At 59.0% G+C, this 57671-nt stretch carries 49 protein-coding genes and 2 tRNA genes (2 of these 51 running past the window's edge); 21 read left to right on the top strand and 30 right to left on the bottom strand.

Annotated elements, in window-relative coordinates; all coding sequences use genetic code 11:
• The 11 genes from parC to hpnA all read right to left on the bottom strand — a co-directional run.
• A protein-coding gene (parC, locus tag NQF87_RS01295) for a DNA topoisomerase IV subunit A (RefSeq protein ID WP_266127025.1) crosses the window boundary here: on the bottom strand, nucleotides 1-611 show its 5' end (the start). Its footprint begins 1603 nt before the window's first position; 611 of the gene's 2214 nt are visible here — the first part of the coding sequence; it begins with the start codon at nucleotides 609-611; its stop codon lies beyond the left edge, outside the window.
• Nucleotides 612-651: 40 nt separating this feature from the next.
• Complete coding sequence (gene recO, locus NQF87_RS01290; protein ID WP_266126617.1) at nucleotides 652-1422, bottom strand: DNA repair protein RecO; 771 nt, start codon at nucleotides 1420-1422, stop codon at nucleotides 652-654.
• A 78-nt stretch (nucleotides 1423-1500) separates the two neighbouring features.
• Nucleotides 1501-2412 carry a translation elongation factor Ts gene (tsf, locus tag NQF87_RS01285; protein ID WP_266126616.1) on the bottom strand — a complete coding sequence of 304 codons (912 nt, stop codon included), beginning with the start codon at nucleotides 2410-2412 and terminating at the stop codon, nucleotides 1501-1503.
• Between the two features lie 150 nt (nucleotides 2413-2562).
• The gene (gene rpsB / locus NQF87_RS01280; protein WP_266115989.1) at nucleotides 2563-3330 is read right to left on the bottom strand and encodes a 30S ribosomal protein S2; all 768 of its coding nucleotides are present in this window, start codon (nucleotides 3328-3330) and stop codon (nucleotides 2563-2565) included.
• A 176-nt stretch (nucleotides 3331-3506) separates the two neighbouring features.
• A complete protein-coding gene (locus NQF87_RS01275) occupies nucleotides 3507-4145 on the bottom strand; it encodes a phosphorylase family protein (RefSeq protein ID WP_266126615.1) in 639 nt (212 codons plus the stop codon).
• Nucleotides 4145-6118: a squalene--hopene cyclase gene (gene shc / locus NQF87_RS01270; protein ID WP_266126614.1), complete on the bottom strand. Its 1974-nt coding sequence runs from the start codon at nucleotides 6116-6118 to the stop codon at nucleotides 4145-4147. Before shc ends, NQF87_RS01275 begins: the two co-directional genes overlap by 1 nt.
• A 63-nt stretch (nucleotides 6119-6181) precedes the next feature.
• Nucleotides 6182-7474, bottom strand: coding sequence for a hydroxysqualene dehydroxylase HpnE (hpnE, locus tag NQF87_RS01265; protein ID WP_266126613.1), 1293 nt, complete (start codon nucleotides 7472-7474; stop codon nucleotides 6182-6184).
• Nucleotides 7471-8355, bottom strand: a complete 885-nt coding sequence (gene hpnD / locus NQF87_RS01260) for a presqualene diphosphate synthase HpnD (RefSeq protein WP_266126612.1) — start codon at nucleotides 8353-8355, stop codon at nucleotides 7471-7473. The genes hpnE and hpnD overlap by 4 nt, the downstream gene beginning before the upstream one ends.
• Before the next feature lie 119 nt (nucleotides 8356-8474).
• Nucleotides 8475-9365: a squalene synthase HpnC gene (hpnC, locus tag NQF87_RS01255; RefSeq protein WP_266126611.1), complete on the bottom strand. Its 891-nt coding sequence runs from the start codon at nucleotides 9363-9365 to the stop codon at nucleotides 8475-8477.
• On the bottom strand, nucleotides 9362-10516 hold the full coding sequence (locus NQF87_RS01250) for a glycosyltransferase (protein ID WP_266127024.1): 1155 nt from the start codon (nucleotides 10514-10516) through the stop codon (nucleotides 9362-9364). The genes hpnC and NQF87_RS01250 overlap by 4 nt, the downstream gene beginning before the upstream one ends.
• A gap of 38 nt (nucleotides 10517-10554) precedes the next feature.
• Nucleotides 10555-11550: a hopanoid-associated sugar epimerase gene (hpnA, locus tag NQF87_RS01245; RefSeq protein WP_266126610.1), complete on the bottom strand. Its 996-nt coding sequence runs from the start codon at nucleotides 11548-11550 to the stop codon at nucleotides 10555-10557.
• 140 nt (nucleotides 11551-11690) lie between these two features.
• Between hpnA and NQF87_RS01240 the strand changes: the two genes are divergently transcribed.
• Nucleotides 11691-12689, top strand: a complete 999-nt coding sequence (locus NQF87_RS01240) for a lysylphosphatidylglycerol synthase domain-containing protein (RefSeq protein WP_266126609.1) — start codon at nucleotides 11691-11693, stop codon at nucleotides 12687-12689.
• A gap of 35 nt (nucleotides 12690-12724) precedes the next feature.
• Nucleotides 12725-13615, top strand: coding sequence for a prephenate dehydrogenase/arogenate dehydrogenase family protein (locus NQF87_RS01235; protein ID WP_266126608.1), 891 nt, complete (start codon nucleotides 12725-12727; stop codon nucleotides 13613-13615).
• Between the two features lie 112 nt (nucleotides 13616-13727).
• Here the strand turns inward: NQF87_RS01235 and pyk are convergent, their stop codons facing one another.
• Both pyk and NQF87_RS01225 read right to left on the bottom strand, forming a co-directional pair.
• A complete protein-coding gene (pyk, locus tag NQF87_RS01230) occupies nucleotides 13728-15092 on the bottom strand; it encodes a pyruvate kinase (protein ID WP_266126607.1) in 1365 nt (454 codons plus the stop codon).
• 24 nt (nucleotides 15093-15116) lie between these two features.
• Nucleotides 15117-15962 carry an SH3 domain-containing protein gene (locus NQF87_RS01225; RefSeq protein WP_266126606.1) on the bottom strand — a complete coding sequence of 282 codons (846 nt, stop codon included), beginning with the start codon at nucleotides 15960-15962 and terminating at the stop codon, nucleotides 15117-15119.
• Between the two features lie 200 nt (nucleotides 15963-16162).
• Between NQF87_RS01225 and NQF87_RS01220 the strand changes: the two genes are divergently transcribed.
• The 5 genes from NQF87_RS01220 (at nucleotide 16163) to NQF87_RS01200 (ending at nucleotide 21254) form a co-directional block, all read left to right on the top strand.
• Nucleotides 16163-16849 (top strand): MFS transporter, encoded by a 687-nt coding sequence (locus tag NQF87_RS01220; RefSeq protein ID WP_266126605.1) that lies wholly within the window; start codon nucleotides 16163-16165, stop codon nucleotides 16847-16849.
• A gap of 16 nt (nucleotides 16850-16865) precedes the next feature.
• Nucleotides 16866-17366, top strand: coding sequence for an MFS transporter (locus tag NQF87_RS01215; RefSeq protein ID WP_266126604.1), 501 nt, complete (start codon nucleotides 16866-16868; stop codon nucleotides 17364-17366).
• 35 nt (nucleotides 17367-17401) lie between these two features.
• Nucleotides 17402-19258 (top strand): SIR2 family protein, encoded by a 1857-nt coding sequence (locus NQF87_RS01210; protein WP_266126603.1) that lies wholly within the window; start codon nucleotides 17402-17404, stop codon nucleotides 19256-19258.
• Between the two features lie 173 nt (nucleotides 19259-19431).
• Nucleotides 19432-20766: a hypothetical protein gene (locus tag NQF87_RS01205; RefSeq protein ID WP_266126602.1), complete on the top strand. Its 1335-nt coding sequence runs from the start codon at nucleotides 19432-19434 to the stop codon at nucleotides 20764-20766.
• Entirely contained in the window at nucleotides 20763-21254 is a 492-nt protein-coding gene (locus NQF87_RS01200; RefSeq protein ID WP_266126601.1) for a hypothetical protein, read from the top strand. Before NQF87_RS01205 ends, NQF87_RS01200 begins: the two co-directional genes overlap by 4 nt.
• Before the next feature lie 113 nt (nucleotides 21255-21367).
• Here the strand turns inward: NQF87_RS01200 and guaA are convergent, their stop codons facing one another.
• On the bottom strand, nucleotides 21368-22963 hold the full coding sequence (gene guaA / locus NQF87_RS01195) for a glutamine-hydrolyzing GMP synthase (RefSeq protein WP_266126600.1): 1596 nt from the start codon (nucleotides 22961-22963) through the stop codon (nucleotides 21368-21370).
• A gap of 163 nt (nucleotides 22964-23126) precedes the next feature.
• Between guaA and NQF87_RS01190 the strand changes: the two genes are divergently transcribed.
• The 5 genes from NQF87_RS01190 to NQF87_RS01170 all read left to right on the top strand — a co-directional run bounded on the left by NQF87_RS01190 (nucleotide 23127) and on the right by NQF87_RS01170 (nucleotide 27899).
• Nucleotides 23127-23504 carry a hypothetical protein gene (locus tag NQF87_RS01190; RefSeq protein ID WP_266126599.1) on the top strand — a complete coding sequence of 126 codons (378 nt, stop codon included), beginning with the start codon at nucleotides 23127-23129 and terminating at the stop codon, nucleotides 23502-23504.
• A 98-nt stretch (nucleotides 23505-23602) separates the two neighbouring features.
• Nucleotides 23603-23679, top strand: a tRNA-Arg gene (locus NQF87_RS01185).
• 30 nt (nucleotides 23680-23709) lie between these two features.
• Nucleotides 23710-23786 (top strand) — tRNA-Arg (locus NQF87_RS01180).
• Between the two features lie 122 nt (nucleotides 23787-23908).
• Nucleotides 23909-25234: a diaminopimelate decarboxylase gene (gene lysA / locus NQF87_RS01175; RefSeq protein WP_266126598.1), complete on the top strand. Its 1326-nt coding sequence runs from the start codon at nucleotides 23909-23911 to the stop codon at nucleotides 25232-25234.
• Entirely contained in the window at nucleotides 25185-27899 is a 2715-nt protein-coding gene (locus NQF87_RS01170) for a DUF4175 family protein (protein WP_266126597.1), read from the top strand. The genes lysA and NQF87_RS01170 overlap by 50 nt, the downstream gene beginning before the upstream one ends.
• 18 nt (nucleotides 27900-27917) lie before the next feature.
• Here the strand turns inward: NQF87_RS01170 and NQF87_RS01165 are convergent, their stop codons facing one another.
• The 4 genes from NQF87_RS01165 to NQF87_RS01150 all read right to left on the bottom strand — a co-directional run bounded on the left by NQF87_RS01165 (nucleotide 27918) and on the right by NQF87_RS01150 (nucleotide 33282).
• Nucleotides 27918-28661, bottom strand: a complete 744-nt coding sequence (locus NQF87_RS01165) for a CDP-diacylglycerol diphosphatase (protein WP_266126596.1) — start codon at nucleotides 28659-28661, stop codon at nucleotides 27918-27920.
• A 5-nt stretch (nucleotides 28662-28666) separates the two neighbouring features.
• A complete protein-coding gene (locus tag NQF87_RS01160; protein ID WP_266126595.1) occupies nucleotides 28667-30178 on the bottom strand; it encodes a Ppx/GppA phosphatase family protein in 1512 nt (503 codons plus the stop codon).
• Between the two features lie 2 nt (nucleotides 30179-30180).
• On the bottom strand, nucleotides 30181-32382 hold the full coding sequence (locus NQF87_RS01155) for an RNA degradosome polyphosphate kinase (RefSeq protein WP_407651975.1): 2202 nt from the start codon (nucleotides 32380-32382) through the stop codon (nucleotides 30181-30183).
• A gap of 195 nt (nucleotides 32383-32577) precedes the next feature.
• A complete protein-coding gene (locus NQF87_RS01150) occupies nucleotides 32578-33282 on the bottom strand; it encodes a DnaA/Hda family protein (RefSeq protein WP_266126594.1) in 705 nt (234 codons plus the stop codon).
• A gap of 161 nt (nucleotides 33283-33443) precedes the next feature.
• Between NQF87_RS01150 and purM the strand changes: the two genes are divergently transcribed.
• Nucleotides 33444-34502: a phosphoribosylformylglycinamidine cyclo-ligase gene (purM, locus tag NQF87_RS01145; protein WP_266126593.1), complete on the top strand. Its 1059-nt coding sequence runs from the start codon at nucleotides 33444-33446 to the stop codon at nucleotides 34500-34502.
• An 8-nt stretch (nucleotides 34503-34510) separates the two neighbouring features.
• A complete protein-coding gene (gene purN, locus NQF87_RS01140; RefSeq protein ID WP_266126592.1) occupies nucleotides 34511-35095 on the top strand; it encodes a phosphoribosylglycinamide formyltransferase in 585 nt (194 codons plus the stop codon).
• A gap of 81 nt (nucleotides 35096-35176) precedes the next feature.
• Here the strand turns inward: purN and ndk are convergent, their stop codons facing one another.
• The gene (gene ndk / locus NQF87_RS01135; protein WP_043560494.1) at nucleotides 35177-35599 is read right to left on the bottom strand and encodes a nucleoside-diphosphate kinase; all 423 of its coding nucleotides are present in this window, start codon (nucleotides 35597-35599) and stop codon (nucleotides 35177-35179) included.
• 112 nt (nucleotides 35600-35711) lie between these two features.
• Here ndk and NQF87_RS01130 point away from each other — a divergent pair, with 112 nt between their 5' ends.
• Nucleotides 35712-37625, top strand: a complete 1914-nt coding sequence (locus NQF87_RS01130) for an ABC-F family ATP-binding cassette domain-containing protein (RefSeq protein WP_266126591.1) — start codon at nucleotides 35712-35714, stop codon at nucleotides 37623-37625.
• A 70-nt stretch (nucleotides 37626-37695) separates the two neighbouring features.
• A complete protein-coding gene (locus NQF87_RS01125) occupies nucleotides 37696-38901 on the top strand; it encodes an AI-2E family transporter (protein WP_266126590.1) in 1206 nt (401 codons plus the stop codon).
• Nucleotides 38902-38923: 22 nt separating this feature from the next.
• Here NQF87_RS01125 and NQF87_RS01120 read toward each other — a convergent pair whose 3' ends face one another.
• From NQF87_RS01120 to NQF87_RS01105, 4 genes are all read right to left on the bottom strand, one after another.
• Nucleotides 38924-39334 carry a hypothetical protein gene (locus NQF87_RS01120; RefSeq protein ID WP_266126589.1) on the bottom strand — a complete coding sequence of 137 codons (411 nt, stop codon included), beginning with the start codon at nucleotides 39332-39334 and terminating at the stop codon, nucleotides 38924-38926.
• On the bottom strand, nucleotides 39321-40472 hold the full coding sequence (locus NQF87_RS01115) for a DegT/DnrJ/EryC1/StrS family aminotransferase (protein ID WP_266126588.1): 1152 nt from the start codon (nucleotides 40470-40472) through the stop codon (nucleotides 39321-39323). Before NQF87_RS01115 ends, NQF87_RS01120 begins: the two co-directional genes overlap by 14 nt.
• Nucleotides 40473-40476: 4 nt before the next feature.
• Nucleotides 40477-40878 (bottom strand): MarR family transcriptional regulator, encoded by a 402-nt coding sequence (locus NQF87_RS01110; protein ID WP_266126587.1) that lies wholly within the window; start codon nucleotides 40876-40878, stop codon nucleotides 40477-40479.
• A 230-nt stretch (nucleotides 40879-41108) separates the two neighbouring features.
• Nucleotides 41109-42503 carry a leucyl aminopeptidase family protein gene (locus NQF87_RS01105; protein ID WP_266126586.1) on the bottom strand — a complete coding sequence of 465 codons (1395 nt, stop codon included), beginning with the start codon at nucleotides 42501-42503 and terminating at the stop codon, nucleotides 41109-41111.
• A 99-nt stretch (nucleotides 42504-42602) separates the two neighbouring features.
• Between NQF87_RS01105 and NQF87_RS01100 the strand changes: the two genes are divergently transcribed.
• From NQF87_RS01100 to fdxA, 3 genes are all read left to right on the top strand, one after another.
• Nucleotides 42603-45206 carry a helicase-related protein gene (locus tag NQF87_RS01100; RefSeq protein ID WP_266126585.1) on the top strand — a complete coding sequence of 868 codons (2604 nt, stop codon included), beginning with the start codon at nucleotides 42603-42605 and terminating at the stop codon, nucleotides 45204-45206.
• Nucleotides 45203-45490, top strand: a complete 288-nt coding sequence (locus tag NQF87_RS01095; protein ID WP_266126584.1) for an RNA-binding S4 domain-containing protein — start codon at nucleotides 45203-45205, stop codon at nucleotides 45488-45490. The genes NQF87_RS01100 and NQF87_RS01095 overlap by 4 nt, the downstream gene beginning before the upstream one ends.
• A 102-nt stretch (nucleotides 45491-45592) precedes the next feature.
• Nucleotides 45593-45925: a ferredoxin FdxA gene (gene fdxA, locus NQF87_RS01090; RefSeq protein WP_266127022.1), complete on the top strand. Its 333-nt coding sequence runs from the start codon at nucleotides 45593-45595 to the stop codon at nucleotides 45923-45925.
• A gap of 183 nt (nucleotides 45926-46108) precedes the next feature.
• Here the strand turns inward: fdxA and cyoD are convergent, their stop codons facing one another.
• The 5 genes from cyoD to NQF87_RS01065 form a co-directional block, all read right to left on the bottom strand.
• On the bottom strand, nucleotides 46109-46447 hold the full coding sequence (cyoD, locus tag NQF87_RS01085; RefSeq protein WP_266126583.1) for a cytochrome o ubiquinol oxidase subunit IV: 339 nt from the start codon (nucleotides 46445-46447) through the stop codon (nucleotides 46109-46111).
• On the bottom strand, nucleotides 46447-47061 hold the full coding sequence (gene cyoC / locus NQF87_RS01080; protein ID WP_266126582.1) for a cytochrome o ubiquinol oxidase subunit III: 615 nt from the start codon (nucleotides 47059-47061) through the stop codon (nucleotides 46447-46449). Before cyoC ends, cyoD begins: the two co-directional genes overlap by 1 nt.
• A gap of 18 nt (nucleotides 47062-47079) precedes the next feature.
• The gene (locus tag NQF87_RS01075) at nucleotides 47080-49077 is read right to left on the bottom strand and encodes a cbb3-type cytochrome c oxidase subunit I (RefSeq protein WP_266126581.1); all 1998 of its coding nucleotides are present in this window, start codon (nucleotides 49075-49077) and stop codon (nucleotides 47080-47082) included.
• 14 nt (nucleotides 49078-49091) lie between these two features.
• Nucleotides 49092-50084: a ubiquinol oxidase subunit II gene (gene cyoA, locus NQF87_RS01070; RefSeq protein WP_266126580.1), complete on the bottom strand. Its 993-nt coding sequence runs from the start codon at nucleotides 50082-50084 to the stop codon at nucleotides 49092-49094.
• 433 nt (nucleotides 50085-50517) lie between these two features.
• Entirely contained in the window at nucleotides 50518-51282 is a 765-nt protein-coding gene (locus NQF87_RS01065) for a Bax inhibitor-1/YccA family protein (protein ID WP_266126579.1), read from the bottom strand.
• 157 nt (nucleotides 51283-51439) lie between these two features.
• Here NQF87_RS01065 and NQF87_RS01060 point away from each other — a divergent pair, with 157 nt between their 5' ends.
• Complete coding sequence (locus NQF87_RS01060) at nucleotides 51440-52018, top strand: 2'-5' RNA ligase family protein (protein WP_266126578.1); 579 nt, start codon at nucleotides 51440-51442, stop codon at nucleotides 52016-52018.
• Here the strand turns inward: NQF87_RS01060 and NQF87_RS01055 are convergent.
• A complete protein-coding gene (locus NQF87_RS01055) occupies nucleotides 52015-54036 on the bottom strand; it encodes a lysylphosphatidylglycerol synthase domain-containing protein (RefSeq protein ID WP_266126577.1) in 2022 nt (673 codons plus the stop codon). The genes NQF87_RS01060 and NQF87_RS01055 overlap by 4 nt on opposite strands.
• Nucleotides 54037-54039: 3 nt before the next feature.
• The gene (locus tag NQF87_RS01050) at nucleotides 54040-55668 is read right to left on the bottom strand and encodes a lysine--tRNA ligase (protein ID WP_266126576.1); all 1629 of its coding nucleotides are present in this window, start codon (nucleotides 55666-55668) and stop codon (nucleotides 54040-54042) included.
• Nucleotides 55669-55774: 106 nt separating this feature from the next.
• On the opposite strand from NQF87_RS01050, the gene NQF87_RS01045 reads away from it, so the two are divergent.
• Nucleotides 55775-57671, top strand: partial view of an ATP-dependent DNA helicase gene (locus NQF87_RS01045; RefSeq protein WP_266126575.1) — the 5' portion only. It continues 1094 nt past the right edge of the window; 1897 of the gene's 2991 nt are visible here — the first part of the coding sequence; it begins with the start codon at nucleotides 55775-55777; its stop codon lies off the right edge, out of view.

Here is a 57671-nt window from a genome sequence, read left to right as displayed (position 1 = left end):
CAGTCCGGCTTCTCGATCAGCAGACGGGCAGCCTGATAGAGTTCAGTAGCATTATGGGGCGGGATGCTGGTGGCCATGCCCACGGCAATCCCGGCCGCCCCATTGGCCAGAAGATTGGGGAACAGCCCCGGCAAGACGACCGGTTCCTGATCCTCATTATCGTAGGTCGGGCGGAAATCGACCGCATCATCGCCAATGCCTTCCAGCATGATGCGGGCCGTTTCGGTCATGCGGCTCTCAGTGTACCGCATGGCAGCCGCACCATCGCCATCAATCGACCCGAAATTCCCCTGACCCTCCACCAGCGGATAGCGCACGGCAAAATCCTGTGCCAGACGCACCAGCGCATCATAGACGGACGCATCCCCGTGCGGGTGGAATTTACCGATGACATCACCCACCACACGGGCACATTTCTTGAAGCCGGAACCCGGGTCCAGCTTAAGCTGCTGCATGGCGTAGAGCAGGCGGCGATGCACCGGTTTGAGGCCATCCCGTACATCCGGCAGAGACCGTGACGTAATGGTAGACATGGCATAGGCCAGATAACGCTCACTTAACGCTTCGGCCAGCCGTGTATCTTCGATATGCCCGGCGAGATCGCCCGTCATAAGGTCTCCTGCTTCCTGTTTGGCCTGTTGGGTGAACAGGTTAGACACGCTCTTCTTCATCCTGTCCAGAGGTCCCGCCTTCCGCACGCCTGTAAAGGGCCGTCATCAGGCGGTCCCGTGCCGCAGGCAGAGGCCTGTGATGCGCTGCAAAAACGGCCCGTTGCAGAAAATACCCGCTCAGCCGTGCCGCACTGAGCCACGCCGCCGGGTCCCCCTCATCGTCATCATCGAGCAGGCATGACGGCAGAGGCAGAAGACGGTCCTTCCATTCCCCCGCCCCTTCCTCACTCACAGCCCGTCCTGTACGGGGTGACACATAGGCCAGCCCGTCCCGCACATTCGTGACGGCACAGTGATCCAGTGTCAGGCCATAGCCCAGCTCCCGCAGCAGGATCAGCTCCCACCGGAAATAGAGAGCCACAGGCGGCTCCGCAGCGGAAATGCTCAAAGCGCCCATGAAATGGGTCAGGGCGGCAAAAAGTAATTCATGCGGCTCACGTTCAGCCAGTGCCTCACTACAGAGGCTGCATGCACTGCTGAGCAGGGACAAGGCCAGAGGATGATCTAGTAGGAAAGAGGCCGTGGGCCGGACCAGTTCTGCCGTCATGTAGCCAAGCTGGTCCGGCAGGCGGGCCTTCCACTGCGCCATGACGAGATTCCCTTCCTGCCACAGGGCAGCCTGTCGGCGGGAACGGCCTCCCTTTACGAGCGCATGATGGACACCATGCCGCCGTGTCAGCACACGGACCAGCAGACTGCTCTCCCCGTGAGGGGACCGCCTCAGGATGATGGCCGGGTCTTCCCACTCCATGACACGCCTCTCAGAACAGAAAAAGGGCCTCCGTCATGATGACGGAGACCCTCCACCTGGCAACAAACCGCTGACGGCTTATTTCTTCTGGCCAGAAGCCGCAGCCACTTCGGCAGCGAAATCCGTCTCAGCCTTCTCGATACCTTCACCCAGCTTGTAGCGGGCAAAACCGACCAGCTTAGCACCAGCCTTCTTGACGACTTCCTTCACGCGGCTCTCACCGTCATGCACCCAGACCTGCTCCAGCAGAACCACTTCTTCGTAGAACTTGCGGATGCGGCCTTCCACCATCTTGTCGATGATGGCTTCCGGCTTGCCGGAAGCACGGGCCTGGTCTTCCAGAACCTTGCGCTCATGAGCAACGGCAGCAGCGTCAACGCTGTCCACATCCAGAGCGGTCGGGCTGGTGGCTGCAACGTGCATGCCGATCTGACGACCCAGCGTCAGCAGGGCTTCGCTTTCGGACGGAGCTTCGATGGCGGCCAGAACGCCGATACGGCCGACGCCCGGACGCAGGGCACCATGCACATAGCTGGCCACGACACCTGACGGCACGCTCAGCACGTCAACACGACGCAGGCTCATGTTCTCACCGATGGTGGCAACCAGATGGGTCAGCTCATCAGCAACGGTACGGCCGGACGGCATCTTGGCAGCCTTAACGGCCTCCAGATCACCACCAACCTTCAGGGCCACCTTGGCGATGTCTTCCACAGCCTGCTGGAATGCCTCGTTACGGGCCACGAAGTCCGTCTCGGCATTGACCTCGACCAGAGCAGCCTTTTTGCCATCAACAGCAACGGCCACCAGACCTTCAGCAGCCACACGGCCGGACTTCTTGGCAGCCTGGGACAGACCCTTCTTGCGCAGCCAGTCAATGGCGGCCTGCATGTCGCCCTTGGCTTCCGTCAGGGCCTTCTTGCAGTCCATCATGCCTGCGCTTGTTGCATCGCGCAGCTCGCGCACCATTGCAGCAGTAATCTCTGCCATATCTCTATCATCCCTGATAAAACACCCATGCAGCCGGGAGACATGTCCACGGCTGCATGAGCTTCACGTCATATATTCACCGTCCAGCCCCGCTCACGGAGAGGCGGGGCGGACTGTCTGGCATGGCCACGGGGCCACGGCTGGAAAAGCTTATTCAGCCTTCTCGGCCACGACGGTCTCTTCAACCGGCAGCTCGGCAGACGCACCGATGTCCTGACCGGAAGCGGCCAGCTCGGCAGAGATACCATCCAGAACGGCACCGGAAACCAGCTCGCAATAGGTGGCGATGGCACGGATGGCATCGTCATTGCCCGGAATCGGGAAGGTGACGCCCTTGGGGTCGGAGTTGCTGTCCAGCACGGCGATCACGGGGATGCCCAGCTTGTTGGCTTCCTCAACAGCCAGCTTTTCCTTGTTGGTGTCGATCACGAACAGCAGGTCCGGCAGGCCGCCCATGTCCTTGATCCCGCCGAGGGAGCGTTCCAGCTTCTCACGGTCACGGGTGATGTCGAGGACTTCCTTCTTGGTCAGACCGGCCGTGTCGCCAGCCAGCATCTCGTCAATGCCACGCAGACGCTTGATGGAACCCGTGATGGTCTTCCAGTTCGTCAGCATGCCACCGAGCCAGCGATGATTGACGTAGTACTGGCCGCAACGCTGCGCGGCTTCAGCAACCAGATCAGCAGCGGAACGCTTCGTGCCGACGAACAGCACGCGGCCACCGGAAGCCACGGTGTCACGCACCTGCTTCAGGGCACGATCCAGCAGCGGAACGGTCTGCTGAAGGTCAATGATGTGAACCTGGTTGCGGACACCGAACAGGTACGGTGCCATTGCCGGGTTCCAGCGACGTGTGTGATGACCGAAATGAACACCAGCTTCCAGCAGCTGACGCATCGTGAACTGTGGCATTGCCATAGTCTGAAACTTTCTTTCTCTGGTTTATCCTCCGCATGGCAACGCCCCTTCATGATGCGGGACACCAGGTAATCCGGGCCATGCGTGCGAAATAGACTCCCCGGCCCCGGATGGAGCCGAAAAATACCGCCCCTCTCTAGAAGAAGCGGACGGGAAAGGCAAGCTTTTCCCCGATCTCATCCCCGGGCGATCGGGAGGCCCTGCAGGAAGTGGGCCATCGCCCCATGCGCACGGGTCGCATCACGCCCCAGCCCCATCAGGGCACCAATCTGGAATGGATGACGCAGGATGGACCCCAGCAGGGCCGGAACATGCACCTGCCCGTCCTTCAGTCCCTCGTTGGCTGCCGGAGGAAGGTCCCGGCCTGCATCATCACAGATGACCCGCAGCACGGCAAATGGCAGACCAGAACGGGCCACAAGGCCGCTTTCCATATCCACGGCGTGACAGCCTGTCCGGGAAAAAAGAGCGGCCTTCTCCGCAGCCGTCCCCACCATGACCGGGCTATGCAGGATGCCGCCCCGCACTGCCGCCTGTGCCGCACCGAAGCGGGCACTCAGGGCAGGGTCTGTCCTGCAGTGTTCACCATCCAGATGCACATATTCAGCCACCTGCACGCTCCCCGGCGGCAGGGCCATGTCCAGCGCACCGGAACAGCCAAAAGACAGAAGTTCGGTCACGCCCGCATCCAGCAGGGCCGACAGGGCACGCTGCGCCCCGGCCTCACAGGCATGGCTGAGAGCAACCTTCGCATCCGGGAAGCACCGCTTCGCCAGCCGTGCCTCCTGCTTCAGCCCTGCCAGAATGCCCAGCATCAGAAGCCGAACTCCACCTGCCCGGAATTGCCGGTCACCAGATTGCGATAGCGTGACAGGGCCATGAGCGGGAAGAACTGCTTGTAGCCGTGATACCGCAGGTAGAAGACCTTGGGGAAACCGACGGCGTTATAGGGAGCCTCATGCCACTCACCGTGCTCATCCTGCTCCTGCATCAGATAGGCCATGCCACGACGCACGGCTTCACTGTCCTGACGGCCGACGGCCATCAGCCCCAGAGTGGCCCAGGCTGTCTGGGTTGGCAGGCTGGTCTTGTAGACACCCTGCGGGGCACCTTCATAGCTGGCACAGTCCTCGCCCCAGCCACCATCATCGTTCTGCACGCTTTCCAGCCATGCCACGGCCCGCTTCACCATCGGATCATCATGGCTCACGCCAGCGATGTTCAGGGCACACAGCACGGACCATGTGCCATAGATGTAATTCGTACCCCAGCGGCCGAACCAGCTGCCCGACGGCTCCTGCTCGGCCCGGATATAGTCCAGCCCCCTGCGGATCACCTCCCGATCTTCGGGATGCCCCAGCTGGGACAGGAAGGAAATGCAGCGTGCTGAAACATCCACGGTGGGCGGGTCCAGCAGCGCACCATGATCCGAGAACGGGATGTGATTCAGCACCTCAAGATTATTGTCGATGTCAAAGGCACCCCAGCCCCCATTGCTGCTCTGCATCCCGATGATCCACTCACGGGCACGCTCGATGGCCGTGTGGTTTTCTTCAGGGTCGATCCGATGCAGCAGCATGCCGACAACGGCCGTATCATCAACATCCGGGTAATAGTCATTTTCATACTGGAAGGCCCAGCCCCCCGGACGCAGGTCAGGCGTATTGATCGCCCAGTCCCCTTTGACATCCAGAATCTGACGCCCCCGCAGCCAGGAAGCGGCTTTCTTCAGGGCCGTCATGGTCTCGGTGGGCATCACCCCCCTGGCTCCGGTCGAGGCCTCCAGCATGGCAAGACCGGACAGGCCCGTATCCCAGACAGGCGACACACAGGGCTGGCAGTAGGCCTCATCATCCTTGATCACCAGAAGCCCCTGCACGGCCTCCCAGGCCTGCACGACCCGTGGGTCATCATCCGGCACGCCAAGAACACGATACATCATGATGACATTGGCCATTGAGGGATAGATCGCTCCCAGCCCGCCGCCACTCAGACGCTTCTCGATGAAGTCGATCGTGACACGGATGGCCCTCTCATGGACGGACCGGGGAATATGTGGAACGAGTGGCCGGATGGCCCTGTCCAGATAGGTGAAGACCCGCCCCCAGACGGAGCGGTACGGCCCGCATATCCATTTCCTGATTCGGGCCGGTGGTGTCCGGAACAGTTCCTGCACCCGCACGCCACGGGGATTGACGGCCAGCGGCTTATGGGCCGCCAGAATGAGCAGCGGCGCAATGACGGCCCGGGACCAGTAGGACATGTTCCAGACGGAGAAGAACGCCTTGCGGGGCAGGAGCATAAGCTCCACCGGCATCACCGGTACGGCCTCCCAGGGCACTTCCCCGAACAGGGCCAGCTGGATGCGGGTAAAGACGTTGCTCTTCTCGGCACCGCCATGCTGGAGGATGGCCGCACGGGCCTTGCGCATGTGCGGGGCTTCCGGGTCATCCCCGATCATCTTGAGGGCAAAATAGGCCTTCACGCTGGCGGAAAGATCAAACCGGCCATCCGTATAGAGTGCCCATCCACCATGTGCGGCCTGCGTCCTGCGCAGATAGACGGCGATCTTCCGCTCCAGCTCCGTATCGACACAGTCAAGGAAATGACGGAGCAGGACATATTCCGACGGAATGGTTGCATCGGCTTCCAGCTCGAAGACCCAATGACCGTCACTTTTCTGACGCCTGCCCAGGGCGGCATGAGACGCCCTGACAGCCTGCTCTACCACAGTGACATCAACCTTATGACGGGACAATGTCTCGTTCACTGAACTCTCCTCCAACATCCTCGCACGCCCGGGCCTGCCACCCGTCCAGCATGTGCGGAGATCATAAACCAATTTTCAGGCTCACTCCGCCCCGGCAAAGGCCGTGCGAAAACCAAGTGCCCCCACAGCTGCCAGACCAGACTGTATGGCACCTTCGATCGTGGAAGGCAGCCCAGTATCCGTCCAGTCTCCGGCAAGGGCAAGGTTGGCGTAAGCGGTTTTTGCCCCTGGCCGCTTTTTATCCTGTTCCGGTGTTGCTGCAAAGGTGGCCCGTTTTTCACGGATCAGCCGGGCAACGGGAACATCCTCCGGCAGAGGTTCCTCAATGAGCGGATCAAGCGCACGGCGCAGCTCGCCCCATATGTGCTCCAGCATCGCCTCGTTCCGCCAGTCCGCATAGCGGTTCGCCGCACTGACGGTGACGGACAGCACCTCATCATGCAGGAAGACCCACTCGGCCACGCCCCCCACAAGCCCGATGAAACCCGCCTGCTTCAGCGCACCCCGTGGTTTCAGGAGTTGCTGGAGACGGTAATGGGCATTGGCAATGCTCTCGAACTCATCCGGCCCGTCCAGTTCCGGCAGCAGCCCCGTCGCCACGGGCGATGGCACGGCCATGATCACGGAATCTTCCGCTCCCAGCGTCACGGGACCATTGGAGGTTTCCAGTGCCACGATGCGCCCCGCTTCTTCTTTCAGGGCTGAGACCCGTGTGCCTGTCAGCACCTCAGCGTGGAAGGCATCCAGATAACGCATGGCGGGTGTCACGAAACTTTCGGAGAGACCATTGGCGGCCATCCACGGGCAGCAGGCAGAGCCTCCCTTTGCCAGTGTCCGACGGACAATGTTCCCCAGAAGGCGGGCACTGCCGGTCTCAATGTCCGTATTGAGGCCGGACACGGCGAGCGGCTCCAGCAGACGGTGGGCAAACTGCCCCGGTAGAAGGCAGTCCGCCACACGGGTCTGGCCCTCCGCCTTCATGAGACGGAACAGGGCCATGACTTCGCCCAGCTTCATCCCCGGAACACGGCTGCCCCGCCGCAGCAGCCAGAACGGGATGCGCCCCGGTGACAGACGCAGCGTCCAGGCCAGGCCGGCTTCCAGATCATACCAGGGGAAAACCGGCTGCCCCGGCCCTTTCAGCGTATCCCGTGCTCCCAGAAGGTCAAGATACCGGAAGGTACAGGGATTGGCCGACAGCAGGAGGTGATTCCCGTTATCAATGACCGTATCCAGTGCCCTGTCATGAAAAGAACGTGCCCGCCCGCCACAGGCCGGACCTGCCTCATACAGGGTCACCCGTGCCTGGGGGGCCAGCTCGACAGCGGCGGAAAGCCCTGCCAGCCCGCCCCCGATGACATGCACATGGCTCACAGGGGCACCCCGACGCCAGCCAGCAGCATGGCCAGCGTCTTGCGGACGGCACAGACACGGAGAGGTGCTTCAGGATTGCGCCAGCCACGCCGCTCCAGGGCTGCCAGCGTCACCCGATAGGAGGCTGCCATGATGCGGGCCGGACGGACCGTCGCGGCCGGGCATTTCTGCATCAGACGTGCGGCGCGCCGGAAATGGTCCTTCGCCCGCCCTGCAAGAACACGGCACAGCCCCTCCAGCCCGACAGCATAAAGAGCCTCGGACGGATCAGCCGGGACACTGTACCGTCGCAGAAGCTCGGCTGGCAGATAGAGCCGCCCACGGGAGGAATCTTCCGCAATGTCACGCAGGATGTTCGTCAGCTGGAGCGCACGGCCCAGATGATGGGCGATTTCCTCGCCATATTCTTCCGGCGTGCCGAAGATGCGCACGGAAAGCCGCCCCACGGCTGATGCCACATGGTCGCAGTACAGGTCCAGCGTGGCTTCATCCGGGGCCACAATCGGGTCACCACAGTCCATCACCATGCCATCAATGATGGCGATGAAATCCTCCTGCTTCAGACCAAACTGCTCGATGGCTGCCAGAAGGACACGTTCCAGGGCCGTTTCCGCACGCCCTTCATACAGGGCAGCGATCCGCCCCTTCCACTCTTCCAGTGCGGCGGCCGGGTCCTCGACGGGAATGTCACCGTCCGCAATGTCATCCACGACACGGCAGAAGGCATAGATGGCAAACATGCCATCCCGCCGGATGGGGGGAAGAATCTTCATCCCCTTCCCGAACGATGTGCCGGAACGGGTGACGATCTCCTCCACATGCCGCAGATCCGACGGGGCACATGGCAGCCCCTGTGGCATTTTGTGACGAGCAGAGACCATAACCTTCCTCATATCCATTCAAGGGCCGCAGCCATGACAATATTGCAGGCCGTTCAGAGCCTGCCCTTTTCTAACGACAAAGTCCGCAGGGGCAAAGGCCCTGCACATGCAGGGCTGCCTCAGCGCACGTACCGCATGGCCCAGCCAAGGGCACGGAGACCATCCAGTTTCGTCAGGGCCACACGTTCCGCAATCAGGTCCTGCCGGTGCAGCCGTTCCGTCAGACGGCGGCACAGGGCCACGATCACCGCCGCTTCCAGCCTCATGCGACGGTCCTTCACCAGAGAAGGAAGACGGGCCGCCTCTTCATTCAGGGCATCGACATGGGCCAGCATGTGATCAAGGACACGCCGCACACCCGGCTTGCTGCGGGCCAGGATGAGGTCTTTCAGCGTGACACCCTCAGCGGCCAGCCACGGGAGCGGCACATAGCAGCGGTTCAGCGTCTTCAGGTCGCTGCTGACATCCTGCATGTGATTAACGATCTGCAACGCCGTGCAGAGCGCATCCGAGGGACCGAAGGTCTCTTCCCCCTCACCATGCAGCATCAGCAGGAACCGCCCGACAGGATTCGCCGAATACCGGCAGTAATGCAGCAGCTCCGACCAGTGCCCGTAGCGTGTCTTCTCGGCATCTATGATGAAGGCCGTGATCAGGTCTCCGGCCAGCTCCAGCGGCAGGCCCCTTTCCTGAAGGACCGTGCGGAGGATGACGCCACTCCAGGCATCAGCCCGACCGGCCGGGGGCTTCCGCTGCCCGTACAGCACCTCACGCAGGGCTGTCAGACGGGCAACCTTCTGCTCCGCCGAAAGGCGGGCATTGTCCACCATGTCATCCGCAATGCGGGCAAAACGGTAATAGGCATGGACGGCAGGACGATGCGCCGGAGAAATCAGGAATGACCCGACAGGAAAATTCTCGTCCTTCATGCCCTTGTCGGAGGAGACATCCTGTTTCCCCCAGAGTGCGACATCATCCTGAATGCTGCTCCCGTCAGACTGTGCCCTCATGATTCGGCTCCTTCATAAGAACGCCCCCGCCAGCTGACGCCCTTGCCCCGATAATAATTCACTGCGGAACCGATAGTCGCCAGCATGTAGAAAAGGGCCACCAAAGGCAGCGACAGGACACGCCACCATGACAGGCTGAACCAGCGGAGGGTCGGCACGAACGTAATGCAGCTAAGAGCATATGCACAGCCACCCAACACACGGTTCTTGCCCCGCCCGAACATGAGAAAACGGATAGGCAGAAGCCAGATCAGCACCATCCCCGCCATCGCCCGGAACAGCCGCCAGGGTGAAAAGCCAAGCTGCACATAAGCATTACGGGCCACCATATGCCATATCTCGCCGAGCGTCTGATAGGTACGGATGGACCATGCCTGCTCGCTGCATCCCAGATAGAGCCGCCCCCCGGCCCGCTTGACATAAGCCCCTAGCGTGCAGTCATCAATCAGCGCACCCCTGAGGGACTGTATCCCGCCAATTTTCTCCAGCATCTGACGGCGAATCAGCACCGTCCCCCCAGCGGCCCCCGCCACGGGTGAGCGAGGATCGGCAACCCGGCGGAAGGGATAGAGCATGGCGAAAAAATATACAAAAGCCGGAACGAAGGCTTTCTCCCAGAAGCTGACGCAGTTCAACTTGACCATCTCGGACACCATGTCGAGTGATTCGCCCTGTGCCCGACTAACCAGGGACGACACATGGTCTTCCTGATGGACAATATCCGCATCCGTCAGAAGGACATAGCCATCAGGAGGCAGGAGCTTCAGGGCTTCTTCCTGCCCCTGCTTCACGGCCCAGAGCTTCCCGCTCCATCCTGCCGGACGGGGCCGCCCAGAAAGAACGGTCAGACGGCCCTGCGGGTCAGGCAGACGGCGGGCAATATCCCCCGTTCCGTCAGTGCTTTCATCATCCACGAAAATGACATGATACCGGCCCTGATAATCCTGCTCCAGCAGAGAGACCAGACAGGCACGGACAGAAGCGGCCTCATCACGCGCGGGCACGATTACGACCACATCAGGAAGGCCATTTTCCCAGCATCTGGCCTTCTTGCCCTCCACCAGCCATGGCCCACCAACCCAGAACTGGTCATGAAAAAACATCAACCCCAGCCAGGCCAACAGAGAAAACAATACCGCTACAAACATCATCACCGTGTCAGCCCGTTACCGTCCTTTTCTGACGGAAGTCACCTCCGCCCATGCTCACGAAACCACGCTATGGCATCAGCCAGAGCATGGCGTGCCTCCCGGGGCCGATAGTCCAGCTCCCGTTCCGCCTTCTCTGAAGAAAAAAACATTAATTTTTTGGACATGTCCAGCATCTCCCGTGTCACACGGGGCTGGATGCCGAAGCAGCGTGCCAGCATTTCGGAGACGGATGCCACCGGATACAGCCATGACTGTTTCAGCTGGATGCGGGGCGGCCTGCGATGGGCGATCTCGGCCACCATGCGGAACAGCTCGCCCAGCATGAGGTTTTCCCCACCCAGAATATATTTCTCGCCAATGGTGCCATTCTCGAAGGCCAGCACATGGCCTTCCGCCACATCATCCACATGGACAATATTCAGGCCTGTCTCCACATAGGCGGGCATACGCCCCATGGCACAGTCCAGAATCATCTGGCCGGTCGGCGTGGGCTTGATGTCCCGTGGCCCCACGGGTGTCGACGGATTGACGATGACGGCGGGCAGCCCTTCTTCCCGCACAAGGCACAGGACTTCCTGCTCTGCGCGGTATTTCGAGCGTTTATAGACCCCCACGATCTGATCCTCCGTCACGGGGGATGCTTCCGTGGCGGGAATGCCATCATGTGCCATGCCCAGTGCCGCCACGGACGAACAGTACACGACCCGCTTCACGCCTGCCCTCATGGCGGCCTGCATCAGGTTCCGTGTCCCCTCCACATTCGCCTTCATCATGACGTCAGGGTCCGGCACCCAGAGCCGGTAATCTGCGGCAACATGGAAGAGATAGGTCACGCCCTTCAGGGCTGTCTCCATGCTCTTCGGGTCGGCAAGGTCACCGACGGCAAACTCGACAGGCAGACCCAACACGTTGCTGCGGTCCGATGTCTGACGGACCAGAAGGCGCAGACGGTGCCCCCTCTCCAGCAGGATGCGTGCGACGGCCGATCCCACAAAGCCGGTCGCACCGGTAATCAGGGTTATGTCTTCTGCCATGTTCCGCCCCTTTCCTGCCTTGCTGCATGAACCTGACGGGTATAGTCACCCTTGCCGCACAGGGTAAAGCCCCAGGCATTGGACGTCTGCCACAGAGTAGCCTAGAAGGGCAAAAACCGGAACTGACAATGGCGGCACTCTTGAAAAAACTACTCCCCTTCATCCTTTCGCTGACAGGTGTCGTCCTCTTCTGTTTTCTGACCCTCCGCACTGGCATACATCCGATTCTGACCTCCCTCGCCAAAATCGGCATTGAGGGATTCACCCTGCTGATCATCAGCCAGCTCGCCGTCAATGTCCTGCTGGGTGTCGCCTGGGAAAGCAGCATCGCCGACATTGGCTTCCTCCGTCTGACTTTCTCCCGTTTCGTGCGGGATGCCGCCGCAGCCTGCCTGCCTTTTTCCCAGCTTGGCGGAATGCTGATCGGCATACGGGCCACCACGGCCGGGGACGCCCGCCATACCACCAGCGGGCAGCCCATCAGCTGGACGGAAGGCATTGCCGCCAACATCATCGACATCACGACGGAAGTGCTGGGGCAGCTTGCCTTCATCATCATTGCGCTGCTCTGCCTCATCGGGCAGGCCGATGCTGGACGGTTCATCTGGCCCCTGGCCGCGGGCATTGTCCTGCTGAGCATCGGCATGGCCGGTTTCATCTGGACACAGCAGCGCAGCGGCAACGTCCTTCAGGCCCTGGCCCGCTTTCTGTCCAAACACATTTCTGCCGACTGGCATGATGCGCTGGCCAACAACAGCGAAAACTTTCAGCACTATATCGAAAGCCTCTGGGACCAGCCCGTACGCATTGGCCTGGGGGCAGGACTGCATCTTCTCTGCTGGTTCGGCAGCGCGTTGCTGACATGGCTGTCCCTCATCCTGCTGGGGGCGCACTGTTCCTTCTTCAACGCTCTGGCCATTGAAGGAGCCGTGTGTGGCATCATGTCCGCCGGATTTCTGGTCCCCGGTGCGCTGGGTGTGCAGGAAGCAGGCTATGTCGCTCTGGGGGAGCTCTTTGGCATCAGTGCTGACATTTCCATCAGCATCTCCCTGCTGAGGCGGGGACGGGACATTGTCATCGGCATTCCTGTCCTGCTGCTCTGGCAGCTTTACGAGTTCCGCCAGCTGCGCCGCTCCTGATCCCTCTCCTTCCACCTGCTGAGATGACGACACTCATGGCTGATGCTCCTCTCTTCGACACACTGACCATCATCGGCCCCGGACTGATCGGCTCTTCCATTCTCCGTCGTGCCCGACAGACCGGCACGCTGGCCCGTCATCTCATTGCGGCAGACTGCTCACCGGATGTGCTGAAACGGGTGAAGGAGCTGGACATTGCCGATGAGGTCACGGACTCCCTGACGGAGGCTGCGGCAAAGTCTGACGCCGTCATCCTCTGCATTCCGACGGGTGCCATCAGGCCGGTGGCGGAAATGATCCTGCCCCATATGAAGCCGGGCAGCCTCCTGAGTGATGTTGCCTCCGTCCGCAGCACGCTGGGGCCGGACATCCGTGCCCTGCTGCCAGAGGGCGTCAGCTACGTCCCGGCGCACCCCATGGCAGGAACGGAATATTCCGGCCCGGACGCTGGCTTCGCCACGTTATTTGAAGACCGCTGGACCCTGCTCGTGCCCCCAGAAGGCATCTCCCCTGACGCCATAAGCATGATGGAAAATTTCTGGCAGCGTTGCGGGTCCCGCACCCGACAGATGACAGACCATTACCATGATCAGGTCTGCGCCATCGTCAGCCACCTGCCCCACCTTCTGGCTTTTACCATCTGCGATACGGCGGACCGTCTTTCGACGGACCTCCGCAGTGACGTGCTGGAATATGCCGCCTCCGGCTTCCGGGACTTCACACGCATTGCCGCTTCCGACCCGATCATGTGGCGTGACATTTTCCTGACAAACAAGGACACCCTGCTCGCCACTTTCAGACGGTTCGAGAAAGAGGCCCACCTCATGGTGGAGGCCATCCAGAACGAAGATGCCGAAGCCATTACGGAACGCATCAAGAGAGGACGGCGCATCCGGCAGACCCTGATAGAAAACCGACAGGCCTGATCAGAACACGCATGAAAAAAGCCCGGCAGGTGATCAGTCTGCCGGGCTTTTTCTGTTCCCATTCCTCTGATGGCTGCTGCCATCAGAGGAACCGGAGTGGCATCAGCAAGGATCAGGCCTTGACGATACGGATGTTCTTGGAGCTGTCGAGCAGGACGACATGCTCGCCATCCTTGGCGAACTCACCGGCGACCTTCACGTCATCCTTGCTGGAAACGACCTTCGGGAACACACCCCAGACCACACACAGACGGCGGGAAATGGTCTCGTTCGTCAGGGCCACGATCGGCTCATGCGGACGCTCACGGGAGACCAGCACGGCACTGCGGCCATTCTCCGTATGCACGGCCAGAGCGGATGCACGGACGTTGCGGGCCACGTCAAAGGTGGACTTGGCCTGTGCCCCCTGGATCGTGTGCTCGGAAACCGGACGCATACGGTCCATACGGGCACGCCATTCCGGGTCCTGCTCCACGCGGGACGTCACACGCACCATGGTGGCCACGGCTTCCGGCCCGAAGGAACCGGCAGCACTCTCGGCGGAGAGCATGACGGCATCAGCACCGTCATAGACGGCATTGGCAACGTCGGAGACTTCAGCACGGGTCGCAACCGGGCTGCTGATCATGCTTTCCATCATCTGTGTTGCCACGATGACCGGACGACCCTGACGGCGGGCCTCATTGATGGCACGCTTCTGGATGACGGGCACATCCTCGGCCGGCAGCTCGACACCCAGGTCACCACGGGCCACCATCAGCGCATCGGAGAGACGGATGATCTCATCGAGGCACTCGACAGCCTGCGGCTTCTCCAGCTTGGTGACGATCCATGCACGGCCCTTGACGATGTCACGGGCTTCCTGAATGTCAGCCGGACGCTGCACGAAGGACAGGGCGATCAGGTCCACACCGATGGAGAGGGCGAACTGGAGGTCCTTGTGGTCCTTCTCCGTCAGGGCCGGGATCGGCAGGGCAACGTCAGGAACGTTCACACCCTTGCGCTCGGAGAGCTTGCCACCCACGAGCACTTCCGTCTCCAGGGAGTCCTTGTGCTTCTTCGTGACACGCAGGGCGAGCTTGCCATCATCCAGCAGCAGGCGGTGACCGACATCAACGGCACCGATGATCTCCGGATGCGGCAGGTTGACACGGTGGGCATCACCCGGGGCCTTGTCCAGGTCCAGCGTGAATGTCTGACCAACCTTCAGCTGAACAGGACCATCCTTGAAGACACCAACACGCAGCTTCGGCCCCTGGAAGTCAGCCAGAACGGCCAGCGGACGACCCAGCTTTGCCTCGGCCTCACGCACGGCCTTGTGACGGGCGGCGTGCTCGTCATGGGCACCGTGGGAGAAGTTCAGGCGGAAGACATTCACGCCAATCCTGGCGAGATTGAGAATCTGCTCGGCGGTTTCTGATGCCGGCCCGAGGGTCGCAACAATCCGAGTGCGGCGATGATGGATGTTGGCTGTCATAACATTCCTCGACTTTTCATTTGTTCAGTCAGGCTGAATGATTTCACCGGGTTGAACCCCCCATAACAGGCGGCGTTCGATCCACCCGTCATAGCCCCTGACTGTGACATGACACCATGATGAACCCTGGGGGCAGGCCTTGAGCGTTCCGACCGTTCCCGGCTCCAGCAGGGCAACGGTCGTCTGGTCCGGCCTGTCCGAACTCATCAGAGGGACGTCATGATTCTGGCCCCGTGCCACCTCTCCCACCGGCATATATGCCACGATGCGGGAATCAGCATGACCCGTGGTCGAAACTTTAGACGCATCCCCATCATAGGACACGGAACCGGGTATGATAAAGGAACGGCTGCCATGCAGTGTCACCTGATGAACCCAGCCCTTCTGGCCCTCCGGGTCTTCCACGAGACGCCAGACGCCGAATTCCCGCTCAATTTTCACCGGATACCCACGGCGGTGATAGACCCAGTCGATCGGATACCGTTCGCCGGGACCACGCCGCATATAGACACGGTCCGCCCTCATGGAGGCATAGCGTGGCAGCGGGAGCCTCGTCTCCGTACCGACATCCTCGGGAGTGGGCTGCTGTGCCGGCTGGGCCGCCTTTGCGGCCCCCGCTGCTGTTGCAGCCGCAGCAGCCCGATGCTGCGCCGCCCTGTGATGGGCCGGGGCCTCATGGGCATGTGCCCTGCCCGCCGCATGAGAATGCTCATGCGCCTTTCCGTGATGATGGGCATGATGGGGTTTATGAGAATCACCCTGTTCCGTCTCGGCCTCACAGGCGGGCGTGGCTGCAAGAAGGGCCACCGCCATGACTGGCAACACCCCCTGCACGAACCGCATATGGGAAAAAGGAACAGGTACTCTCATCCCCTTATCCCTGCCAAGGGATAGCCATTTGAGCAAGCCGTATTCCCCCTCTTATGTCCAAAAAACACTCTCTCGGGCAGCAACCCTGCCCTGCCAGAAAAGCGTGGCATGGTCACGCCATGCCTCTGTCCGCCCATGCGGACCGGAACACACTTATACCATAAATCAGGACCAACAATGAGGCATAAGGAGTTCCGGCCATGCCTCAAACCGACAGACGCCGCCTCGTGATCCTGTTTCTGGGGCAGCTGCTTTTCACGGCTTCATTCTCAGTCGATCTGACCCTGACGGGTATTGTCGGCTATCAGCTGATGCCCAACAGAACGCTAGCCACACTCCCTTATTCCCTTATCACGTTCGTGGCCTGCCTGACGACTTTCGGGGCCTCGATCCTCATGGGCCGGATGGGGCGGAAGGCGGGTTTCATGCTGGGAGCCGCAGCTGGAACGCTGGGCGGCCTGATCTCCTTTCAGGCCCTGACAGACAGGAGCTTTCTGCTTTTCTGCTCTGGAACGGCGGCCGTGGGCATGTTTCAGGCTTTTGCCCAGTATTACCGCCTTGCAGCTGCTGACAATGCCCCGGAGGCTGTACGGGCCAGAAACATCGCTACCGTCCTCTCCGGCGGAGTCATTGCCAGCATTCTGGGGCCATGCCTCGCCTATATGGGGGATGGCCTCATCCCAACAACACCCCATGCCGGGGCCTATCTTATTGTTGCCATTCTGGCCCTGCTTTCCGCCATCCTCATGCTTGGCCTGAAAGACAGGCCACGACAGCCCCTTCCCCATGAAGGCAGAAACATTAGCCTGCACTTCCTCCGCCGGATCCACTCGAGAGGAACGGCGGTCCTATCTGCTTGCCGTGACCATCAATGCTGTTTCCTATAGCATCATGATGGTCCTGATGAGCATTACCCCCATTCACATTTTCCAGCAGGGGCATGATGTGGCTCTCGTTTCAGGGATGATGACGGCTCATCTCTTCGCCATGTTCGCCAGCTCTCCCTTCTCAGGGTGGCTCTGCAATCGTGTGGGCATCTCTGCCACCATCATGGCAGGCCTGGTCCTCATGCTGAGCGTGACCGGCCTCAACGTCCTGAGCAGCAGTGCTTACGTGTCATGCCTGTCTCTCTTCATGCTAGGACTGGCCTGGAACATCCTCTTCGTCTCGGGGGCCACGCTGCTTGTGAAAGCCGTCCCGTACCCGGACTACAGCCCCAGTGCACAGGGCCTCGGCGAATTCGTGACCGCATCCTGCACGGCCATCAGCTGTTTCATCGGCGGGGCCGCGCTGAACGATATCGGGTGGAAGTGGATCAATTATGGTGCTGTAGGGATGATGATTCTGTTTGTAGCGACGCGGCTCTGGAGAAACCTAGAATATTTCCCGGGACATTTTGATTAATTTTCTTGAAACATATTTCACATAGAGAACAGACTTTGAACCTACAGGTAGGAGGTCAGAAATTGCGTTTTTTAGCCAACGGACCATCCATCCCCGATGAACTTCTGATGGCCAGAGATGAAGGCCATGTAGTCTTCTTCTGCGGGGCTGGTGTTTCCAGAGCGTTTGCAGGTCTCCCCGACTTTTTCGGTCTGGCCGATAAAATTATTGATAAACTGAGAGTTGAACCGGATAGCCCTGCCTGTAAACTGATCCAAGACGCACGTACGAGTGTCCCTGGGGCCATATCAATCGACCGGATTTTCGGACTTCTGGAAAGAGAATTTGCCTCTTCTGACATCGAAGAAGCGGTTACATCAGCTCTGAAACCACCTGAAAATTGTGTTTTGACAGCCCACAAGATCCTGCTTGATCTGGCTTCGACACCACAAGGGACGAAACTGGTCACAACAAATTTCGACAGATTATTTGATGATTGCGGGCGCAATCTGCAAAGCTGGCAGCCACCAAGGCTCCCTGACCCTCTGCGATCCAATGAATTCAATGGAATCGTGTACTTACATGGTCGGGCCAAGCCGGATTACGGCGGAGCTGAAGGAGATGGCTTTGTCCTATCGAGTTCAACCTTTGGTCATGCCTATGTGTCAAATGGCTGGGCGACAGCATTCATTCGCTCAATTCTAGAACAGTATCTCGTTGTCTTTGTTGGCTATACAGCCGATGACGCACCTGTTCAGTACCTTCTTGAAGCACTGAACACAGCAAACAGAAAAAAGGCCTTCGCATTTCATGCTGGCAATCAAAAAGAAGCTGCGGCACGCTGGCGGCATAAAGGCGTAAACGCCATCCCATATGATGCCCCAGACAACGACCATACCGCTTTATGGGATTCTCTTAAGGCCTGGGCCAAGCGGGCACGTGATCCAGAAGCGTGGTATGAAGAAATCATTGCCACTTCCCAAAAAGGACCAGCGAAGCTTCAGCCCCATGAACGGGGACAGATCGCACATATCGTTTCAACCCACAAAGGCGCAGAGAAATTCCGCCTTCATGAACCACCGCCGCCGGCAGAATGGCTTTGTGTCTTCGACAGATACCGTCGTTTCGCAGCACCAGGCAACACAGATTGGCTCAACCCCGCAAAATCCTATGTCAATCCATTTGAACGGTACGGTCTTGATTCTGACCCACTACCACCGTCCGAACACTCTCCTAAACAACAGCCCCCCTCTGGGGCATGGGATGCCTTGGAACCAAACACCCTTGATGTATCAACTTCAAGCAAGGACAACTTAACAGCATTCCATACACAAAATCCCTACTACACCCCTCGCCTTGTTTCACGGTTAGAGCAATTAGGATTGTGGCTTGCTAGAGTCTGTGACCAGCCCGCCGCTATCTGGTGGGCCGTTCGCCAGACATTTCTGCATCAGAACATTCAGTACTATATACTACAAAGGTTCAATACACCTGATAGTCAGATACACGACAACACTCGCATAGCATGGCGTTTACTGTTTGAAAACTGGGAACAACCCAAGAACTTTTACCATGACTGGTTCACTCTACAATCCACCATCCGGAAAGAAGGCTGGAGCAGCTCGCTCATCCGAAAATTCGGTGCCCTGCTTCAGCCTTACCTTTCTATTGAACCTTCTCCGCTAGACTCTCCCATCCCTCCCAATGCAGACACTCCACAGGGCCATGATCGCCTCATAATTAGAAAAGGAGTCACCCATCCTCAACCATACAAGCCAATCACAATCCCTGATGAATGGTGCCTGCCTGCTGTCAGGATTCTACGACAGAATCTTGAACTGGCCCTCGCACTTGAGCATGAAGCCGGTGGGTATACCTATACAAAATTAGCACACTATTCCGAGACAATGTAACGCAGTACCATCTTAATCCACCGAGAAATCTGTCAGCTACGATATATCAATTTGCAAAATATTTTACGCAATTAAGCCAGATCAACAAAAGAGCTGCCAGACATGAGTTTTTATCATGGCCGATAGATGATGACACCATCTTTACACGGCTACGCATATGGGCTTTAAGTAAAGTGGAAATCATTTCGAGTAACAATTTTACAAAATTCATAACATCATTAAGCGACGACATCTTCTGGAATAATTACAGCCAACGTGATCTATTAACTACCATAGAAAAACGATGGCAGACTCTCTCCCTTCCATCGCGCAATAAAATTGAAATGAAAATACTGAAAGGTCCCAGACAGGAGTCATGGGAAACACGCAAGGCCTTCGCAAAAAGACGAGCTTGGCGAATTCTGGAACGTCTCCTATGGCTACAGAAATCAGGTTGCGTACTGTCTCCTTCCACCTGCGAACAGATACAACGACTTCGCCTCATCGTGCCGGACTGGCATGATGGTCGTGCCAAAGACGCAATCGTCCCGCAAGGAAGTCGTTCTGGAACAGTAACAGTAAATACTGATTATAATGTACTCATGTACATTCCCCTTTCAGACGTATTGCAGCGAGCCGAACAGGCAAGAAATCAGTCAGACGATTTTTTGATCAAATACGAACCTTTTATCGGCCTCATTGAACACTATCCAGTCCGTGCCTTTACCGCATTAACCAGAGCAGCAAAGAAAGGAGATTTCCCACTATGGGCATGGCAACAGTTTCTAACCTCAAAAATATGGAATTCAACAAATCACACACAAAAACAAGGCCGCCTTTTCCATACTATAGCCAAGAGACTCACCAGTTATGATGATAAAAAATTCGCCGATTTACTCAATTTCTCCAGCAATTTTCTTTATTACTTTAGCAAAATACTGACAAAGAAATACATTTCTACCTTTGAAAACCTAGTTAACAAGTCAATAAAAAATCTTTATATTAATCCCAATATAGAGCATTCATCCAATGCTCATACCTGCGATGCTTCCGACTGGGTTATAACGACAATGTTTTCACCCAGCGGCCTCATAGCACACTCCCTTTTCAACGACCCTCGCAAAGAAAATCTTCTTCCAAACGAAGGTCTGCCGCCAGAATGGCTAAAAAACATAAGTTCGTTATTATTCCGTCATAGTAGCTTTCAAAAAACCATACTTACAGTTCTATTCTTACATATTGACTGGTTTTTCTCTATCGATCCAAAATGGACTATAGAAAACTTATTGCCATTATTTAAAGATAGCAACGAAAATACCTGCTGCGCTGCCTGGTCCGGCTTTTTACATGATGCAGACACACCACATCAGGAACTTTTTCTACAAATCAAAGAAGACTTGCTACAATTTACCAACCCCCCCCTCATCCATGCCGCTCCTATACTAGAACTGTTGCGACCATACTCCTGGCAGGATGGGGGACCAAAAATAACTCTGAAAATAAAAGCCTCCTTTCTGATGCAGAAATGAAAACTTTACTCTTAAACGTTGATGAGCATGTCCGTGTTTTTATCCTGAAGCAGGCCCAACAATGGGCTGATGAGAGATATAAAATTTCACGCAAAGAATGGAAAAAATTACTCCCAAAGCTACTCGAACTTTGGCCTCGCCAGCTTCGTACCAGGTCACCTGCCGTATCGGCAGCACTCTGCGAAGTGGCTTTGTTCAGTGGCGATCAAATTCCCACGTTATTCGAAATAATTCCACGTCATTTATGCAAAGTCAATCAGCACTGTTTTATCGACACAACATCCTGGAAATTCAAAAGTGGTACAATACGAAAGTATTCTCACGAAATAGCAGATATCTTATACAGGATACTACCAGAAAATCCGTATGATTGGCCTTATGGCATGAGCGATATTATAAAAATCCTTGAAGAAGAAAACAAAAATATCAACAAAAATGAAAAATTTACCACCTTAAAAAGATACTTGAGCACCTTAGATAGGATCTAGTCTACCTCACCCACATACTAATTTTCAATTAGGACTCATAATGAAACTAAAAATAACAACGCCACTATCAAACGCATAGCGGCGTTGTCTAACCGAAAACGCTCCTTAAAACCTCACTCCCACTCGATCGTGCCTGGCGGCTTGGAAGTAATGTCATAAGTAACACGGTTGATGCCACGCACCTCGTTCACGATGCGGCCAGCGACACGGTTGAGGAACTCGAAGGTGAAGGGATAGACCTCGGCGGTCATGCCATCCGTGCTGGTGACGGCACGCAGGGCACAGGCCTGATCGTAGGTACGGTCGTCACCCATCACGCCCACCGTACGGACGGGCAGGAGAACCGCAAAAGCCTGCCAGATTTCGTCATACAGGCCAGCCTTGCGGATTTCCTCCAGATAGATGCTGTCCACCTTCCGCAGGAGGTCCAGCTTCTCCCGGGTGATGTCACCGGGAATACGGATGGCCAGCCCCGGCCCCGGGAATGGATGCCGCCCGACAATATGCTCCGGCACGCCAATCTCACGGCCCAGCGCACGAACCTCATCCTTGAAGAGTTCACGCAGCGGCTCGACAAGCTCCATGTTCATCCGTTCCGGCAGACCGCCCACATTATGATGGGACTTGATGGTCACGGACGGCCCGCCATTGAAGCTGACACTCTCGATCACATCCGGGTACAGCGTCCCCTGAGCAAGGAACTGCGCCCCGCCCAGCCTGGCGGCTTCCTGCTCGAAAACTTCAATGAAGAGACGGCCAATGGTCTTGCGCTTCACTTCCGGGTCCGTCACCCCGGCCAGCTCGCCAAGGAACAGGTCGGACGCATCACGATGGACCAGACGGATATTGAAGCGATCACGGAAGGTTTTCACCACCTCATCCGCTTCACCGGCACGCAGGATGCCCGGATCAACGAAGATGCAGGTCAGCTGATCACCAATGGCGTCATGAATCAGCTTGGCTGCCACGGAGCTGTCCACCCCGCCGGAGAGACCGCAGATCACCTTGCCGTCACCCACCTGCTTGCGGATACGGGCAATTTCAAGATCACGGAAACCGGCCATCGTCCATGTGCCGAAACAGCCCGCCACGTCATGCGTGAAATTGCGGATCAGCTCCGCACCATGCGGCGTATGCACCACCTCCGGGTGGAACTGCACGCCATAGATGCGGCGTTCCTCATTGGCGATGATGGCAAACGGTGCCCCCTCGGAATAGGCCACGGCCCTGAAGCCCGGCGGCAGGGCCGCCACACGGTCACCGTGGCTCATCCAGACCTGCTCACGCCCGCCCTGTGCCCAGAGACCATGGAACAGCGCACATTCCTCGGCAACATCAATATAGGCACGGCCAAACTCGCGATGATCGTGCGTTTCCACACGGCCACCCAGCGTATGACACAGAACCTGCTGGCCATAGCAGATGCCCAGAATGGGACGGTTCAGCTCCAGCAGACCCTCCGGCAGGGTCGGTGCATTGTCGTCATGCACGCTGGCCGGACTGCCGGAAAGAATGATCCCCCGTGGGTTGAAATCACGGATTTTCTCCAGCGAGGACGTGAACGGCCAGATTTCGCAATAGACCCCGCTTTCCCGCACACGGCGGGCAATCAGCTGGGTCACCTGGCTGCCGAAATCCAGAATCAGGATGCGGTCTTCATGAAGGGTTTCATCAAGCTGCTGAAAAGTGTCTGCGTTTTTCTGCGTCAAGTTCCGGCCCTCGCCTGCTGGATATGGCACAATGCTTAATTCGTGCTAGTCTCTATAGGACGATAGACCGCCAACGTCATCCTTATTCTCCACCGGTTTTTACCTTCCGGAAAAGATTTCTGCGGTGGCCGGCACACCGGAACCATACTTTCAGGAACAGCACATGCGTCCCGCTTTTCTCACCTGTCTTGTCAGTCTCTGCACACTGGGGGCCTGCTCCTCCCTCCCCGACCCGGCGGCTGACCCCTATGGCCTGTGGATGGGGAAGCTTGTCACCGAGCAGGGCATCTGCCCGACCAGCGACATGTCCTCCCTCCGCATCCGTGGGCATGAGATCGTCTTCAATCCCGGCATGACCTCCTCCACCCTGCGTGGCACTTACGAAAAAGGCCAGCAGCACTATCTGGCCGAGCTGACCGACAAGGGAATGAACGGCACGCCCTACCGGCAGTCTTTTGATGGCTACCCGGTCGGAACGGCCATTGGCGGCACCTATATGTCGCCCCGCTGCCGTGCCCATGTCTCGCTCACCCGCCGCTGAACCGGCCGGACAGGGCATCCCGCTGGAAAATATTTAAAAAACTTCCAAGCGGGGTTGCACTACCAGAAAAGACCAGATAGAACTTTTACCAACATAGCGCACCCGTAGCTCAATTGGATAGAGCACCAGACTACGAATCTGGGGGTTAGAGGTTCGAGTCCTCTCGGGTGCACCATGCCATTACAGGCCCGGCATTCGGGCTATTGCACCCGTAGCTCAATTGGATAGAGCACCAGACTACGAATCTGGGGGTTAGAGGTTCGAGTCCTCTCGGGTGCACCATCATTCTCCCTGAGAACATGTTGCGAATGATGAACGGGCAGGCGTGAAATCTCCGCCGGTCGTTCCTCTTTCCTGCCGGTTGCACCTTTCCATTTTCGCTGCTGATCTGTAATCATGCGGGCATGACTTCGACACGTCCCGATCCGACACTTCAGAGCCTCCTGAACAGCCATCCCAACCTGTCCTACGAGGGCAGCAAAGGGCTGGTCATGGAAGGCACTCCCTTGGCAGACCTTGCCAGACAGCATGGCACCCCCTGCTGGGTCATCAGTGCAGACACGCTGCGCCGTCGTGCCCGTGCCCTGAAGGACGCTTTCGAGGCGAAGAACCTGCCCGTTCACTGCCATTTTGCCGTCAAGGCGCAGGACCATCAGGCCTGCCTGACCGTTCTGGCACAGTGCGGTTTCGGAGCCGATGTCGTCAGCGGTGGTGAGTTGCGCCGTGCCCTTGCCGCAGGCATCCGGGCGCAGGACATCGTTTTTTCCGGCATCGGCAAGACGGATGAAGAGCTGGAACTGGCCATCCATCACCAGATTGGCCAGATCAATGTTGAGAGCGTGGAAGAGCTGCACCGCCTCGACGCTCTGGCACGAAAGCTGGAACGACGTGCCCGCATTGCCTTCCGGGTCAATCCGGACATTGACGCCCAGACGCACAGCAAGATCACGACAGGGCGGGCCGAAGACAAGTTCGGTATTGCCCACGACACCGTCCCTGCCCTCTACCGCAAAACCCAGACAGACATGACCGGCGTGGAGCTGATCGGTCTTGCCGTCCATCTGGGGAGCCAGATGGTGACGGAAGCCCCCTTCCGCAGGGGCTATGAGCGCATCGCCTCTCTGGTCAGAACCCTGCGGGCAGACGGTCTGCATGTCAGCGACATTGACTGCGGCGGCGGTCTTGGCATTGCCTATCGTGATGAAAAAGCTCCTCCCCCTTCCATGCTGGCGGAGGTCATTGCCGAAACGCTGGGTGATCTGAACGTGCAGCTCCATGTAGAACCGGGCCGCTGGCTGGCCGCTCCTTCTGGCGTGCTTCTGGCCCGTGTCATCGACGTGAAAGAGGCTGCCCGCCGTTTTGTTATCATTGATGCAGGCATGAATGAGCTGGTCCGCCCCGCCATGTATGATTCCTGGCACGGCATCCTCCCCCTTCACACTCCAGAAGACACCACAGCCGGGGATGTCGTGGATGTGGTCGGCCCCATCTGTGAGAGCAGCGACATCTTCGCGCGCCAGCGTCGCCTTCCTTCCCTGAAGAAGGGCGATCTGGTCGCTCTTCTGGATGCCGGGGCCTATGGTACCGTCATGAGTTCCACCTACAATTCACGGCCTCTTGCCGCACAGATCATGATTGATGGCGACCGGCAGGCTGTCATCCGCAGACGCCAGACGCTTGATGAACTTCTCGCACAGGAAGCCGTCCCCGACTGGCTGGCCCATCCCTGACATCGTGAAGGCTGCCCTTCTCCCTCCCCGCTTTGCCCGTCTCAAACGGCAGGCCTACCGTCGGCTGCGTGTCGAACAGTACTGGTACCATGCCCGCTGGCCCGCCCTGCTGGCCGGACTGTGGGGCTGTGCGGCTCTGCTCCATCTTCCCCAGTCACTGCCGGACTGGCTGCACGGCCTGCTGGAGCTGGCCTGCTTCGGCACTGTCATCGGATGGGCAGTCCGGTGTCTCCACCATCTCCCACGCCCTACCCTGAAGCAGGTTGACCAGCGGATTGAACGGGATTCCGGCCTCGGGTTCCCTCCACTCGCCGCCCTAACAGACAGTCCCGCCCTGCCGGGGAACCTTCCTGAAGACCAGAAGCTCAGGGAAGGCCAGCTCTGGGCCATCCACCGGCAGCGGCTTCTGGCGTCTCTGGAGACGCTCCATCTCCGCCCGCCCCGTTTCTTCCCACACTGGGCAGGCTGGCTGACGGCCTCTCTGGTCGTGGCGGGTCTCTTCGTGCTTGGCTGTTTCTCCGGAACACAGGCGGGCCTCCAGCTGAAAGCGGGCTTCATCCCCGGCATGGATGATGACGCCACACCCATCCCCGCCATGCAGGTATGGATCGACCGACCCTCCTACGCCCCCGGTCCTCCCCTCTTCCTGTCAGCCCACGGCACGGCCCCCCTTTCACTGCCGGAAGGTGCCCAGCTTCATGTTGTCGTGGAAGCCCCTGCCGGTCGGCCCTCCCTGCACGGTGCCGCTCATGTTAGGCACATGCACCTGCATAATGGTGGCTGGCAGATTGAAAGCATCCTCCAGAAAAGTGCTACCGTCACCCTGTCCATCCGGGGCCGCAGGCTGGGACGCTGGTCCATGCAGATCAGTCCCGATACGCCCCCCGATGTCCGCTGGACAGGCAGGGCAGGAGCCAAAGACCAGGACTGGTATACCAGCTTCCCCTGGTCCGTGGCCCAGCCTCATGGTGTTGCAGAGCTGGAAGTCCAGCTCCAGCCCATCATTCCGCCTTCCCGTCAGGCTGACCCGAAATACCGGCTGGTACGTCCTCTCCCACTGGAAAAACATCCGTCCAGGGCCAAGGGGGAGACACGGCTTGACCTTTCTGACAGCCCCTTTGCCGGACTGGACGTCGTAGGCGCACTCTGCGCAAAGAGCGGGTCAGGAAAACAGAGCTGCTCCCAGCCGCAGACCTTCCGTCTGGGGCACCGCCCGTTCCATGACCCGCTGAGCCGGGCACTGCTTGAACTGCGGCTCCATCTTGCCACGGGGCAGGCCAACCAGACACAGGCGGCTCATATGCTCGGTCTTCTGACAGCTCTGCCCCTGCCCACGGACCTGTCCTTTCCACTGGTTCTCCTGCAACATCAGGCCGCCGGGAACCTGTCCGTCAGTGCCCTTAATGATCAGCTCTGGTTCATGGCCCTGTATGCGGAAGACCGCTCCCAGTCTGGCAGGGACATTGCCGCCTCCATGCTGCATGTCCGTGCCCTGCAGAATGCCATAAGGCTGCATCTCCTTGCCCTGGGAGAGCACCCTGCGCCACCGCCATCAGGCGAACAGCAGACACTGCATGATGAGCTGGAAAAACTGAAAGCTGCCCTGGATGGCCATATGGCTTTCATCTTCCAGAAAGCCAGCCGGAATGGCCTGATCATGCCCATGCCGGGAGGCCGGGGAATGCCCTGGGTCCATCTGGCCGGACGGGTCCAGTCCGATGCCCTGGCAGGGAAAACACCCCAGGCTCTGGAACATCTCCGTGACATGGTGGAACCTGCCGAACAGCTCCGGCAGGCCACCCTGCCCGACATGCAGGCTCTGGCAGCCTCCATGCAGGCACAGGCAGAAGCCCGCACGCAGCGTCTCGCCCTGCGGGACCTCATCCGGCAGGAAACGGACCTGCTGAACCATGCCCAGAAACGCCTTTCTGCCGAGCAGCCTCCCCCGGAAACGGATGCCCAGCACAAGGACATCTCCCAGATGTCCACGGCCGAACTTCTCAGCCAGCTGGGCATGGCGACTGCACCCGCTGGTGCCTCAGCACTGAACCAGGACGCTGTCCTGCGCCATGCCGATGCCCGCCAGCAGGACCATGCCACACAATATGCCCTGCGCCTGCTGGCCAGAACACTCAACCACCGTGGGGAAACCCTGACGAAAAAGAAAATGTCCAATCTGCTGAAAGCAGAAAAAGACATGGGGCTGGTGCTGAAAAGTCTGGCCACCCGTCAGGATGAGGACAGCGTGAAAAACATTCAGACCGTCCTGAACGACCTTTCACAGTCCCGGCATGACATGAACCAGAACCAGTCCGAGGCCAGCAAAGGCAGCAAGGGACGCCTCGGCTTCATTCCACCGCCATCCTCCGCCAGCTCTCCAGATGAGCAGAATGGTGCCACCACGGCCTCACCTGACGACGACCCGAACAGTGGTCAGGATGATGACAGCCACGATGAGGACGAGAAACAGCCTGACAATCAGGACCCTCTGGGCCGGAAGATGGATGACAGCCCCGACTCTGATGCCCACATCCCGGATCATGAGCGCAACCGTGCCCATGACATCGAACGTGAGCTGCAACGGCGGGCCTCTGACCGTACCCGCCCCCAGAGTGAGCTGGACTATCTGAACCGCCTGCTGGCACCTCTCCGTCAGCCACACTGACGGAGGCAGGAGCATTCCTCAGAGACTGCAGCGATGGTCCTGCAATTCTTCAGTAAATGCCCAGTTCATCCCGTGGGCACGGCTGCGCAGTAACAGGAACTGTCCTTTCAGGGGGGTGATGACCAGTCCATAATATCCCCGCTCCTGACTGTCCGCCCCTTCAGGAAAAAAGGGAACACTCAGCAGGGGAGACGGTGTCAGGGATGGGATCAGCCACCAGTGATACTCATGCCCACGCAGCATGACATCTCCCTGCTCTCCCTTCAGACCAGTCACGATCTGCCGGATGTCTGCCCGCAGGCAGTCAATATGGACATGAAGCTGCTCCTGACTGCGGATCGTGCGGGAATTGATGGCCAGAGACAGCCGGTCATCCGGGATGGAATGGCCATAGGCCCTGCTTACAAGGTTCCGGTGGGTCCATGCCGCCTGCACATAGTCGGGTGTATCCGCCTTCAACAGGGCCTCTTCCTCAATGCCATGCAGTCGCCGGGTCGGCAGGAGAAGATACTGACCCTTTCCAGCCCTGACCTTGTACAGGACATATCCCTTCTCCGGGTCATAGACCGTGCAGGGCTTGTGGTCAGGCGTCACGCCGCACTGCTGGACGACCCGCCAGAGCGCATTACTACCATGATGAAGACTGGCAAGGGCGGGCGGCAGCATGACCGCCAGTATGAACACGCATCCCATGAACCCAAAAAGGACAGGGCGTGTGAGAAACCAGACACCATGATGGTGCTGGTTCCTTTTCGGCGTCACGGCCGTTATCGCAGCAGAGGTTTCAGCCCCAGAGCTTCGGCCAGACGATCCAGCTGACGGGAGATGGCACTGCCACCAGAACGCAGACGGCTCCCATGCAGGCTGAGCACCAGCTTATCATCCTTCACGGCAAGATGCGTGCCTTCCAACAGGACATCCGTACCAGCACACAGCGTATAGACCAGCCGCAGGGCCAGCCCCAGCTGGATGGCGGCCTCGTACCGCTCCTTGCTCAGCAGGCGGCGTGAAGGCTCCAGCACCGGATCATCCCGGTTCACCTCATACCGCACGGCCAGCACGAGGGCGAGAAACGCTCGTGATTCATGGGAAAAGCCTACACCATGACAGTACAGGACACGCCGGTAGGTCTGCTCGGCCCGATATTGTGGATGATCATAGGAACCGATGTCAGAAATGATACAGGCCAACCTGAACTGGGCTGCCAGAAACGCATCTTCCACCCAGTCCAGCCCCGTCAGGAAAACCGGAGCCACCCATGTGATCAGGGGTTCAGCCAGAGACGCATTGCGACCCAGCCGCCCTGCCATCTCCCGGGCCAGAGCCTCCATGGGGTTCTCTTCCGCAACCGAGGCCGCAACCTCACGCATGTACCAGCCTTCCCGCAGCCCTTCCGCGCTGAAGACGACCTCCTGCGCTTTCGTCTGTGCCAGCAGGGCCAGCAGCACCTGGGCAGCAAAAGGTGCATCAACCATCCTCTTGCGAGGCACGTTGCCGATCTTTTCCATCTGCTTGCGGCTGGCCCCGATGATCCATTCGGCCATTTCTTCCGCCTCATCCCGGCCAAGACGGAAGAGATGCACCATGTTCAGGGGATAGCCCATGCGAGCGATGTGCAGCCGGGCCAGTGCCCGGAACGCCCCGCCCACCAGATAGAGCGGCTTCCCGGCCACCGTCTCCAGCCATGTCACATCCGCCAGGGTCTTTCTGGCAATCTTGCCAGCGTCCCCCAAATCTTCCTGTGACCGTTCCCTCAGCCGGATCACCCCAAGCGGGGTCGTGCCAGCCTCAAAATAGGAGCCATCCTTCACACGGATCAGCTCAAGCGATCCCCCGCCAATATCCGCCACGACGCCGTCAGCATCAGGCAGGGCACAGAGAACACCGGCAGCGGAATAATCGGCTTCTTCCTCGCCATTCAGCACACGGAAGCGGGCCTCCGGCATACGGGCCACCGCTTCCCTGACAAAATCCGCCCCGTTATGAGCATCCCGTACGGCAGCGGTGGCAAGCACGTCGAAAGGGTCCACCTTCATGGCCTGACCGATCGCCTGATAGCGGGCAAGGACCTCCAGCGCGCGGCTGATGCCTTCCTCGCTCAGCATGCCCGTGGCCTCCAGCCCCGCACCGAGGCGCAGCGTGGCTTTCTCATTGAAGATGGGGACCGGATTACGGGCCACACCTTCATACACCACCATCCGCACGGAATTGGAACCAAGGTCCACGATCGCAGCCCGGCAAGACCGTCGCTCTTCCCACTGCGCTGCCGTATGTACCATTCTTACGCCTCCTTCACAGGCCCTTCCCCTTCATGGGAGTCCGGCCGAGGATTCGCCGGAACGTCTGCGGGGTCCGGCTGGGGATTCACCGGAGCTTCTGCCTCTTTATCTGAAGAAAACGCCTTTTCCATAAAATAATTATGTGCGGAAAGAGGGCTGGGGCCGGGGTCGACACGTTTCCAGCCACCATCCGGCAGCATTTCCCAGCTCTGCAGGGTATCGCTGACATTCACCACCATGATCTCGCCGAGGATGCGGTCATAGGCCTCCTCATCAAGGATGGGCACCATGGCCTCGATGCGCCGGTCCATGTTCCGCTTCATCCAGTCAGCCGATGCGATGAACAGTCTGGCATGGCCGGATGGCAAGGCATGGCCGTTACCAAAGGCGAAGACACGGGCATGTTCCAGATACCGCCCCACGATGGACCGGACCTCAATCCCCTCGGAAAGCCCCGGAACACCCGGCCGCAGGCTGCATATGCCACGCACCACGATGGTGATTTTCACCCCTGCCTGTGACGCTTCATAGAGCAGGTCGATCAGCTTCCTGTCCACGAGGCTGTTCATTTTCAGCCATATCTGGCCGGGGCGTCCGGCACGGACATGCTCCATCTCATCCCGCACCAGTTTTTCCAGTGTCGGCCGGATGGTGACTGGCGAGAAGGCCACGGCCTCAAGCTCCGGTACGGCCGCACCGGTAATGCAGTTGAAGAGCCGGGCACAGTCCTCAACCAGAACAGGGTTGCAGGTGAAGTAGGAAATGTCGGTGTAAATCTTGGCCGTATTGGGATGATAGTTGCCCGTGCCGTAATGGGCGTAGGACTGGAGATGATCCCCTTCCCGCCTGACAACAAGGATCATCTTGGCGTGGGTCTTGTAGGCGGCAAGCCCATACACCACCTGCACGCCTCTGGTTTCCAGGGCACGGGCAAGACGGATGTTGGCCTCTTCATCAAAACGGGCGCGCAGCTCGACCTCGACCGTGACGGACTTGCCCGCCTCGACCGCCTCAATCAGGGCATCCACGATCGGGCTGTCATGAGATGTCCGATAGATGGACTGCTTGATGGACAGCACATCAGGGTCCCGTGCCGCCTGCTGAAGAAAATGGACAACTGTGTCGAAGCTCTCATAGGGATGATGGACGACGAGGTCTTTCTCCCGAATCGTGGCGAAATAATCCCCGTTATGCTGCATGACACGCTGCGGAATGCTGGCATGATAGGGCCTGAAGAGCAGCTCGGGCCTGTCCGAGATGATGAGCTGCTTGACATCCCCCACACCAACCATCGTTTTCAGATGGACGACCTCATCCCTGGCAACACCCAGCTTGCGGAGCAGGTGCTTCGGCAGGTGCCCGTCCACCTCCAGATGGATGCAGACCCCACGCCGCCGCTCCTTCACGGCCTTCTCGAAGGTGTTCAACAGGTCCTCGGCATCTTCCTCAAGCGCAACATCCAGATCACGGACGAGGCGCAGCATGCTCAGGCGTGTTGCATGCATCCCCGGATAGAGCCGCTTCGCAAAATGGGAGATGACATCTTCCAGCATGACGAACCGGATTTCACCATGACGGTCCGGCAGACGGATAAAGCGGGGAAGCTGCTGCGGCAGCAGCACCATGCCATCCATAACATGCTGCCGCGTCTTCGGCTCCCTGAGATGAAGGACCAGAGCCTGCCCGCCACTGAAGATGAACGGCAGCGGATGCGTCGGGTTCAGTGTCAGGGGTGTGAGGACAGGAAAAAGCTGTTTCTCGAAATAGGTGGCCAGCCATTCCTGGTCATGATGATGCAGCTTCCCGACATCCTTCAGGAGAATGTCATTCTTTTCCAGCTCATCCTGCATGGACAGCCAGATGCGCTGCTGCTCCTGCTGGAGATGCCATGCCTGACGCCGCACCGCCTCAAGCTGCTGGGCCGGGGTAAGGCCCTCAGGGCTTTTCTTCCCGCTGCCACTCTTCAGCTGATCCACCAGACCGGCCACACGGACGGCATAGAACTCATCCATATTGCCCGCACTGATGGAGAGAAAACGCAGCCGCTCCAGCAGCGGCGTTTCCGCATTCTCGGCTTCATCCAAGACACGCTGGTTGAAATCCAGCCAGCCAAGCTCCCGGTTTATGAAGCGGGCGTCATGCGTCTGCTTCACCCCGCTTGCCATTGTCGTCTCAGTGAACGTCACGTCGTCTACTATGGGCATGTACTCTCCCTCCCCCGCTGGTCAACAGTCGATGCCTGCTCATTATCATCCTGATAATGCCCACCCTTTCGTTGACATGGCAATTCGTAACGCAGTATTTCAGCCCTGCAGCAAAAGAATGAGAGTCCGGCTGGACAGGATTTTCAGGGACGGCAGCCGGACCTGTTCACTACCTGAATCGACATGGATGGTCTCTCATTCTTCTTCACTGAGCAGTGTACCCAATACCTCCACGGCCAGAGCACGATTTATGGATGTTCCCCGCTTCATGGCCGCTTCATCCAGTTTTTCCACCGCCTGGACGAGAGCAGCCCCCGTCCTAGGAAGACGCCGCCAGAGCCAGTCCGTGACAGACTGCGGCACGACAAGCTGTCGTTCTGCCAGAAGGGACAGCAGAAGGGTCACTCTCAGCCCGTCTTCCGGTTCCTCCAGACCGACCGTAACCGTCGCCCTAAGACGACTCGCTAGGTCTGGTATCTGGAAAGGCCGACGGGCCGGAGGACACTGGGCGGCCATCAGCACGCGCCGCCCGGCCGCATGGGCACGATTGAGCAGATGCAGCAGGGCCACCTCATGCACCAGACCTTCCAGATGGTCGATGACAAAAGGGACTTTCCCCGGTTCCAGCTTCTGTCCTTCCACGAGGATGGCACCATCACCATCACAGGCAAGGGCGGAAGCCTCAAACTGTACGGCCCGGTTCTGCATGGCCCAGACATGCAGCAGATGACTCTTGCCTGTCCCCGACGGCCCCCAGACCCAGAGACGCCCCTCCGGCCAGCGGGGGCGGGCCAGCCAGGCCCGTGCCGATGCATTGGACGACCCGGCGATGAAACGTTCAGCCGAAAAGGGACGATCCTGTTGCAGGTCCAGTGCCAGCTGTGCCCGTATGCCTGTCATCGCTGCTCCATCCATCCCTTCATGCCGTCCCACCCCATACAGGACGGAGATGCCTCATTCCCCCATCATGCCGGAATGATTTGACAGCCCCGCTCATTCCGTCTTCGTGCAGGATGCTCTATAAGAGGGGCAGCATCAACCAGCAGGGACATCATACCCCCATGACCAAGACATCCTCCTCCCCCAGTGCCAGTTACGCCGCAGCCGGTGTGGACATCGAAGCCGGAGATGCCTTGGTTGACGCCATCAAGCCTGCCGCCAAGGCAACGGCCCGCCCCGGTGTCATGGGCGGTCTGGGCGGCTTTGGTGCCCTGTTCGACCCCAGGGCAGCGGGTCTGAAGGACCCCGTCCTTGTCAGCTGCACGGACGGCGTGGGAACAAAACTCCTGCTTGCCATCGAGAGTGGCCTGCATGACGAGATCGGCATTGATCTTGTCGCCATGTGCGTCAATGACCTGATCGTCCAGGGGGCCCAGCCCCTCTTCTTCCTTGATTACATGGCGACGGGCAGCCTCTCCGTTTCCGTCGCACAGCGCATCATCAAGGGCATCGCCAATGCCTGCAAGGAAAGCGGCTGCGCCCTCGTAGGTGGTGAAACGGCCGAAATGCCAGGTCTCTACGGCAAGGGCCATTACGACCTTGCGGGCTTCAGCGTCGGGGCCGTGGAACGTGATGCCATGCTGCCCGCCACCATTCATGAAGGCGACAGCCTCATCGCCCTGCCCTCTTCCGGCGTGCATTCCAACGGCTTCTCCCTCGTCCGCCATATCGTGGATGCTGCCGGTCTGAGCTGGAAAGACCCCGCTCCGTTCTCACCGAAACAGACACTGGCTGAAGCCTTCCTGACGCCCACACGCCTCTATGTCAGCACCGTTCTCGCCCTGCATGAAAAGAAGCTGATCAATGGCTGTGCCCACATCACCGGCGGCGGCCTGCCGGGGAACCTCCCCCGTGTCCTGCCGGAAGGTCTCGGCGTGGAAGTGGACGGCCAGAGCTGGCCTATCCCCGGCATCTTCTCATGGCTGGCTGAACAGGGGCCTGTCAGTGAGGAAGAAATGCTGAAGGTCTTCAACTGTGGCATCGGCATGGTGCTGGTCACCAGCGAGCCGGAAAAAGTCATGGCAGAACTGGAACAGCGTGATGAAGAAGCCATGCTGATCGGCCGTGTCGTCCGCAGCAGCACGCCGTTCCGCCTCACCTCTCCGCTGAATCTGGGCTGATCCGAGTCATGGTGAAGAAAACCCCCATCGCCGTTTTCATCAGTGGCCGTGGCAGCAACATGGTCGCCCTGATGGAGGCCTGTGCCCGCCCGGACTTCCCTGCCGAAATCGTCCTCGTCCTGAGCAACCGGGCCGACGCTGCCGGGCTGGACACAGCCCGCAAGGCCGGGATCAGGACTCTCTGCATCCCGCATAAAGAGTATGGCAGGGACCGTGAAGCTCACGAACGGGCACTGGATGAAGCCGTGCGGGAGTCCGGGGCAGAGCTGATCTGCCTTGCCGGATACATGCGGGTCCTGACTCCCTGGCTGGTCCGGCAGTGGCAGGGGAAAATGATCAACATTCATCCCAGCCTGCTTCCTGCCTTCCCCGGCCTGCATACGCATGAGGCTGCCCTGAAGGCTGGCGCAAAGGAGCATGGCTGCACCATCCATCTCGTCACGGATGGCGTGGATGAAGGTCCCATTCTTGCGCAGGCCCGTGTTTCCGTCCTGCCCGACGATGATGCAGACACTCTGGCTGCCCGTGTTCTGGAACAGGAACACCAGCTCTATCCGGAGACGCTGCAACGGTTCATTGAAGAACGGCTCTGACCGGGCACTAAAAAAGGGAACCAGTTGCGGCTCCCTTTTTTCATGGGGCATGATCCCCACCTGTTTCCGTTCAGGAATGGATCAGGGCAGGATTTCTGTCTCGGCAAAGAAGAAAGAAATCTCACGCTTTGCGTTCTCAAGGCTGTCAGAGCCATGAACGGAGTTTTCGCCAATGCTCTGAGCATAGAGCTTGCGCACTGTTCCTTCAGCAGCTTCGGCCGGGTTGGTGGCACCCATCACGTCACGATGATGAGCGACGGCGTTCTCGCCTTCCAGAACCTGCACGACCACCGGAGCGGAGCACATGAAGGACACCAGTTCACCGAAGAACGGACGGTCCTTATGGACTTCGTAGAAAGCACCAGCCTGCTTTTCTGTCAGCTGGATGCGCTTCTGAGCCACGATACGCAGGCCGGCATTCTCGAATACAGTATTCACCTTGCCGGTCAGGTTGCGGCGTGTGGCATCAGGCTTGATGATGGACAGTGTACGTTCCAGAGCCATAAGACCCTCCTCGGTAATAGACGTCTATAATCTGCCTCCCCTAGAGGAAAAAACCTGCTTCTGGTAGTATTGTGGGTATCTTTTTTCGCATTTTCATGTCCTGAGGGCCTGCGTGAGCTTACTTACCATTAATGACCTTACCTTGCGCATCGCAGGCCGTACCCTGCTGGATCAGGCGTCCCTCACCATCGAACCGGGACGACGCATCGGGCTGATCGGCCATAACGGAGCGGGGAAATCCACCCTTCTGGCCGCCATTGCAGGCGACATTGCGCCTGATGGCGGCAGCATCACCTTTTCCGGCCGGGCCACGATGGGACGTGTGAAGCAGGAAACCCCATCAGGTGACCTCTCCCTGCTGGAAACGGTGCTGAACAGCCATGAGGAACGCACCCGCCTTCTGGCCGAGGCCGACAGCACGACAGACCCGACCCGTCTGTCAGACATTCATGAACGCCTGCTGGCCATTGATGCCCATAGTGCCCCGGCCCGGGCCAGCACCATTCTTGCCGGTCTGAGGTTCGATCAGGAGGCCCAGCAACGCCCGGTCAATGACTTCTCCGGTGGCTGGCGGATGCGTGTGGCCCTGGCCAGTGCGCTCTTTCTGGCCCCCGACCTCCTGCTGCTGGATGAGCCGACCAACCATCTGGACATTGAAGCCACGCTCTGGCTGGAAAACTGGCTGGCCCGCTTCCCCGGTGCGGCCCTGATCGTCAGCCATGACCGTGCCCTGCTGGATAACAGCGTGCAGGCCATTGCCCATCTGGACCAGAAAAAGCTCTCCCTCACCCCCGGCGGCTACGAACGCTTCGTGCAGATACGCACGGAACAGCGGCTCCAGCAGAACCGGCAGGCCGAGAAGCTGGCCGACCAGAGGGCGAAAATGGAAGCCTTCGTGGCCCGCTTCCGGGCCAAGGCCACGAAAGCAAAGCAGGCCCAGTCCCGCCTGAAAGCTCTGGCTCGTCTCCCCCAGATTGATGCGGTGGTGGAAGACACACCCACCCGCTTCTCCTTTCCCGATCCCGGTGCCCTGCCACCCCCCATACTGAAACTGGATGACGTGTCTGTCGGGTACGGCGACAGAGCCATCCTGCGCCGCCTCTCCCTCCGACTGGACAGTGATGACCGGATCGCCCTGCTGGGGCGCAACGGGCATGGCAAATCCACCTTTGCCAAACTTATGGCGGGGCAGCTTTCTCCCATGTCAGGGCAAGTACAAGCCTCATCCCGTCTGCGGGTCGGCTATTTCGCCCAGCATCAGACGGATGAGCTGATTCTGGATGAAACACCCGTCCAGCACATGGCCCGCACACTGAAGGATGCCACCCCGCCACAGGTCCGTGCCCAGCTCGCCCGTTTCGGCCTGGATGCTGAACGGGCAGAAACACCCGTCCGCAGTCTCTCCGGTGGTGAAAAAGCCCGCCTTCTTCTTGCGCTGGCTACCCGTCATGCCCCGCATCTCCTCCTGCTGGACGAGCCGACCAACCATCTGGACCTTGACGCCCGTGATGCGCTCATCCGTGCTCTCGGAGAGTTTGAAGGAGCCGTCATTCTCATCAGCCATGACAGCCATCTGGTGGAATCCGTCGCCGATCAGCTCTGGATTGCCGAGAATGGCACGATCACGCCCTTTGAGGGCGACATGGATGATTACCGCACATGGCTGGATGAACGGGCCAGACAGGCCACGCAGGACAGCCAGCGTCAGTCAGCCCGCTCCCGGAACGGAACGGCCGGTGCCGGACAGCCGGACAAAAGCCAGCAGCGTGCCCAGCGCAAGGAACAGACTCGCCAGCTGGCTCCGCTCCGCCGCAAAATCCGTGATCTGGAAACCCGGCTGGAACGGCTGGCCAAGGCCAGGACACAGCTGGAAGCCAAACTGGCCGACCCGGACCTCTACCAGTCCAGCCGTGCCGAAGACATCGCCACACTGAACAGCGACCTTGCCCTTGTCAGCCAGAAACAGGAAGAAACCGAAATGGACTGGCTGGAAGCACAGGATGAGCTTGAAAACTCCGTAAATTGACCGCAGAAAAAAGAGCGCACATTATTCCTTCCCGTTTCCGTTACCGCCTCTGACAGGACCCGCCCAGCCGATGTCTTTCTTCTTCAGCCGTCCACCCGTTCCTATAGCCCAGCAGACTCCAGCCAGTGCGCTGGACCGCATTTACGGGATCATGCGCCTGACGCTCTGCCTGTCCCTCATCATGCTGGCCGTCTGGCTGCTTGGCGAAGTCCTGGCCGTCCTCTTTGCCGCCGCGCTGATGGCTATTGTCCTGCATGGGCTGGCCCGCATCCTGCGCCGTCACATGCAGTTCATTCCTTACCCGGTGGCGGTCAGCCTCGTGGCCCTTGCCGTCATCGGTCTCATCACCGCTCTGGTCTGGAGCAACGGGCCGGCCATCGGGGAACAGTTCATCAGCCTGAAGAATGCTCTGGTCGTCCAGTCCGGTGACATACGCTACCACCTCTCCCAGACGACCATCGGGCAGATGGTGCTGGATCATCTGCCCGTTTCACTGGGCGGAAATGACAAAACCACGCCGCTCAGCAGCTTCGGGTTCGGGCTTGCCGGGTCCGTCACCGGCCTGCTGGGCAGCGCATTCGGGCTGGTGGGAACACTCTTTGTCGTGCTGATCTCGGCCTTCTATTTTGCCGTATCGCCTTCCCTCTACATCAACGGGTTTCTCCGGCTCGTCCCGCCCCACCAGCGGGAAACCGCCCGTAACCTCCTCTATAGTGCAGGCAACACCCTCTGGGCATGGACGGCAGGACAGGCACTGGACATGCTGGCTGTCGGCCTTTTCTCCGGCATCGGCCTGTATCTGATCGGCATTCCGCTGGCCCTTGCTCTGGGCGTGGTGGCAGGACTGTGCAACTTCATCCCCTATATCGGAGCCATTCTGGGGGCCGTACCGGCCCTGCTGATCAGCCTTTCCCTCGGCACGCGAGAAGCCCTCTTCGTGGCCATTCTCTACAGCGTCATCCAGTTCTGTGAGGGGAACATCCTTGCCCCCCTCATCCAGCGTCGGGCCGTTCACATGCCGCCTGCTCTGGCCATTCTTTCGCAGAGCGTTTTCGGGTCCATTCTTGGCGTTCCGGGGCTTGTTCTCGCCTCACCCATCACGGCCGCACTTCTGGCCATGTTCGACAAGGCCACGCCACCGCTTGCCGATGCCACCAAGACACAGCTTGAAACCAGCGAGCTGACACATCAGGAAATTGCCAGGAGCAGACAGGAAAAAATGGCCGCAAAAAAAGAGGAGGAAGAGCCGGACTCTTCCTCCTCAAAGAAAAAATGACACCTCTGCTGATAGCAGAAACCTAGTCTGGCAGATGGAGCGTACCACGTTCAAAAGAACGCATCCGGTACGCCCCACCTGCCTTGGTCTGGATGCCCACCACATCGGCACCGTGCCGGAAATGCCAGGTTGAAAGAATGACGGACTGCCCGTCAGCACTGGAAAGCTGGTAGACCGCCTCGGCAGGAACATCCTTGGGGGGGACCTCACCCGCAATGCCCCAGCCTGTCTGATGCTGGTGCAGCCACTGATTCATGGCAACAATCTCGTCCGCCATGAGATTGCGCTCATCTCCGGCCTCATGCAGGGTGCCACGGGTGATGTCCGGCAGGCTCCAGGGGCGCAGGATGGGCCAGGCCACTGTCCATATCAGAACGACCGGGACGATCACGGCGACCGCAAAAATCAGAAGAAACTTGTTATTGCGGCTCATCCTGCTCCTCCGCCCATTGACCAGTCACTGCCAGCACCCGCCCGACAGCCTCATCTGAAAGATCGGCATGAATCGGCAGGGCCAGCACCCGCTCTCCTACAGTCTCCGCCACCGGCAGGGCAACACCATCATGCTGCGCCTGATAGGCAGGCTGCTGGTGCAGCGGCTTGGGATAATAGATGGCCGTGGCAATATCAGCCCCGGAAAGGCGATCCCGCAGACTGTCCCGCAGGGCACGGGATGGCAGGGTCACACAATACACGGCCCAGGCACTCCGGCTGTCCGGCACCCGTACAGGAGGACGGACCAGAGCGGGCAGCCCGGCATCATAAGCCTGCGCCACGGCCTCACGCCGTTTCAGCTCATCCTCAAAAACATCCATCTTGCTGAGAAGAACAGCCGCCTGAAGACTGTCCAGCCGGGCATTGAGGCCAATACGCTGCACCTCATACCGCTGCCGGCCCTCTCCGTGGCTTCTCAGGGAGCGGTAGAGAGCCGCCTTCTCATCATCATCCGTCAGGATGGCCCCACCATCGCCATATCCCCCCAGCGGTTTGGACGGAAAAAAAGACAGCGTGGTGGCTCCGGCCTCATGCCCGAGCTTCCGGCCCCTGTAGGAGGCTCCGAAAGACTGGGCGCAGTCTGCAAACAGAAGCAGCCCTTCCCGGGCCGCAAAGTCATTCAGCTCATCCCACGGGGCTGGCTGCCCGAACAGGTCCACGCCAATGATGGCTTTCGGCTCCAGACGCCCCGCCCGCCGAACATCAGCCAGCCTCTGCTCCAGAGACGACAGGCTGATCTGAAAGGTCTGCGGGTCCACATCCACGAAAACCGACACCGCCCCCAGCAGAAGAACGACTTCTGCCGTGGCGGTGTAGGTGAAGGCTGGCAGGAACACGGCCATGCCGGGACCAATCGCCTCAGCCATCAGAACGGCCAGAAGGGCATCCGTCCCGGAAGACACGCCAATGGCATGACGTGCCCCCCCATATCGAGCCAGCCGTTCTTCCAGCTCCGTAACCTCCGGCCCCATCACGAAGCGGCAGTGAGCCAGCACCCTGTCCAGCCGCTCACGCAGGGCCAGGCCAAGACGCCTCTGCTGGGCTGGCAGGTCAAGGAAAGGAACAGGCTCCGGCAAAATGTCAGCCAGCCCGACGTGTCTGGAACGAAGCGACGGAAGACAGAACCGGCGCACGGACGACGATATCGTCACCGCTGGCCTCTTCCATCACGCCACGCAGGCCCCGCAGATAGGCGGACCCTTTCAGCGTACGCTGGACGAGAATGGAGCGGCGGTCCAGCGGGTCCACCTTGCGGCGGGCAAGGTCCAGCTCACTCAGACGATCCAGCGCACGGGTGATGGCGGGCTTGGACACGTTGAGCGACTGGGCGAGACCCCGCACCGTATGTGCTCCATCCTCCAGATAACAGCTCAGAAACACGGCCAGCTGACGGGCTGAAAGGTCCGGCCCTTCGCCACGCACTGTAAAAACGATCGTATCACGCAGCAGCTGAAGCATGCGGTTATCAGCATTCCGACTCATAATATAGGGCCTCATCGCTCCCAGTTTCAGACTACACCCCCACTGCGCGCACCCGCTAACAGGATGCCGGATCACATCATCATGGAGATGTTTCGTTTCCTGCTGATGTGACGTTTTTATATCGAAATGACAAGAACTCTCAGTGCAGGGCAGCCATTCGCAAAACGTTTTTCCATCATGTTTCGTAACGAAAACAGATTTCTATGGTGCCCCACACCGATTGTTACTTTTTAGAAACTTTCCGAGAACGCACGGAACAGTGCCCTCAAGGCCAGAACCTCTCCCCCTGCGGGGCGTCCGGGACGGGCCACGTCGTTCCATGCGTAGGTATCCACATGCGCCCATGTCTGACCTGAGGGCACGAAACGCTGAAGGAACAGGGCCGCCGTGATGGCCCCCGCCATGGGCCGGGATGAAAGATTGTTACAGTCGGCAATCGAACTGTTCATCCACTCATCATAATCTCCCCAGAGAGGAAGCTGCCAGAGAGGGTCATGCATGTCCTTTCCGGATGCCAGAAGATGCTCTGCCAGGTCATCATCGTTACTGAACAGGGCAGGCAGGTCAGGCCCCAGAGCCACACGGGCCGCACCGGTCAATGTTGCGGCATCCAACAGCACGTCAGGCTGGCTCTCGGCCGCTTCCGTCAGAAGGTCTGCCAGAACGAGGCGTCCTTCCGCATCCGTGTTGCCCACCTCGACACGCAGCCCCTTGCGGGTCATCAGCACGTCTCCCGGCCGCATGGCATGGCCGGAAATGCTATTTTCCACACAGCCGAGACGGATCTCCAACGCAATGTCGGCTTCAGCATCCATCAGGGCGCAGGCCAGGGCCAGCATGAGGGTGGCACCCCCCATGTCCTTCTTCATCTTCGCCATGGAGGCACCCGGCTTCAGGTCATAACCGCCCGTATCGAAGCAGACACCCTTCCCGACAAGAGAGAGACGTGGTGCCTCCTTCGTCCGGCCTTCCTTACGACCGATCACGACCACAGAGGGTCGGTCAGACCCGGCCCCGACCGCCGCCAGACAGGGATAGGCTTTCTCCAGGGCTTCGCCTTCCACCAGCTCCACGGAGGCCTTCCGCTCTTCCAGCATGGTGCGGGCGGCTTCAGCCAGTTCCGCTGGCCCCATAAGATTGGCAGGCGTATTGATGAGGTCCCTCCCCAGCCACGCCGCACGGGCCAGAATCCGGGCCTCCCGCCCCGATGAAGCCGGAATGCAGAGTTTCGGTGCTGCCTTCGGCTCCTTCCCGGCTTCGCCCTTCAGCGAGTAGTCATAAGCTCCGAGGCAGAAGCCCAGAATCAGCTCTTCCAGCACGGCGTCGTCCAGCCCTTCCAGCTGTGGTGCCCAGTGCCCTGCCTTCAAATGGACAGGCAGGGCACCATAAGGCATGGGGCCTTTCCCCGTTTCCACGCAGAAGATGGCACCTGACACGCCCTCCTGTCCCGGCAGCAGGGTGAACTGCCCTGCACGGCCCTCGAAGCCCTGCTTCCGCAGGAAGGCTTCATGCTGGCCCAGCAGACGGGACAGGGCGGCCCCGTCACCGGCTTTCACCAGATGAAGCGGCAGAGCCGGACCTCCCTCATCGGGCGTGCAGAGGGGTAAAAACGGAGCGTCAGACATATGAATACCGTCCCATCATCCAGAGCGTGACTCTGGCCTTGCTGAAAAACTCTCTGGAATGTCTTGCTTTTCTCCCTTCCAGGCAAGATCATTCCGGCCATGACGGGACCATATCCATCCTTTACCACGGCCGCCTCCCAGCCGCCGGGACCGATCCATGCCGTGCTCGGCCCCACCAACACCGGCAAGACCCATTATGCCCTGACCCGCATGATGGCGCATCAGAGCGGCATCATCGGCTTTCCTCTCCGCCTTCTGGCACGGGAAAATTATGAGCGTCTCGTCAAACTGAAAGGCGAACGCCATGTCGCCCTGCTGACCGGTGAGGAAAAGATCATTCCACCGGGTGCCCGCTGGTTCTCCTGCACGGTGGAAGCCATGCCGCTGGACCGGAAGGTGGATTTTGTCGGCATTGACGAAATCCAGCTGGCATCCGACCCGGACCGTGGGCACATCTTCACCGACCGCCTCCTCCATGCCCGTGGCAAGGGGGAAACGCTCTTTCTGGGAGCCGAAACCATCCGTGGGCTGCTCCGGCAGCTCATCCCCGGCATCACGATCGAGACCCGTGCCCGCCTCTCCCAGCTGACGAATATCGGGCCGGTCAACCTCACCCGTCTGCCGCCCCGGTCCGCCATCGTGGCCTTTTCCGCCACGGAGGTTTACGCCATTGCCGAGGCCATCCGCCAGAAACGGGGCGGCTGTGCCATCATCATGGGGCGTCTCAGCCCCCGCACCCGCAATGCTCAGGTGGCCCTCTACCAGAACCGGGATGTGGACTATCTCGTGGCAACCGATGCCATCGGCATGGGGCTGAACATGGATGTGGACCATGTCGCCCTTGCCGCCCTGCACAAATTTGACGGCCAGAATTCCCGTGCCCTCACCCCGCAGGAAGTCGCCCAGATCACCGGGCGGGCAGGCCGTGGCATGAGAGACGGCACCTTCGGCACCACAGCGTCCTGCCCGCCCATGAGCCAGGAACTCATCAAGGCCGTGGAAGACCATCATTTCGAGTCCATCAAAGCCATCTACTGGCGGCAGACCAACCTTGATTACAGCTCCCCCGAAACGCTCCTTCACAGCCTGATGAGCAAACCGCCCCGGCCCGGCCTGATCACCGGACGGACAGCCTCTGATCTGGACGTGCTGACCGGCCTCATGCAGATGGAAGACATCCGGGAGGTTGCCCGGGGACACAAGGCCACGGAACTGCTCTGGGATGTCTGCCAGATTCCGGACTTCCGCAAGCTGGGCGACGGCAGCCACACACGCCTCTGCGCCCGCCTCTTCCTTGACCTGCTGAAGCATCGCCGTATTCCTCCGGCATGGATGGAGGGGCAGCTGCGGGGACTGGACCGGCTGGATGGCGACATGGACACGCTGATGCACCGGCTCTCCGGTGTGCGGGTCTGCGCCTATGTGGCGGCCCGGACAGGCTGGATGCATCAGAGCCGCCAGTGGCAGGATCGCTGCCGTGCGGTGGAAGACCGTCTCTCCGATACGCTGCATGAACGGCTGAAGGAACGCTTCGTCAACAGACGGGCCACGGTCCTGCTCCGCCGCCCTGAACCCGGCTCATCCTCCGATGCCCTATATGCCGTGACACCCCAGAACCGCATCATTGTGGAAGGCCACGAGATCGGCCGGATCGTCGGCTTCGGGATGCAGATTGATACACCCACTGACAACCGGGAAGGCGAGCTGCTGCTGAAAGCTGGCAAACGGGCCTTGCGGCAGGCCATGCCTGCCCGGATACGCCATTTCCTGAAACAGGGGGACAACCAGCTTGTTCTGGGCAATGACAGGCAGATTCAGTGGGAAGGAGCGGCCATTGCCACACTCGCCCGTGGCGATGACCTGTTCCATCCCTTCATCCAGCTCCTGCCGGGTGAATTTCAGGACAGCCACCAGAGCCGCCAGGTGCAGACCCATCTCCAGGCCCTGATTGCAGAACGGATCAGCACCGCCCTGCTTCCTTTCTTCCGACTGAAGGAACAGCTGCGGGACAGCCCCACCCTGCGCGGCCTCTATTACCGTCTGCGGGAAGATGGTGGCACCACCCCGACCCTGCCTGAAGACCGGACCCTTTCCCCGGCGGACAGGAAACGCCTCCATCGCAGTGGCGTGCGCATCGGATGGCGTCAGATTTACTGCCCGCAGCTGTTCCGTGCAGCCAGCCTGCCCATGATGGTGCTGCTTCACAACATCTGGCACGACCGGAAGCAGAACACGCCGGATGCTGCCCGCATCTGCCTGCCTGCCGAAGACTACCCGACACCCCCGCCTGGATGGGAACGGGCCGGACCTGTCCATGTCCGGCTGGACAGGCTGGATGCCCTGCTCTCCCGTCTCCGCCCGCATGGCAGACAGCCTGGCCGCTCCTTTGTCGCCCCCGACTCACTGGCCTCATCCCTTGGACTGAAGGGGATGCTCCTGCCTGACCTGCTGAAAAGCCTGGGCATCCCCCATCATGCCGCCCGGCCGCTGACAGCCGATCAATATGGCCCCGCCTCTCCGCTTATCATTCTGGGACGGGCGGGCCGTAAACCCCTACAGCCACGCTCCCGCCAGAACAGGACTGCAGACCGCCACAGGAACACCCACCAGAAGCCCAGGCCGCCCCGCAGGGAGCAGAAGACTGCCCGCAGGCTGGCTGATTCACCCTTTGCCGCCCTCCAGAACTGGTCGTCTGGCAGATGATGGATGAACAGCGGCTTGACCTCTGGCTCTATTACACGCGGCTGGCAAAGACCCGCGGCCTCTGTGCCGCCTTCATCCGCAAGGGACGGGTCAGAATCAATGGACAGAGGACACACAAGACTCATGCCCGCCTCCGTCCGGGTGACATCGTCAGTTTTGCCTCCCCTCACCGTCAGGGGGAGGTCTGCGTATGGCGTGTCATGCAGCTGGGAGAACGCCGTGGCCCTGCCAGGGAGGCCGCTCTCCTCTATGAACGGATCGAGGAAAAGACGGCCATTTTCTGACAATAGACTTGCAATATACCCTTTGCTTTCGGCATATCAGTGCTGGAATCATTGATATGGGCCGTTTGGCTGGCCTGCAACACCAAACCGGAGACGGCAATAATGGCCTATGTGGTCACAGAAAACTGCGTTCGTTGCAAGTTCATGGACTGTGTGGAAGTCTGCCCCGTTGACTGCTTCTACGCTGGTGAAAACTTCCTCGTCATCAACCCGGATGAATGCATTGACTGCGGCGTGTGCGAGCCCGAATGTCCGGCAGAAGCCATCTTCCCTGACAGCGATGCCCGTGCTGCTGACTGGATGGAAATTAACGCCAAATATTCCACCATCTGGCCAAACATGAGCCAGAAAGGCACCCCGCCTGCCGACAGTGAAGAATGGAACGGCAAGGAAGGCAAGCGTGAGATGCTCTCCGAAGAGCCTCACAAGGACTGACAGACCGTCTTTCCTTCTTTCAGGAATACGGAAAAAGCCCCCGGAGGAGATCATCCTCTGGGGGCTTTTTCATGTCATGAAGTCTCCTGCCCCAGTCGACGGGCTGGCATGACAGACAAAAAGAAAGCCGGCGGAGAGACCCCCGCCGGCTTCTTCATGTCACTGACATGCTGGACGGACTTTTCAGCCAGCCATCATGTTTGCCTGGGCATCCCACAGGACGAACAGGTAACCGATGATCACAATGGCGACCATCAGAGCCGTGACGACGAAAGCCGCCAGGTTGTGACGCTGTGACGTGCTCTTCATCCCCATGTGGAGAAAGAAGATCAGATGGACAACCATCTGGACGGCTGCCAGCACGCCAAGAACGGCAATCGTCTGCCAGAAGGAGAAGGCCTTGCTAAGGACGGCGGCAAAAGATGCCACCGTCAGGATCACGGCCAGAACGAACCCTACGATGTAGGAGCCGTACGTGCCATGATTCTCACCTTCGTGCGATGTCGTATGATTCTCGCTCATTAGACAACACTCCCCAGGTAGACGAAGGAAAAGACGCAGATCCAGACGATATCGAGGAAATGCCAGAACAGGCTCAGGCATGTCAGTTTCGTCTGCATCCGGGTGCTCAGCCCCTGCTTGCCCATGATCTGGAAGAACAGAACGAGCATCCAGATCAGACCAATCGTGACGTGCAGCCCGTGCGTCCCCACCAGCGTGAAGAAAGAAGACAGGAAGGCGGACTTGTCCGGACCTGCGCCACGGGCAACGAGTTCGTGGAACTCATTGATCTCGAGGCCAACGAAGGAAATGCCAAGCAGGAAGGTCAGCAGCAGCCAACCCAGCACGGCACCCTTGTTCTTCTTGTGGGCATTGATGGAAGCAAAGCCGTAGGTGATGGAGGAGAAGAGCAGGATGGCTGTTTCGATCTCAACATTCTTGATGTCGAACAGCTGCTTGCCCGTCGGCCCACCAGCAAAGTGATGGCAGAGTGTAGCAAAGACGGCAAACAGCGTGCCGAAAATGATACAGTCCGTCATCAGGTAGATCCAGAAACCAAAGATCGTGGTTTCCTGCTGATGATGCTCGTGCTCATCGTGATGAGCAGAGGGCGCGTGAGTTGCGTCGTAAGACATGGTGTTCATCGCCTCCCTTTACTCTGCTGCTCTGGCAGCGGCAAGCCGCTTGGCAAAGGCTTCTTCGTCAGCACGGATCTCTTCCACCGTCACGTAGAAATCAACATCGAGGTTCGCACTGCGATGGATCACAGTGAAGAACGCAACGACAAGACCCACGATCACGGCCCACCAGATGTGCCAGACCAGCGCAAAGCCAATGACCAGCCCACAGGCACCCAGCACGGGGCCGACAGCCGAATATTTCGGCATGTGGATCGGTTCCAGATCAGCAACCGGTGCCGGACGACCCAGCTCCTTCTCGATATGGAATGTATCCAGACCACGGATGACGGGCAGACGTGCGAAGTTGTAGTGCGGAACCGGAGACGGAATTGACCACTCCAGCGTACGGCCGGAACCCCAGCTGTCACCCGTGAGATCATGGGCATCCGGCTTCCTGTTCACGGCGTCAAACGCAGCAAACACGAACTGGATGACCTGACAGGCCACACCGGCAGCCAGAACGAACACACCTACGCAGGCCACCAGCAGCCAGGGGTGCCAGTTCGGGTTGTCATAGTGGTTCATACGACGGGTCATGCCCTCCAGACCAACAGCATAGAGCGGAATGAAGGAGAGGTAGAAGCCGACGAACCAGAAGCGGAACGCCCACTTGCCCCAGACATCACGCATCTTGAAGCCGAAAGCCTTCGGAAACCAGTAGCTCAGACCGGCCACATAACCGAAGAACACGCCACCGATGATCACGTTATGGAAGTGAGCCACCAGGAACAGGGAGTTATGGATAACCCAGTCCGCTGCCGGCATGGCCATCATCACACCGGTCATACCACCGATGGAGAAGGTGATCATGAAGCCGACGATCCAGTGCATCGGACCTTCGAAACGGACACGCCCCTTATACATGGTGAAGAGCCAGTTGAAGATCTTCACACCTGTCGGCACGGCAATGAACATCGTCATGATGCCGAAGAAGGTGTTCACATCTGCACCGGAACCCATCGTGAAGAAGTGGTGAACCCACACGATGCTGCCCAGGAAGGTGATGATACCCGTTGCAATGACCATCGTGGCATAGCCGAAGAGCGGCTTGCCGGAGAAGGTCGCAGCAATTTCGGAGAACACGCCGAAGGCAGGCAGGATGAGGATGTAAACTTCCGGGTGACCCCAGGACCAGATCAGGTTCAGGTAGAGCATGACGCTACCGCCACCATCATTGGTGAAGAAGTGCATCCCGACATAACGGTCCAGAGCCAGCAGAGCCATGGAAACCGTCAGGACCGGGAAGGTCGTCAGGATCATGATGCAGGCAAAGAAGGCCGTCCATGTGAAGACGGGAATATGCATCCACTTCATGCCGGGGGCACGGAGCTTGATGATCGTCGTCAGGAAGTTCATGCCGGTCAGCAGCGTACCGATACCGGAAATCTGCACGGACCAGATGTAGTAATCCACACCGACGCCGGGATTGAACTGCAGTTCGGAGATCGGCGGATAACCGAGCCAGCCGACATTGGAGAACTCACCAATAAAGAGGGAGATATTGATGAGAATGGCACTGACGAGCGTCATGTAGAAGCTGATCGAGTTGATCAGCGGGAACGCAACGTCACGCGCACCAATCTGCAGGGGCACCACGAAGTTGAACAGGGCCTGCATCATCACCATGGCCATGAAGAAAATCATGATCGTACCATGGGCCGAGAAGACCTGGTCATAATGGTGCGGTGGCAGATAACCGGGGTTACCCGCATAGGCAAGGGCAAGCTGTGTACGCATCATCAGCGCATCGGCAAAGCCACGCACGAGCATGACCAGGCCAAGAACGACATACATGATGGCGAGCTTCTTGTGATCGACAGTGGTCAACCACTCGCGCCACAGATAACCCCATTTTTTGAAATAGGTGACCGCCGCAAGAACGGCAATCCCGATTACGGCCACACCGATGAACGTACCGACCAGGATCGGCACATCATACGGTATGGCAGAAAGGGTAAGTTTTCCGAGCATCTTTAGATCAGTCCTCACATGCCGGTATTGGAAGGTGCTGCCGCATGAGATTCGGAATGCATGTCCATGGCTTTTTCATCCATGTCTTTCCCATGATGATCATGGGTCATGCCGACATTGTATTTCGCAACAACGTTCTCAAACAGCCCAGCCTGTACGCTGGAGAAATACACGACCGGAGCCGGTTTTGGTGCCGCGTCATGCGGGGCAGCCGGCGGAACGTGGTACTTCTGATAGGTCTGTGCGTCCAAAGCTTCCTTGACGACAAGCGGGTTTCCGCCGCTGCGCACGTTCTGCACCCAGGCGTCAAACTGCTCCTGCGGCATGGCGATGGTACGGAAGCGCATATCGGAGAAGCCAGGCCCCGTATACTGGGCGGCCTCACCCTGGAAGTTGCCTGGACGGCTTGCCATCAGGTGAAGCTGTGTCTCCATCCCGGCCATGCTGTAGATCTGGGACCCGAGCTGCGGAATGAAGAAGGATGTCATCACACTGTCAGACGTGATCCGGAAATCCAGAGGCGTCTTCGTGGGAACATCCAGCTCGTTGATGGTTGCAATTCCAAGGTCCGGATAAATAAACAGCCATTTCCAGTCCAGAGAAATCACTTCCACATGAAGCGGTTTTGCATTGGGCGCACCGACTTTTACCTGCATCTCCTTGGAGATCGGCTTATACGGGTCGTAATAATGCGTGCTCCAGTAATTGAAGCCACTCAGAACAAGAATGATGAGAATGGGTACACCCCAGATGAACACTTCAATCTTGTTAGAATGTGACCAGTTCCGTAGATATTCCGCCTTCGCATTGGAAGCCCGATATTTCCAGGCAAATACGAGTGTCGCAATAATCACCGGAAGCACAACACACATCATGACGGCCCATTCGAGCACCATCATGTCGCGATTACCTTCCCCGATCGGACCGGCCGGCTGAAGAAGATCAACCGTACAGCCCGACAGCATCAATGCAGGCAACGCCGGGAAAAATCGCCAGAGTCTTTTCATGGATCCTGCCTCTATCTGTTGTTCTGCCATAGAAAGGCGAGAACACTTTCTGACACAGTCAGGATAGCGCAATCGCCACCGAACGTTGTCATCTTATATGTGCCTTTCCCGTTCGTATCCTGACAACAGGGAGAAACTCCCCCCGTACTCAAAATGAAATATAGAGCCTCAAGGCTCCAGTGCCGTCCACTTTAATCTTCCCGAACAGCGGAGATTACAAGGGGGCAAGCTTGATAAAAAAAAGGAACCCCTTCGGTCTTTTTTGGAAAAAGACCGGTTATCTGCCATTCCCAAGAGAACACCAGAACACCATTAAAAACAAGAACTGTAACGCTTAATTTCTTTTTTCCCTTTCAATCGCAAAAAATCGCAACAAAAAAGGGAGCCTTACGGCCCCCCTTCACAAATACGCAATGATCCGACTCATCCATCATCAGTCACGACCATCAGACCTGGTTCCCGTAAACTGGAGCAGGAACTGAAACAGATTCACGAAGTTCAGATACATCGTCAGGGCATCATAAACACCCATTTTCCGCAGCTCCGCAGCCGGAAGGGCAGCTGCATACTGCTGATAGGAAAATTTGATACGCTGGGTATCATAAGCCGTCAGCCCCGTGAAAAGCAGAACTCCAATGAAAGAGATCAGCACGGTCAGGCCATGAGCCGGCAGAAACATGTTGACCAGAGACGCAATCACCAGCCCGATCAGTCCCATTGACAGGAAAGACCCGAATCCCATCAGGGAACGGTTCGTCACATATCCCCAGAGAGACATGAACCCATAAAGGGAAGCGGCAATGAAAAACGTCCGGACAACCGAAGCTCCCGTATAGAACAGCAGCAGGGATGCCATGCTGACACCCATGGCCACACTGAAGAGCAGGAACAGCAGCTGGGCCGTCGAGCGGGACAGACGGTTCACACCAAAGGACAGCACCAGCACGAAAGCCAGAGGCACAAAAACGCTAATCATCCCCAGCCCGGTCGGAGCGATCACGAAAGCATCCCCACGCTGCACGACATGAAAGAACAGCGCACGGAGGGACGTGTGAACGACGGCGTAAGCCGTAGCCCCCGTCAGCACCAGAGCCAGAGCCATCCAGTTATAGACACGCAGCATGTAGGCACGCAGGCCTGCATCAAATGCCGCCGCTGAACGGCCCTGTGTTGCTTCAAAGTCGGAATGGAAAGCCATAACACCTATGTTCCGGAAACATCATGCAGGAGCAGGTACATCCCGCCTGCCCCTATCGTCCGGACAGAATGTGGGGTAGTTTCCACCCAAGTCAAGACAGTATCCATGAAACCCCTGTCTTTCTTTTCATTAATCTCCCTTCTGCCGGGAGGCCCTCATGAAACTCTCCCTTGCCCTCACACTTTCCCCCACCATTCAGGCTGAACTTGGCCTGTTGCGGGGCAGCCTGACCGACGTCCACTGGACACCGGCCGAACAGTGCATGATCCCCCTCCACGCCCTGGGCCAGATGACCAGCCGTCATGACATGGAGGAGCTGGACCTGACCCTCTCCCATTTTCACTGGGCACCGTTCACGCTGTCCCTGCATCAGGTCAGCCATCAGATGGGCGAGATGGAGGACCGTCTGACCGTCGGGGTCACCCCACAGCAGCCCCTCACGGCCCTGCAGAAACGCCTGATCTCTGCCCTCCGGCGGACAGGATTTCCTCCCTCCCGCCGTCCTCCCGTACCGGAACTGACAATCGCCCGCCTCGCACCAGCCTCACCAACCGATCTCATCCCCTGGATACAGCGTCACAACCTGTTTCACAGTTCCGGAATGATGGTCGATCACATCAGTCTGGTGGAGCATCTGCCTGCTGGCGGGGAGATGCACTGTCATGTTCTCGAAACCTACCCGACTGGCCCCGATCTTCTGTCTCCACTTCCCGAAGAAGAAAGCACAGAATTTTAAAGTCCCAGAAACACCTTTAGGGCCTGATAGTCTTCCGGGAGACAGACGAGAAACCATCCGTCTTCATGATCCAGAGAGAAAAGACCCAGACCAAATGATGCATAGATGTCCGCCTGCCGTGCACCATACTGGAGAACGGCAAGGCGGCATCCTTCCTGCACGGCATAGTCCCGCAGCCGCCATACGGTCCCTGCCCGCCGCCCTCTGCTCCCTACGGCTCCTCCCAGACAGAGCAGGACAGGTTCCGACAGGAGGAACGGCTCCAGCCGCACCACGGCACAGGCGGCCTTCCCTGTCGCATCCGGCAGCATGCCGTCAGGAACGAACAGGCTTTTGCAGAGCAGCTCCAGAGCCAGAGAGGATTCCTCAAGGCAGCCATACTGGACACGGGCTTCCATGTTCCATGGCCTGATGTGGATGCGTGTCCTCCGCAGGGCCAGCCAGCATCCAAGCACACAGCAGAGTGCCGCCCCTCCCAGAAACCACCGCCCGACTGCCGTATGGGCATCATAGATCAGGGACCGCCACCAGACATGCCCCAGATGGCGTTGCCTCACGATCCAGCTGACACCTGCCAGCCCGCACAGCCAGAGCGAGAACGGAGCCAGAATGAAAGGTGAAAACGGCTCCACCCGCCAATAAGCCTGCCGGTAATAATTCTTGCGGAACGGCAGGAGCACCAGCAGCACGGCCAGCACCACGACAAACGCCACCCAATGCGCCTGCCGTACGGCCAGTATGACCAACGTAGCGAACAGTGCCCCTACGGACAGCCGCCACGCCAGTACGACCCTCTGAATCAGCCCGAAGGAAAGACCGACCAGCATCACGCCAATCAAAGTCAGCAGCAGTGCGGCCCCCTGAAGAATGACACCCTGCCAGAAAGAATGGAACCGGGGTAGCGACGCCAGAAGCGCATAGACGACAATGACCATACCCAGCATGGCCTGGCTGCCCGTTGCCGCAATCGTGGAAAAATCAGCCTCCGAAGAGCGGATACTCTGGCTGTACTGTACCGTCCTGCCAAAACGGGCCAGCAGCTCATGTCCGGCGAACATCACCCCTGCCAGCAGCAGGGGAATGATGTAGTAGAACAGCCGGAAAACCAGAATCCCCGCCATGATATGCGGTACCGGGAACCACGGCGAAAGAGCCAGCAACATGGTGCTGTCAAACACACCCAGACCACCCGGAACATTGGCCAGAAGCCCCGCCGTATAGGCCCCGACATAGATGGCCAGAAAACCACCGAATGTCAGGCTACTGTCCTTCGGCAACGTATCCAGCACACACCAGGCGATCAGGGCCGTGACGGACATGTCCGCCATGCTGGAGATGATCTGCCCCAGCCCGATCCGCCAGCTGGGGAATGTCAGCGTCCACTTGTACAGGCGTATCTCCCGCTTCCAGCAGGGGAACAACACATAGGCCAGCAGCAGGACAAAACAGCCGCCTCCGCCCAGTGTCGTCATCCAGTGCGGCGTCTGACGGACATACGGGATGATGGCAGGCTGGGTCATCAGGATGAACCCCACCAGCCCCACCATGCCCAGCCAGTAGGTCACGGAACAGAAGGCCACGATGGAAGCGATCTTCACCCCCGGCACGCCCCAGTTGCGGTACAGCCTGTACCGCACGGCAGTTCCGGAAATGGCGGCACAGCCCAGATTATGGGACAGGACATAGGAGCAGAACGCCACAAAGGCCGAACGCCCCCATGAGACACCAGCCTGCACATGGCGGCAGGCCAGTCCGTCATAAAAAGAAAGAATGGCATAGGACAGCACGGTCGCCCCTGCCCCCTTCCACAGGGCGGAGGCTGGAATGGCGTGAAGCCCGCCCATGACCTGCTGCAGGGACAGATGCTGTATCTCCCGCCAGATCACCCAGACGGCAAAGACAAGCAGCACCAGCCCGACCAGTGCAGGAAGGCGTGTCAGCAGCTGACGCAGCCGCACTTTCATCGGGGACAGTGGAGAGGCATCCCCACCGGACGGAACACCGGAGTGATCCGCCATACCTTAGCCCCTGCTCTCCTCTGCCACGGCCGTGTCGGCCGCCTCAACGGGACGGGCCAGAGCCTCATCAATGAGGGCAACGGTTTCTTTCAGCCCGAACAGGGCCGCAAAAATGCCGAAGCGGGGGCCTTCCTTCTGGCCGAGCAGCACCTCATACAGGCACCCGAACCATGACCGCAGTTCCGGCTTGGCAAAGTAACGCTTGCCAACCTCGAAGACGACATTCTGCACGTCATCCGGGCTGGCATTTTCGGACACGGTTCTCAGCGTGGCAGCAAGGTCTTCCAATCCCCTGCGTTCCATCTCCGTCGGGGCACGGAACACCTTGGTCGGGCGGACACGCTCATTGAAGTAATCCAGAGCGTGCTGAACCAGCCGGGCCACGTAAGGATGTGTTTCCGGCGAGAGGCTGGAATCATAACGCCGCAGGAACTTCCAGAGTGTTTCCACCTCACGGGCATTCGCCACGCTGGCCAGATTCAGAAGGGCCGTGAAGGAAACCGGGCTAGTATCCTGCGGGCGCAGTTTCCCCTCATGAATGAACCATACCGGGTTGGAGAGGAATTCTTCCGCACTCTGCTGCTCACCCTTCTGCACGAGGGCAAGATACTCGTCCGTCGCTCTGGGGATCATGTCCGTATAGAGCCGCTTGGCCCGGGTCGGCTGCTGGAACATGTAATGCGCCAGACTCTCCGCAGGGCCGTAACGCAGCCATTCCTCCACGGAAAGACCATTCCCCTTGGACTTGCTGATCTTCTGGCCATTGGCATCAAGGAACAGCTCATAGGTCAGGTTCAGCGGTGGTTCATTGCCGAGGATGCGGCATATTCTGGAAGACAGCTTCACGCTGTCGATGAGGTCCTTGCCAGACATCTCATAATCGACACCCAGAGCATACCAGCGCATGGCCCAGTCAGCCTTCCACTGCATCTTGGCCTGACCGCCATAGACGGAGGTCTCGAAGCTCCTGCCTTCTTCGTCCTTCCAGACGACCGTCCCGGCATCCGGGTTCACGCTGATGATGGGCACCTGCATGACACGGCCCGTCTCGGGATGGATGGGCAGCACGGGGGAATAGGTCGCACGGCGTTCCTTGCCCAGCGTGGGGGCAATCACCTCGATGATGCGGTCATGTTCTTCCAGAACACGCTTCAGGGCCGCATCGAAAATGCCGGACGTATAATAATCGGTGGCAGACGCAAATTCGTAATCAAAACCGAAGGCATCCAGAAACTGCCGCAGGCGGGCGTTGTTGTGAGCCGCAAAGCTCTCATGCGTGCCGAACGGATCAGGAATACGGGAGAGCGGCAGGCCAAGATGCTCCGTCAGCATCTCCTGCTGCGGCACATTCCCCGGCACCTTGCGCAGGGCATCCATGTCATCAGAAAAGGCCAGAAGACGTGTCTTTCGGCCTGTCAGCTCCTCAAATGCCTGCCGGACCCATGTCGTCCGGGCGACCTCACCAAACGTGCCGATATGCGGCAGGCCGGAAGGGCCATAGCCTGTCTCCATCAGAACCGGTTTGCTGGGGTCCCTGTCTGCCACGCGGGCCGCCAGTTTACGGGCTTCCTCAAACGGCCAGAGCTTGGGGAAGGACGAATCATTCTGAGAAGAAGGCGTTTTTTTCTGCATAAGACCACGTTAATTATGAACCCTCTTTCATCCGGTCAAGTATTCAGCAACCGGAGACACCGCTTTCTCCTCGCAGGGACGGGACTTCCCGTGTATGAGGAGGGAGATGTCCAGCCTGTTCCGTTCCATCTTTGATGCCCCGGCCCTGATCGCACGGCACGGCCTGTCTTCTCTCGTCACCCCCGACGGTGAAGTGCTGGACATTCCCCTTTCCGAGGTACGGAACACGCTCCGCCAGCTTCCGCCACCACTGCTCATTCATGGACCGGCCACGCTCCGCCTCCTGGATCTCCCCCCGGAGCCGCCTCCCGCCCCCTGGCTGGACCTTCTGGAACTCTTCCTGCTCGTCCATCCGGCCCGCAATGTCACCCCGACCGCCCGTGGTCTTGCCCTTGAGCTGAACCTCATCAGCCCGGATGACACCACCCCCCTCCATGCCGACAGCCTCTATGAAATCGCCCAGCATCTTCTGGACGAACTGGCGAAACAGTCTCCCCAGAAAATCGCCACGCTCCATCTTCTTCTGCCCACATTACGGCAGGCCGGATGGAGCTGGCATGACATTGTCAGGGACGCCCTTCCCCCCTTGGAAAATACCGGGCAGCCCAGCCGGGCCAGAGAAGTAGACGCCCTGAAGATATGGAAACGCCTGCCCCTGTGGGAAGACCGTGCCCCCCGCCCCGCAGCAGGCAGTCATCCTGTCAGCCAGCAGGAAGCCCGGAGGCGTCTCTCCGCCCTGCTGGGCAGGGATGCGGAACCCCGTCCCGGTCAGGCCGATTTTGCCTCTGCCGCCAGCTATGCCTTCACGCCCCGTGATGTCGCCAATGCACCCAACATCATGCTGGCCGAGGCAGGCACGGGCACCGGCAAGACGATGGGCTACATCGCCCCGGCCAGCCTCTGGGCCGAAAAGAATGACGGAGCCGTCTGGGTCAGCACCTATACACGCCATCTGCAACTGCAGATCGAACAGGAACTGACCCGCCTTTACCCCGACCCGACAAAACGGCACGAACTGGCCGTCATCCGCAAGGGGCGGGAGAATTATCTCTGCCTGCTGAATCTGGAAGATGTTACCACCACCCTGCTCAACCGCCCGCCACAGGGACAGCATGGCCTCATCCCGCTGGTCTTTCTGGCCCTCTGGGCCGAGGCTACGGGAGATGGCGACCTGATGGGGGGTGATCTTCCCGGCTGGTTCGGAGACCTTTTCCAGCCGGGGCTGCTGAACATGATTGCCGACCGGCGGGGTGAATGCATCCATTCCGCCTGCCCTCATTACCAGAGCTGCTTCATCGAACATGGCATACGCCGCGCCCAGCACGCCCAGTTCGTCATTGCCAACCATGCACTCGTCCTGTCACAGGCGGCGTGGAATGCCATGCTGCCGCAGGAACTTGCCCCCGGCAATCTGGCTGATGAACATGGCGTCCCCACCCGCTATGTCTTTGATGAAGGGCATCACATCCCGGATGCGGCCGACAGTGCCTTCTCCCTGGTCTTTTCCGGTCTGGAAGCCGCCGATCTGCGCCGCTGGATACTGGGAGCGGAAGGAGGACGCTCCCGTGCCCGCGGGCTGATGCGTCGCATGGAAGACCTGATGGACCGCCTTCCATCCCTCAAGGACATGCTTCAGGAGCTTGTCTACGCCACACAGAAGGGGCTGCCACGCCCCGGCTGGAGCGGTCGCCTGCATGAGGCCCGGCAGGCCCGCCTGTCTCCTCAGCCCGTGGAAACAGCCCGGCCGGAAGAAGACACGCCCCATTCCCGTCCTGATGACGATGATGAAGACATCGTCTCACCCGACATCGTGGAAGAAACACCGCCCTCCCAGCCTGCTGAAGACTTCCTTCAGATGCTGGACATGCATCTTGATGCCCGCATGACAGAAATACAGATGCAGACACGGGGTGAGCAGGGCCATTACGCCCGGCAGGAATGTGATCTGCACCCCATCCCCGCCCCCCTGCGGGACCGGGCCGAAGCCCTCCTCACGGCCCTTC

Source organism: Bombella dulcis, from assembly GCF_026385505.1.
GTDB classification, from domain to species: domain Bacteria; phylum Pseudomonadota; class Alphaproteobacteria; order Acetobacterales; family Acetobacteraceae; genus Bombella; species Bombella dulcis.
Note: the sequence above shows the minus strand (reverse complement) of the source record. Positions and strands in the feature narration are given on the sequence as shown.

What these genes read in the sequence shown, in the direction of transcription:
- NQF87_RS01275 (WP_266126615.1), bottom strand. Translation starts at nt 4,145, where the DNA reads ATGCTGGGCATTCTGGCAGGGCTGAAGCAGGAGGCACGGCTGGCGAAG.
- NQF87_RS01065 (WP_266126579.1), bottom strand. Translation starts at nt 51,282, where the DNA reads ATGGCTTTCCATTCCGACTTTGAAGCAACACAGGGCCGTTCAGCGGCG.
- NQF87_RS01095 (WP_266126584.1), top strand. Translation starts at nt 45,203, where the DNA reads ATGATGGATGAACAGCGGCTTGACCTCTGGCTCTATTACACGCGGCTG.
- NQF87_RS01120 (WP_266126589.1), bottom strand. Translation starts at nt 39,334, where the DNA reads ATGAGCCGCAATAACAAGTTTCTTCTGATTTTTGCGGTCGCCGTGATC.
- NQF87_RS01220 (WP_266126605.1), top strand. Translation starts at nt 16,163, where the DNA reads ATGCCTCAAACCGACAGACGCCGCCTCGTGATCCTGTTTCTGGGGCAG.
- recO (WP_266126617.1), bottom strand. Translation starts at nt 1,422, where the DNA reads ATGGAGTGGGAAGACCCGGCCATCATCCTGAGGCGGTCCCCTCACGGG.
- cyoC (WP_266126582.1), bottom strand. Translation starts at nt 47,061, where the DNA reads ATGTCTTACGACGCAACTCACGCGCCCTCTGCTCATCACGATGAGCAC.
- cyoA (WP_266126580.1), bottom strand. Translation starts at nt 50,084, where the DNA reads ATGAAAAGACTCTGGCGATTTTTCCCGGCGTTGCCTGCATTGATGCTG.
- NQF87_RS01075 (WP_266126581.1), bottom strand. Translation starts at nt 49,077, where the DNA reads ATGCTCGGAAAACTTACCCTTTCTGCCATACCGTATGATGTGCCGATC.
- NQF87_RS01250 (WP_266127024.1), bottom strand. Translation starts at nt 10,516, where the DNA reads ATGATGTTTGTAGCGGTATTGTTTTCTCTGTTGGCCTGGCTGGGGTTG.
- purM (WP_266126593.1), top strand. Translation starts at nt 33,444, where the DNA reads ATGACCAAGACATCCTCCTCCCCCAGTGCCAGTTACGCCGCAGCCGGT.
- NQF87_RS01215 (WP_266126604.1), top strand. Translation starts at nt 16,866, where the DNA reads ATGAGCATTACCCCCATTCACATTTTCCAGCAGGGGCATGATGTGGCT.
- hpnC (WP_266126611.1), bottom strand. Translation starts at nt 9,365, where the DNA reads ATGAGGGCACAGTCTGACGGGAGCAGCATTCAGGATGATGTCGCACTC.
- NQF87_RS01050 (WP_266126576.1), bottom strand. Translation starts at nt 55,668, where the DNA reads ATGCAGAAAAAAACGCCTTCTTCTCAGAATGATTCGTCCTTCCCCAAG.
- NQF87_RS01125 (WP_266126590.1), top strand. Translation starts at nt 37,696, where the DNA reads ATGTCTTTCTTCTTCAGCCGTCCACCCGTTCCTATAGCCCAGCAGACT.
- tsf (WP_266126616.1), bottom strand. Translation starts at nt 2,412, where the DNA reads ATGGCAGAGATTACTGCTGCAATGGTGCGCGAGCTGCGCGATGCAACA.
- NQF87_RS01150 (WP_266126594.1), bottom strand. Translation starts at nt 33,282, where the DNA reads ATGACAGGCATACGGGCACAGCTGGCACTGGACCTGCAACAGGATCGT.
- NQF87_RS01060 (WP_266126578.1), top strand. Translation starts at nt 51,440, where the DNA reads ATGAAACTCTCCCTTGCCCTCACACTTTCCCCCACCATTCAGGCTGAA.
- NQF87_RS01200 (WP_266126601.1), top strand. Translation starts at nt 20,763, where the DNA reads ATGAAAACTTTACTCTTAAACGTTGATGAGCATGTCCGTGTTTTTATC.
- lysA (WP_266126598.1), top strand. Translation starts at nt 23,909, where the DNA reads ATGACTTCGACACGTCCCGATCCGACACTTCAGAGCCTCCTGAACAGC.
- fdxA (WP_266127022.1), top strand. Translation starts at nt 45,593, where the DNA reads ATGGCCTATGTGGTCACAGAAAACTGCGTTCGTTGCAAGTTCATGGAC.
- NQF87_RS01105 (WP_266126586.1), bottom strand. Translation starts at nt 42,503, where the DNA reads ATGTCTGACGCTCCGTTTTTACCCCTCTGCACGCCCGATGAGGGAGGT.
- NQF87_RS01170 (WP_266126597.1), top strand. Translation starts at nt 25,185, where the DNA reads ATGAACTTCTCGCACAGGAAGCCGTCCCCGACTGGCTGGCCCATCCCT.
- purN (WP_266126592.1), top strand. Translation starts at nt 34,511, where the DNA reads ATGGTGAAGAAAACCCCCATCGCCGTTTTCATCAGTGGCCGTGGCAGC.
- NQF87_RS01235 (WP_266126608.1), top strand. Translation starts at nt 12,725, where the DNA reads ATGGCTGATGCTCCTCTCTTCGACACACTGACCATCATCGGCCCCGGA.
- rpsB (WP_266115989.1), bottom strand. Translation starts at nt 3,330, where the DNA reads ATGGCAATGCCACAGTTCACGATGCGTCAGCTGCTGGAAGCTGGTGTT.
- cyoD (WP_266126583.1), bottom strand. Translation starts at nt 46,447, where the DNA reads ATGAGCGAGAATCATACGACATCGCACGAAGGTGAGAATCATGGCACG.
- NQF87_RS01190 (WP_266126599.1), top strand. Translation starts at nt 23,127, where the DNA reads ATGCGTCCCGCTTTTCTCACCTGTCTTGTCAGTCTCTGCACACTGGGG.
- NQF87_RS01160 (WP_266126595.1), bottom strand. Translation starts at nt 30,178, where the DNA reads ATGGTACATACGGCAGCGCAGTGGGAAGAGCGACGGTCTTGCCGGGCT.
- hpnD (WP_266126612.1), bottom strand. Translation starts at nt 8,355, where the DNA reads ATGGTCTCTGCTCGTCACAAAATGCCACAGGGGCTGCCATGTGCCCCG.
- NQF87_RS01155 (WP_407651975.1), bottom strand. Translation starts at nt 32,382, where the DNA reads ATGCCCATAGTAGACGACGTGACGTTCACTGAGACGACAATGGCAAGC.
- pyk (WP_266126607.1), bottom strand. Translation starts at nt 15,092, where the DNA reads ATGACAGCCAACATCCATCATCGCCGCACTCGGATTGTTGCGACCCTC.
- NQF87_RS01110 (WP_266126587.1), bottom strand. Translation starts at nt 40,878, where the DNA reads ATGAGTCGGAATGCTGATAACCGCATGCTTCAGCTGCTGCGTGATACG.
- NQF87_RS01225 (WP_266126606.1), bottom strand. Translation starts at nt 15,962, where the DNA reads ATGAGAGTACCTGTTCCTTTTTCCCATATGCGGTTCGTGCAGGGGGTG.
- hpnA (WP_266126610.1), bottom strand. Translation starts at nt 11,550, where the DNA reads ATGGCAGAAGACATAACCCTGATTACCGGTGCGACCGGCTTTGTGGGA.
- shc (WP_266126614.1), bottom strand. Translation starts at nt 6,118, where the DNA reads ATGTTGGAGGAGAGTTCAGTGAACGAGACATTGTCCCGTCATAAGGTT.
- NQF87_RS01055 (WP_266126577.1), bottom strand. Translation starts at nt 54,036, where the DNA reads ATGGCGGATCACTCCGGTGTTCCGTCCGGTGGGGATGCCTCTCCACTG.
- NQF87_RS01100 (WP_266126585.1), top strand. Translation starts at nt 42,603, where the DNA reads ATGACGGGACCATATCCATCCTTTACCACGGCCGCCTCCCAGCCGCCG.
- ndk (WP_043560494.1), bottom strand. Translation starts at nt 35,599, where the DNA reads ATGGCTCTGGAACGTACACTGTCCATCATCAAGCCTGATGCCACACGC.